Source organism: Phycisphaerae bacterium, from assembly GCA_017999985.1.
In the GTDB taxonomy this organism is placed as follows: domain Bacteria; phylum Planctomycetota; class Phycisphaerae; order UBA1845; family Fen-1342; genus JAGNKU01.
Map to the genome: position 1 here is coordinate 1 of JAGNKU010000008.1, position 57,671 is coordinate 57,671.

A 57,671-nucleotide genomic window follows, 5' to 3' on the forward strand; every position below is an offset into this window, starting at 1 on the left:
ATCCGTTCGTGCTGGCGCTCACCAACCCGGCTGCGTACGCGGGGCAGTTCCCGAGTTGCAACATCATGAACGGCGACATCAACGGCGACGGGTCGGTCGGCTTCGGCGACATCAACCCGTTCGTGAATCTGCTGACAACGCCGTAAGCGCCGGCGCCTGATCATGGGGATAGGCTCGATCGCATGACGAGCGCGCCTATCCCCTTTTCTATGCCGCCCTTTTCGTGAGCGGTGGGGTGCTTTCCGAAATCGACGCGGCCGGGCAGAATGCGCGGATGCCGAAGTCGAAGCGAAATTGGCTCCGCTGGCTGATCTGGGGCCTGCTGGGCCTGAGCGCGCTGCTGATGGTCACCTACACCCGGCTGACCGACCCGGCCCGGCTGCGGGCAAGCGTCCTGGCGGCGTTCCAGCGGCTGCCGGTCAAGGGCGTCGATCTCGGCGAGGCGCGTTTTTCACTGCGGCATGGCCTGGAACTGACCGACCTGGTCTTCGATCCGCCGCGGGCCGCCGATGTCATCCGCGGCAACGACGCCGGGCCGCTGCTGCGGATTGGCACCGTGCGGCTGAGCTGCGCGCCGGGGAGCCTGCTGCTGGGGCGCGTTGAGCCGACGCGCATAGAGTTGTCGAACGTCGCCGCCAGCATCGTGTGCAATCCGGGCGGGGAGTCGGACAGCCGCGAGGCGGAGCTGGTCGAGGTGGACGTGCGCCGGCTGTGGGACCTGCTCAGCCAGAGCGAGCTGCGCCTGCCGGAGTTCGAGGTTGCCCAGGGGGACGTGCAGTTGCTGGTGCGGGAGCGCGGGCGGGCGCAGTTGCTGCAACGGCTGCTGGTGCGTGCCGTCGGCCGTCCCACTGACGATGGGTTCGAGCTGCGCATCGAGCGGCGTCCGTTGGGTGACACGCCGCTGGCCGAGGTGAAGTGGGATCAGCGCAGCGGCGAGCTGACCCTGACCGGCGACTGGGTGGACCTGCGCACCGTGGCGCGACTCATGCCGCCGCGCGCGGCGGACGCGCTGGCGCGGCTGGACTTGGCAGGCCGCGCGCGGCTCGCAAGGCTCGTGCTGCGCGAGAACACGGACGGGGACGCGACGGCATCTACGGATGCGCCGATGCAACTGGGCCCGACGGAAGTGCGTCTGGCCGATGTGCGCTGCCGGCTGCCGCTGGATGAGGAAGAGCACGGCGCATCGGACGCCGCCGGCCCGGGCGAGTGCTATCTGCAGATGGCCCATGCGACGGCGGCGCTGGTCTATCGTCCCGGCGCGGGGGCGATGCCCGGCGTCTGGGAGCTGCGCGCGGAGGGGCAGCTGCATGCAGCGCCGGCCGTGGTGGAAGTGCACGCGCGCGCGGACGCGCTGCGCCGTCTGTGGCGCGCGCCGGACACGGCGGAGACCGCTGGGCTGTGCCTCGACGATATCCCGCACGCCGATGTGCAGGTCTCCGGGCTGGAACTGCCGACCGAGCGCACGTTTCCGGCGTTCGTGCACGCGCGGCAACTGCCGGGCCCGCTGGCGGCGGTGTTTCGTGATTATGTGCCACGTGGGCGGGTGAATCTGCACGTGCGGCTCCTACCTGACGGGGCGTGCGGCGCCGACGGGACGGTGCTGGCCGGCGCGGGGCGTCTGGAGGCGGAGATAGAAGCGCTGGGGGCCGCCTGTCGCTACCGCCACTTTCCGTATGACTTCGAGGATGCGCGGGGCACGCTGCGGCTGACGGGGGGCCGCGTGTTGTTCGACAATCTCACCGCCCGGCACGGTGCAGGCCGGATCACCGCCACGGGCGTCGTGAACAACACGCGTTCCTGGGCCGGGTTCGAACTGTGTTTCCGTGGCCAGGACGTGGCGCTGAACGACGACCTGTACGCGGCCTTGCCGGATAAATACCGGCGGCTGTGGCGCCAGGCGGCGCCCTTGGGCCTGTGCGATGTGGCGGCAACGGTGGGGCGGCCGGAGGGTTCAGCCGCGACGGGGGCGCTGCCAGCGGACGTCGCGATCGAGGCGCACCTGTTGGGAGGGAGCTTGGCGCTCGCGCAGGGACGGCGGCTGGATCACGTGGACGGGTGGCTGAACGTGGGCGGCGACGCGCTGCGCGTGCAGAGTCTGCACGGCTACGATGGCGATGCCGGCGTGTGGCTGGACGGCGACCTGCGTCTGCGCGACGGCGACACGCAAACCGATCTGCGCGTCGCGGTCAGCGATCTGCCGCTGGGGCAGAGCACCACGCTGGGGGCGCGGGGGGGCGCCGCCGCGCCGGCGGCGCAGTTCGCCGGGCTTGCCGACGTTGTCGGGCGGATCGCGGGCACACCAGCGGAGGGCGCGCGGGAGCAGCACCTGGCCGTGCGGATCAAGACCGGCCGGTTGCATGGCCTGGATGCGGCGCGCGTCTGGGTGGTCGAGCATGGCCTGGTGTTGGTGCGCGGGACCGCGCGCCGCCTGGTGTCGTTTGTCTGCGCGCAGGGAGCGGACCGGCTGGAGCTCAGTGGCGCGCTGCCGCCGGAAGGCGCCGCGCCCGGCCCGCTGGACCTGGATGTGCACGCGCAGACGACGGGGCTGCAGGAGCTCTATCCGCAGTTCATTCCGCCGGCGTGGGCGGAGCTGGTGGACGAAGTGGGGCTGGCGGGCGCCGCGGATGTCACCGTGCGGCTGCGTCGCGAGGATGCCGGCGGCAGTGGTGCGGAGCAGATTGCCGAGGTGACCATGCATGCCGCGCAGATGCGGGCGCGGTCCCTGCCACTGGCGCTGCGTGACGTGGACGCGGAGGTGGCGCTGTCGCCGGGGCGCTTTCGGGTGGTGCGCGCAGCGGCGGCGTGTGGTACGGCGGGGAAAGTACTGGTGACGCAACCGCAGGATGGGACCTGGGGCGCGGGGCATCTGGACGCGCTGTTCGACATTGTCGCGGAGCAGATGGTGCTGGACGATGCCGCGCGCGCCGCACTGCCGGAGAAGGCTGCGGAGCTGCTGGAGCGGCTGGAGGCCCGCGGCGAGTTTGACGCCTACCTGCCGCGGGTGCACGTCAGTGGGGCTGCGGAACGCACCTGGCGTCTCGAGGGCCGCCTGCCGCTGCGGAACGCCGCGCTGCAGATGGGGCTCGATCTTCGCCTGACCGCCGCGCAGCTCTATGGCACGTGCACGATCGGGCCGACGGGCGCGGTCGACCTGGAGGCCCAGTTCGACATCGAGGCGGGGCAGCTCGGCGGGCGTCGCATCGCGCGCTGGGAGGGGCTGCTGCGGCGCGCGGCCGGCGAGCGCTGGGTGGTGCTCGAGAATCTGCAAGGCCAGCTCTGCGATGGCGCGGCCCAGGGGGCGCTGCGCATCGACCCTCAAACGTCCGACTACGAATTGAGCCTGCGGTTGTACGGCGTCAGCGCGGCCGAGCTCCTGCCACCGCGCCCCGACCGGCCCGAGCAGCGGCGGCCCGGCCGGATTGACGGCGAAGTCTGGCTGCGCGGGCGCGGCGCGGACAGCGGCAGCCGCCGGGGCGGAGGGCACCTGCGCATCAGCGGCGCCTCGTTTCTGCAGACGCCGGTGCTGGCATCGATCTTCACGGTGCGGCCGCAGGCGGGGCGCAGCGAGACGGTCGATCAGGCGGACCTGCGCTTCCTGTGGGAAGGACACGAAGTGTGGCTGGAGCACATCGTGATTGACAGCCGGGACCTGCGGCTGGTGGGCACGGGCACGTGGGACCTGCGCGACGACAGCGTGCGCATGACGCTGTGGGGTGCGCGGCCCGAAACCTGGCCGCGCATCTCGGTGCTCACGGAACTGCTGGAGACGGCCGGCCAGGAGCTGATTCAGTATCGCGTGGATGGCACGCTGGCCAAGACGCGGGTGACCGCTGAACCGTTATACCGGCTGAACGATGCGCTGCGGCGCGCGCTTGGGGAGCAATAGCGTCCGACAGCGGACCTTACTCGAGGTACCCGAGGTCGCTGAGGCGCTGCTCCAGCACGCGGCGGTCTTCGTCGGTGTAGGCTTCCTCCTCGGCCCGCGGTACGGGCGCGACCGGCGGTTCCTGCTCGACGACGGGCTCGATCGCGAACGCCTCACGGACGACGCGGCCCTCCATGTCCACCGGCACGCGCAGGCCGAGCGCGGCGAGCGTCGTGGGCGTGATGTCCACGATGTTGGCGTCGACGCGCGCGCCGCAACGGACGTTGGGGCCGCCCAGCGCGAGGATGCCTTCCACGCGGTGTGTGCCTTCGAGCCGGGAGGCGTGGCACCAGCGAACGGGCTGGCGCCCGCGGATCTTGCGCACGACCGCGAGGCCCGGGTGCGGGGCCAGCATCAGGTCCGGAAGATTGGGGTTCACGTCGCGGCTGCAGCCGTACAGCTCTTCGGTCTTGTGTACCTCGGTGAAGATCGGCGTGACCTGTCCGTCGGGCTGGCGGATGGTTTCGCGGCGCAGCCGGTCGGCCAGCTCGTCGCGCAGGCGTTCGTACTGCGCGGGCGGCACGATGCCCAGCGGCCCGCGGCCCTGCAGATTGATGTACAGATAGCCGTAGATGCCGGCGTGCATGACGCAGGCGCGGGTCCGGCTCCAGTCGACGGCGAGATCGCGTTCGATGCCGCGGCTGCCCTGCTCGAAGCGCGTGGCGCGGCCCTTCGTGAGGCGGTGCAGCCAGTGTCCGGCGCGCGTGCGGGCCTGGTCCCAGGGGCTGCGCAGGGCCAGGTAGCCCCAGCGGCTGAGCAGCAGGTTGGGCTGCGCCTTGCCGTCCAGGCTGCCGTGGCCGTGGTCGGACATGATCAGCACGGTGGCCCCGTTGCGGTGCGCGTACGCGAAGAGTTCGCCCAGTACCTTGTCGAGCCGCTCGAAGCAGCGCGCGGCGAGCTCGGCCTCGGCGGGGTAGCGCCGGCTGGTGCGTGGATCAAGGTACTTCCAGGCCTTGTGCTGGAGATTGTCGACCAGCTTGAAGACCGTCATCAGCACGTCCCAGCCGAACTTGTCGCCGCAGTACTCGGTCAGCCGCGCGCCCTGGTCGAAGCTGTTGGCGATGTACTCGAGGTTGTCTTCGAGTTGCGCCCGCTTGCCGAGGGCCGTCCGACGCCAGTTCGTGCGGTAGTCGTAGGTGGGGATGAGGTGGAAGATCTCCTGCTTCAGCTCCGGCGGCCAGGTGAATTGCGCGTCGACGCTGGGAGTCTCGAAGCCGCTGATCATGAAGCCGTTGACCGGCTTGGGCGGGTACGTCATCGGCACATTGATGCTGCCGACGCGCAGGCCCTTTTCGCTGAGGAGCTGCCAGAGCGTCTTCTCGCGGATCTCGTAGGTGCTGTTGAAGGTCAGCGTGTGCGTGGTCGCGTCGTACGTCTCGAAGTCGAGAATGCCGTGCCGACCGGGGCCCTTGCCGGTCATGAACGTCGTCCAGGCGGCGGGCGTGATGGGTGGCTGGGTGGACTCGAGGACGCCCCACACGCCGTCGGCAATGAACCGCTTGAGGTGCGGCATGCGGCCGGCGTCGAGGAGGGGATGGAGGACGGCGAAGGTGGCGCCGTCCAGTCCGATAATCAGCAGGCGATCCGCCACCGACTTCAGCGGCCGCTTCGCCCGCGGCTGGGCGGTCGTCTGTCGCGCGGCGACAAGGGATGAGGTCGTGTCCATGTCAGCAGCCTTCCTGCCGGTGTTGCCCGGTCTCGCACCAACAGCATACCGGTTTTTGCCGGGCTGAGTAGGGCCCGGTCACATCAGGCGAGCGGCAGCCGCGGCTGTTCCGGCGCGACGATCAGGTCGTAACCGGTGGTGTCCACGCACCGCACGGGCACATAATCACCCGGTGCATGGCCGCTCGCGGGCAGAATGCTCACCGCGTCCACCTCGGGGGCCTGTCCAGCGTGTCGCCCCACGCAGCGCTCGGCGCTCCGTTCGTCAATCACCACGTCCAGCCGCGACCCGATTCGACGCCGGGCGGCGGCAAACGCGACTTCCTGCTGCGCCAACATCAAACGCGCGTGACGTTCCTGCTTGACCTGCTCTTCGAGCTGGCCCTTCATCCGGCCTGCCGGTGTATCCGACTCGCGCGAATACATGAATGTTCCCACGGCGTCGAAGCCGAACGCACGCACGAAGCGCAGGAGCTCTTCGAACTCCGCGTCCGTCTCGCCGGGGAACCCGACGATGAACGTCGTGCGGATCGTCACGCCGGGAATCCGCCGGCGGAGCTTGTCGAGTAGATCCTCCGTTCGGCGGCGCGTCACGCGGCGGCCCATGGCGCGCAGCATCCGGTCGTTGATGTGCTGCAGCGGGATGTCGATGTACTTCACAATGCGTTTGCACTCGGCGATCGCTTCGATCATGGCGTCGGTGAAGACCGAGGGATAGACGTACATCAGGCGCAGCCAGCGCGCCCCGTCGCAATCCGTGTCCAGTCGCCGCAGCAGCCCGGACAGGCCGCGCTCATCGCCGCGGTCCTCGCCGTAGCTCGTGGTGTCCTGCCCAATCAGGATCAACTCGCGCACGCCGTCGGCGATCAGCTCGCGGCATTCGGCGACGAGTTCGTCCGGCGTCTTGCTGTGCATGGGGCCGCGGATCGCCGGGATCGTGCAGAATGTGCATTTCTGATTACACCCCTCGCTGAGCCGGACGTAGGCGTAGTGGCGGGGCGTGAGGCGCAGGCGGCCCTCGTCCGACCAGGGTTGCGGGTGGTAATCGCCGAGGTACAGGTCGAGGTCGGCGTCGCGGGCGTGTCGCCAGACGGCGCGCACGATGTCATCGCGGTTGTGCACGCCGACGAGCGCGTCAATCTCCGGTACGGCGACGCGCAGTTGTTCGCCGTCGCGCTGCACCAGACAGCCGGCGACCACGATCCGCCGGAGCTCGCCGCGCCGCTTGCGCTCGGCCAGTTCACGGATAACGGCGAGTGCTTCCTGTCGCGCGGATTCCAGGAAGCCGCAGGTGTTCACGACGATCGTGTCGGCGGCCGACTCGTCGCCGCTGATGACCGCGCCCGACTCGGCGAGCTGCCCCAGCATCTTCTCCGAATCGACCAGGTTCTTCGCGCAGCCCAGGGACACGAAACCGACCACGGGCGCGGGGGATCCGCGTAAGCGAGCTGGTCGCGGAGCTGGGTTACGCTTGGTTCGCTTCTTCATTCCAGAACACGCACGATGACGAGGTTCGGGTAGTTCGGAAACCGGCGCTCCGGACGCACGCCGGCCGCGTGCTCCGCGTCCGCCAGGGCGTCGAAACGCGCCAAGCCCAGGCGGCCGGCGTAGTAGGCGGCGTGCATCTCGCTGAGCCGGTCGTGCCAGATGATATACACGATGCCGATGCGACGGCATTCGACGAGGACATCGGGCCACGTTTGCCCGCCGACGTCTTCATAGCTCACGAAGCGGTCGCGCGGCTCGCATCCGGCGTACAGCCGCAGCAGGCCCGGGTTGTCGCAGAGCACGCGGGCGGAGGTTGGCGTGTGGTCGCGGATCCAGCGCGCGGCCTCGACCACGTTCTTCATGTCCTGACCGGTCCCGAGTAGGGCGGCGCCGGTCTGGATGCGCAGCGTCAGGAGCAGCGCCAGTGCGATCAGGAGCACCACCTGTCCCACGCGTTGCCGTCGCAAGAGCAACGGGGCGGCCCAAACGGCGCTGAGCGCGACCAGGGCGGGCAGGCCGACGCGCCCCAGCAACCGCTCTGCACCGCCGGCTGCGGTCGCGAACGCCTGCGCTTCGGTGAGCAGGGCGGACGCCAGGGCGATGCCCAGTACGATCAGCAACCATTGTCCAACGCGCGGCGGCAACCCGCGCCGCTTGAGCCGCACGACCACGATGCTCAAGCCCGCGCTGGCGAACAGGATCAGTAGCGGCGCCATCGGATAGCCGTAACGATCCATCCTGTACGCGTAGAGCGCGTGCACGATGAGGTAGCCGGCGAGCGCAAACATGGCTGTAACCGCGACGCGGTCGCGCGCCCGAATGCGCACGACGGCCCCGCACACCGCCGCGAGCACGGGCACCACCAGCAGCGCGAAGCGCGCCGGGTTTTCCATGCTCGCCAGCCAATCCGGCAGCCGCAGTGTCGCGAACTCGAAGCACGTCCGCGCCACGATCGCGAGTGCCCAGCCCGGATCGAACGCCGGCCGCGCGGCCATCTGCGTCAAGTAGTGGTCCTTCCAGCCGGGCGTCCAGGTCACGGCCGTGAGTCCCAGCCAGATCAGCAGCGGCGCGGCGGCCAGGACGCAACTGAGCATGACTCGCTGCCACGGGCGTCGACGCAGGAGGTCAGCGACGCCCAGGCCCACAATCAGCCCGGCGACGTCGTAGCGCGTCATAATCGCCACGGCGGCGATCACGTATGGCCAGGCTCCGCCGCGCGGCGCGACCAGCAGCGTCAGGAGCACCAGCGTGATCAGGAGCGGTTCCAGGATCACATGCGCCGTGCAATACAGGCCCATGGGCAGCAGCAGGAACCAGACCGCGGCCCACCGTGCAGCCGATCCGAACCAGGTGCGACCGATCAGGTAGATTAGGACGGCGTTGAGTGGCAACAGCAGGGCATTCAGCCACTCCGCGACAACGAGCCCGGCCGCCTCGACGGGCAGCAGGCGACCGAGGGCCGCGATCAGCACGGGATACACCGGCGCGCGCGTCAACGTCGGCGGCAGCTCACCACGTAGCAAGGCGCTGCCTGCATCGACAAAGCTGGGAAAATCCGCGTGCGGCATGGCGAAATGGCCACGGCACGCCAGCCCGACGACCAACCCCAACGCGGCCAGGGCCAGCACGTCATGCCGACATACGACCGCCGCGCGGCGGGCGGGTGCGGCCTCCTGGTTGGGCGGCGTGGGAGCGGGGCTGGGCGCAGTGGTTTCCATGCGTCTACGCCTTGAAGGCTGCGATCAGCCGGGGCTGCTGCGTAGCCACACCAGCAGCATGTTGTACGCGGCGTGGCTGCCCGCGGCCACGCCCAGCCCGCGGCCGAGGAAGACTACCGCCAGGTACACGCCGGCCGCCGTCTTGAACCAAAACGGCTTCCAGGCGGGCGCTTCCGAGCCCAGCGGGGCGAAATGGCAGAGCGCGAAGAGGATGGCGCCCAACGCGACGGCGACCCACACAGCCGCCGGGCGCGGAATTCGCAGTAGCTCGACTGCCAGCCACGTGAGCCCGCTTAGCAGCAGCATCCGGAACACCAGTTCCTCGTAAATGCCGGCGCCGAGTGCGTCGCGCAGCCGGGCGGCGGGCGGGGCCTCAAAGAGGGCGCTCAACGCCAGTAGCGGCAGGGCCAGCAGCGCACATTCGAGCACCATCGCCGGGAAGACCGACCAGCGCACGCGCCAGCGATCACGCCGGAACTTGTGCGCCACCAGCAGGGTGATGACCAGCACGATCGGTGGCAACCATGCGCCGACGAACCCGAACCAGCTCAGCAGATCCTGGATCACGCCGTGAGCCAGCAGCTCGCTGCCCGGCGCGGTGCCACCGGCGGGTCGCGCGGCGCCGAGCTCATACCAGAGCACGAACGGTGCGAGGAAGATGAGGCTGTGGAGGGGGCGGCGTGAGAATCGCAGGTAATGCTGCCAGCGCCGGCGCTCCCGTGGCGAAAGCGATACGCTCGGCAGCCACCGCAATCCCAGTCCGTCGGCCATTACGCCATTATCGCGCCATTGGTCGGCTTTGGGTACCCCGCGACCACTGTCATTCCGGCTGGGATGGGGTCGCGCGGAGGGTAGTGACGGGTGGCGGTGCGGGTCACTCCGCCCAGGCGGACTCATCGAGCGGCAGGGCCTGGGTCTCGGCGTGCAGCCGCGCACTCCAGGCCGCGTCGAGCGGGCCGACGAGATTGTCCAGTAGCGCTGCCCGCTCGGCGATGCTGGCGGGCCACCCGGCGGGGTCCGCGCACCGCCGCAGCAATGCGGTGAGCGCGGTTGGTTGCTGGGCCCACAGGAAACGCGTTACCGCCCAGGCCAGTGGGTAGCAAGGCCCTTCACACCACGCGGCGTCGTCGCTCAGGAGGCGGCGCAGGTCCGGCAGCGCGGCCGGCGTGGGGTAGAGCTTGCTGAACTCGTGCAGGCGATAGCCGTTCACCGGCGCGCGCGGTGTCAACGACCCGTCGCAGGGCACCTCGAACAACATGGCCAGACCCTCACGCAACCAGGTTGGAACGCGCTCGGATTGCGGGAGCAACCCGAGATTCGCCTGCACCTGGTGGGCGGACTCGTGCTGGACAATGGACAGGGCGAGCAAGCTGCGCCGGCGCTCCAGGCGACCCTTCAGCCGCGGACGCTCCTCAGGCAGCGACTGTTCAATGCTGGCCCGCACCGCCGCGAGCGCCGGTGCGGTCTCGAGATCGAAGAACGTGCAGCGGTTGGTGTGATGATCGTAGAACCCAAGGGCGCCGGCGGGCACGGATGCGATTGCGGCGCGCTGCGCTTCAAACTCGCTGTGCGTGCCGAGAAAGTAGATCTCGAGCTTGTGGCGTGGTAGCCGGGCGGGCAGCCCCAAGTTCTCAGTGAAGCGCACGTGGGCGCGATAGACGGCTTCGAGGCGCGCTGCATACTCGCGGGCCAGCGGCTCCCCGGCCGTGCAGACCAGGACGAAATGGTCCGTATCCAGGCGCTGGGCCCCCGGTCCGACGCGCGACAGCATTTCAGACACCGCGGGCTCGTTTGCCGGCCGGGCGGCCAGCAGTTCCGCGGGATCACTCGCCCAGCCGAGCGCAGGCAGCCACCCGGCCATGAGAGCGATGACGCCGCGGTGCGCCCGCACGCCCCCAGCCCAGCTAGCGCGGCCCGCGACCGCGTCCACGACCGCCGTCCGACTGCTGCGGGGAGTCACGCTGGGGCTCGAGTGGCCCTTCTTCGCCCGGCGGCAGAAGCGACCGCTTGAGCTGCAACGAGTCAAGGAACTTGTAGAAGTCTTCGATCCACTTTTCGTCGACCCGGCCGAAGATGTCCTCGAATTCCTTTTCCCGCTCGCTCACGGTCAACTCGACGTCTTCCTCGCGGTCGAAGACGGTTTTGCAGTACTGGGCGTAGCCGGCGCGGTGTTCCTTCCAGAGGTAGTACACGAGGGACCACCCCAAGCAATACGAGTCCGCTTCGTTGCCGCGGGGCGGGTTGCGCCACATTTGGTTGTCAACGATGAAGCGCCTCCATTCTTCAAGCGACAGGGGGTGGGGCCCCCAGGTGGTGCGCAACTGATTGAGGCGGTTGTGGTTCAAGACCCCCAGGCTCGCGCCGGCCGAGGTTGGCGGGACCTCGAACATCATCGTTGTCCCTTCGACCAGCCACAAGGGAACACTGGCCTTGCGGGCCAAGCCATTGTTCGGGAACAGCCCGATATTGAAGTCGATGTGGTGCCCGGTCTCATGCTGGATCACTTCCAGGTTCTGGTTCTCGACCAACCGGTTGACGCGGTTGCGCAGCCGCTGGCGCTCCTGCCACGGCGTGTTCTTGTCCTTGATCCGGGCAACGTCATCGGCGACGAACGGATGCGTCTCGTAGTCGAAGAAGAACGAACGCCGCGCATCGGGTCGGTAGAAACCCATGACGCCCAGGGGCACCTGCGTCAGGGCCTGAAACTCCTTGTAGGTGCCGAAGTAGTGGATCTCCAGCTTGTGTTCCGGGCGGCGCGCCGGGAGGTTTAGCATGCGCATGAACTGCACCTTCCAGCGGTAGATCGACTCGACGCGCGAAGCGAGCTTTCTGGCTGCCTCGTCCGACGAAGTGTAGACCATCACGAAGTGCGGCTTGATCAGCACCTTCGCCTCGGGGCCGGCGACCTTCTTCATTTCCGCCAGCGATTCCTCGTTCAGCGGCAGCTCGGCCAGCATGTCATCGCGCGCCGCCCCGCTCGTGGATTCGTCCGGGTTGGCCGTCACGCCCGAGAGAATGGCCGCGATCTCCGCGTCCGTGATCGCACGCCGGTACGCGGCCCGCTTGGTGCCGCCCGCGCCGCCCGCGCCCGCCGCGGCGGAGGCTTCCTCGAGCGAACGGAGCTCGCGCACCTCGTTCCGCTTGACCGTCACGACAACGCCGTGCTTGGTCTTCACCTCGTATGAACCGTCCGGCAGCTCCTTGACGTCGCCCTCGACGTACTTGCCGTTCATCAGTTCGATGCGGTAGCGCCCTTCGATTTCCGCCCGCGCCGGCGCGACCACCTGCGTGGCCAGCACGACGGCGGCCAGCAGGGCGAGGATGTGCACTGAATGCCTCATACCTGGTTCCACCATGACTCAGTTCCCGTCCCCGTCACAAAACTCAACCATGATATTATTCAGCCAACCGCCGAACTGGCAACCAATTCCTGTGCCACCCCGCCCGGACGGGGCTAGAATGGCGGTCCGTACGCGTCCTACGTGGATCTACCGATGAGTGACCCGCAAGCACCGCCCCGTGGCGAGTTCGAGTTCGTCCGGCGTCTGGGCCGCCTGCTCGCGCCTGTCCAGCCGGGGGCGCGGCAGCCAATGGCCCGTGCGGGGGTTCCCTTCGGTGACGATATGTGCGTCGTGGCGCCGGACCAGCCCGAGCTGCTTTGGACGGTGGACATGCTGATGGACGGCGTGGATTTTGACTCGCGCGTCCATACCTGGCGGGCGATCGGCCGGAAGGCGCTCGCCGTCAATCTGAGCGATTGCGCGGCGATGGCGGTGGAGCCGGTCTCCGCGCTCTGTGCCGTGGCGCTGGCCAACACCCTGACCATGGAGGATGCGCTGGACCTGCTGCGCGGGGCCCAGGAATGCGGGCAGAGCTTCCACTGCCCGATCGTCGGCGGGGATACGAACAGCTGGGACGCGCCTACGGTCGTCAGCGTCTCGGTCGCGGCCCGCTGCGAAGCAGGCCGCACGCCGGTTCGCCGCGACGGGGCCCGCCCGGGCGATCGGATCTGGCTCACCGGCCCTGTGGGTGGTTCGCTGCTGGGGCGACACATGACTTTTGAGCCACGCATCGGGACCGCACTGGCGATCGCCCGCCGCCTGGCGCCCCACGCGCTGATCGATATCAGCGACGGGCTGGCCGTGGATCTGGGGCGCATCCTGGAGGCCTCGCATTGCGGCGGGACAATCAGCGTTGCCGCGCTGGACGCTGCGGTGCACCCGGACGCAGTTCGCATGGCGGATCAGGACGGCCGTCCGGCCCGCACGCACGCATTGGAGGACGGCGAAGACTTCGAGCTGATCGTGGTGCTGGCGGCGGATGCGCCCGATGGCGAATGCGCCGCGCTGGGGCTACTGCCGCTGGGACAGATCATCTCGGACGCCGGCTTGTGGTTGGAGGAGAGGCCGGGGCAGCGCACTCCAATTCCCATCCGCGGCTGGGAGCATTTCCGGTGACGGTCGCGCAGGAACAGCTTCTCACCGGCCCGGGCCGGACACTGGCGCTTGGCCGGCGGCTGGGCCGACTCCTGCGAACGGGCGACTTCCTGGCGCTGACCGGACCGCTGGGGGCGGGCAAGACGCAACTGATCAAAGGGGTGGCAGCGGGGCTGGGCGTGCCGACCGAGCAGCCCGTCGTGAGCCCGACGTTCGTGCTGGTGCGCGAGTACGTGGGGCGCCTAAAGCTATATCACATAGATGCTTATCGCCTGACGGGCGCCGCGGAGCTGCTGGCCCTGGGTGTCGATGAGATGCTGGCCGAGCCCGGCAGCGTCGTGGCCGTAGAATGGGCGGACCGGGTGGCTGAGGCGGTGCCGGCGTGTGCGGCGTGGATCGAGCTGGAGCACGCCGGACGAACGCAGCGGCGCGTGCGCATTCGCTGGGCGGCGTTGGCGGGTCGCCGGCCGGTGGCGTGATTTGCGGTTGACACGCGCGGGGGTTGGCCCGACACTACGGCGCGGCTTGAGTGAGTGTGCCCTCAAGAGGTGGTGCATGCGGACATTGATGCTGTTTGGACTGCTCGCGGGACTGGGGTTGCTGGCCGGTTGTGCGACGGTCACCAAGACGCCGGCGGAGAATTGGGCGCATACCCGCGCGAATATCGAGCTCGACATGTTGCAGATTGCGGACGACTGGAACCTGATCTGGCTGAACACGCACCAGACCCGGTTGACGCGGTGGCATACGCGTTAGTCGCGCCATCGCAACACGCATAACGGACTTCACGGCCGGCCGCTTTGGGTTGCCGGCCGTTTTGATGCGCCGCCGTGGGCCCGGTGGGGGTGCGAAGCATTGGGGGACCTCCCGACGTGCGGCGCGGCCCGTTGGCGTGTGGCTATTCGTTGATTTCTGTAGCGCGGTGGTATGCCTCCGGCGAAACCGCTATGCTGCGAGCACGGCGCAGCCCCAGGCGCCTGCGTCGTTTGTCTGCTCCGCTTGACGGCCTGCGAGCGCTATGTTCAGTCGATTGCCCCCGCCAACGTCTGAGTGTTCACGCCGCCCCGGAAACGTGCTCGCGTGCGTGGCTCTGCTGATAGTCCTGTCAGTGTGTGCGCGTGTGTCGGTCGCTCAGGGCCGGGCCATCGCGCTTCAGGATGCGACGCTGTTCATCGGCACGGGCCAGGTCATTGAGCACGGCACGGTGATGTTCCAGGATGGCGAGATTCTCGCCGTGGGTGCCGAGGTCAAGCCGTCGTTCCTGGCCCGCAAGATATCGGTCCCCGGAAAGTACATCACACCCGGGCTGATCGACGCCGGCACGACGCTCGCGCTGCGCGTCGCCCCCGGCGCCAACGTGGCGACGGCGCGAGCACTCGACGCCTTCGATCCCTATGCGGCGGACGAAATGCGGGCGGCGTGGCGGGACGGCGTGACGGCGGTGTACCTGCCGGCCAGCACGGGCGCGGGCATCGGTGGGCTGGCGGCGATTGTGCGGCTGGGGCGCCCCACGGAGTCTGACGACTTCGTACTCGCTGGCGAAGCCGAATTGTGTGCGACCGTCGGCGGCGCGAACCAGCCCGGGCCGCTGGTCCGCGTGAAACTGGTGGAGGAGCTGCGGCGCCGATTCCAGGCGGCCAAGGACTACCGCGACGCCTGGGATGACTACCGGGACAGTCTGAAAGAATACGAAGAGAAGCTCGCCGAGCGCGCGAAGAAAGACGCGGCTGCCGGCAAGCCGGACAGCGGCCACGGTCCGGCGGCGAAGAAAGGCGCTCACGAACAGAAGCCCGATGAGCCGAGCGCAGACAAGAAGGAGCCGGCGAAGGACGAACTCAAGAAACCGACCGAGCCGGCCAAGGACCGGAGCGCGGAGTTGCTGCTGCGCGTGCTGGACGGCGAGCTGCGCCTGCGCGTCGAAGCCCATGACCCGGCGGACATTCTCAACGTGCTCGATCTCGCGGAGGAGTTTGGCGTCGCGCTCGTGCTCGAAGGCGCGACGGGGGCCCATCTGGTGGCCGAGCGACTCGCACATCGCGACGTGCCGGTCGTGCTGACAGCGCCACCCGCGCCGCTCGCTTACACCGGTGGTCCCGAACGGTTCGCCCGCGCCGATGCGGCGGCGCTGCTGAACGGCGCCGGCGTCCGCGTGTACTTCGGCTCGGGGGCCGTGCCGCTGCCCGATGGCGCGCCGCGGTTGACGTTGCGCGTAGCGCAGGCGACACGCGCGGGTTTCGTCGATGACGCGGGCCTGGTTGCGCTGACCGGGGGCGCTGCGCGTCTGCTCGGCGTGGAGAAGAAAATTGGACGTCTGGCGACGGGGCTCCAAGCGGATCTCGTGGTCTGGAGCGCGCACCCGCTGTCGCCGGGGGCGCGCGTCGAGCGCGTCTATGTCGGTGGCCGCGAGGTGTACCGTGCCGAGGGCGGGGCGGAGGGGCAGGACGAATGAGCGTACGCCGCAGGCGAGCCTGGCTGAACGGGTTGGCACTGCTCGTGGCGGTGGTGGCGCCGGCGTGGGCCGATGATCCGCCGGCCGCGGTGCGTGTTCTTGCGGGAGCCCAGTGGGTCAACGCGGACGGCGAACTCGCGGCTGATGCGCTGCTGGTCATCGGCGGCGAGAAGATCTTGCAGGTGGGGGGAGCTGCGCCGCCGGGCGTGGCGGTGGACAGTTTTCCGGGCGCCGTGCTGTGCCCGGGCTTGATCGACTGCCAGGCGACGCTGTCGGCGCTGGGGGATCTCTGCGAGCGCCAGTCCGCGGTGCAGCCGCGGCTGAACTCACGCGCCGCGTTCGATCGCTGCGCCTGGCAGTTGCGACGCGCGCTGGCGGCCGGGGTGACCACATTTGCCCTCGTTCCTGACGATCAGAACCTCGTGGGTGGTCACATCGCGGTGTGCCAGACGGCCGGCCCGGGTGGTCGGCCGCGGGTGCTGACGGACGCCGGCCCGTTGAAACTGTCGCTCGCGCCGGAGGTGTTCAAGGCCGACCGTGAACCGACCTCGCGCAGTGGTGCGCTTGGACTGCTGCGCAGCACGTTGACCGCGGCGCGGGCGGCGCCCGCGACGGATGACAGCCCGTTGAAGGCTTTTGCGCAAGGGCGTCTGCCGGGCATCCTGACGGCGCCGAGCGGGGCGGACGTCAGCGCCGCACTGGAGTTCATCAACGAGTACAAGTTGCGGCTGGCGGTGAGTCATACGCTGGACGCGCGCCTGGTCGCGGAAGCCGCGGCCGGCCAATTGACGGCGGCGATCGTCGGGCCGCTGGATGCGCTGGCGGGGCCGCGGGCCGGTGGGGCGGCGGGGCAGTTCGAACGGCATGGCGTGCCGGTCGCGTTGGCGGGTGGGCTGCCGCAGACCGCGCCGGATAGCCTGCGGATCGGGGCGGCCGTGGCGGTGCGCGAGGGCTTGTCGGCTGCCGCGGCGCGCCGGGCGATCACCGCAGTGCCGGCGGAGTTGCTGGGCGTGGGGGATAGGATCGGAGTGCTGCAGCCGGGACGGCAGGCGGACGTGGTCGTGTTCTCGGCCGATCCGCTGGATTTGCGTGCCCGGGTGCTGGCCGTCTACATCGGCGGTCAGCGGGTCTTCGACGCGGGAGCGTCGCAGACGGGGCCATGAGAGGTGCGGCCGTGCGACTGAGCGACATCTCACGACGCGGGTTGATGCGGGCGGCGCTGCTGGCGTCCTGTGTTGTTGGGGCGGCCTACGGTGCGGATGCGGACGGGGTCATCGTGCTCAAGGCTGCGCGGATTCACACCGTGGCCGGCGAGACACTAGAAAACGGCGCGATCGTCATTGAGGGGGGGCGTATCACCGCAGTGGGGCCCGACGTGCCGATTCCGGAGGGCGCGCGGGTGATGGAGCACGTGGACGGCGTCATCACACCCGGCTTGATCGACGCGTGCTGCCTGATCGATTCGGAAATCCCGCAGGAAGCGCGGAGCTGGTCGTACGGGGCGCCGCCGCGGTCGTTCTGGGGAGCGCTCGGCGAGTACGCCCGCCGCCAGCGCGATGAGCCGGACCCCGAATGCGACCCGATCGAGGACACGGCGCGCACGTTGCCGGACGGGCTCGCGGCGGCCTTGCCGCCCCAGATCACCTGGACCGAGCAATCCGCGGAGGTCACGCCGCATCGGCGGGTGCTGGACTCCCTGAACCTGTTCTCGAATGACTTCACGCGGCTGGCGCGCGCTGGCGTGACGACCGTGTACGTATCGGCCGACACGGCGAATGTGATCGGCAACCGCGGCGCGATCGTGAAGACGGCGGGGCCGCTGGCAGAGCGTGTCATCCGCGGCGTGGATGCGGTGAAAGTCACGCTGGGCGGTGATCCGACGCTGCGTGGGACCGCCAACCTGCTGCCGCCGTCCCATGGCCCGGCGCCGAGCTTCCTAACCCGCCGACCGACCACGCGGATGGGCGTGGACTGGGTCTTCCGCAAGGCGTTTTACGATGCGCAGCGCGTGCGGGCCGGGCTCGCGATTCACGGGGCCGACATGCCGCCGACCGAGGCGGTGCCGGTGTTGCTGCAGGTGCTCGACGGCGAGGTGCCACTGCGCGTGCAGGCCCGCATGCAGCATGACATCTTCTCGGCGCTGCGGCTGGCGGGCGAGTTCAAGCTGAAATTCACGCTCGAAGAGGCGACGGAAGCCTATCGCTGCCTGCCGCAATTGAAGGCCGCGGGCGTGCCGGTCATCTTCGGGCCACTCTACATGACGCCGACCGGCTTCCGCGCCGCGACCGACGAGGTGGACCGCGCGCGGCTGAACACGCCCGCGCAACTGGCCGATGCGGGCATCGAGTTTGCGTTGACGGCGCAGGAGCTGCGGGACGAGGAAGGTCTCGTGCGGCAGGGGATGGTTGCCGTCCGGCACGGGCTGACGCCGGAGCTGGCGTTGCGGGCCATGACGGCGACGCCAGCGAGTTTCATGGGGCTGGCGGGCGAGGTAGGCGTGATTGCGCCGCGGGCGGCGGCCGATGTGGTGGTCTGGAGCGGCGAGCCGTTTGACGCCGCAAGCCGCCCGGTGCTGGTGCTGGTGAGCGGCCGCGTGGTGTACAAGGACTAGGGCGGAACGCCGGCCTCCGGCCGTGCGGCGCCCGGGAGAGCGTGTGATGGGTCGCAAGCGATACTGGCGGATGGCGATGGCCACGGCGGCACGCGGGCGGTGGGGTGCGCTGCTGGTGAGCCTAGGCCTGGCAGTGGTCGCCGTCGCCCAGCCGCCGGCCGTGCCGCCGGAAAAAGTCGCGCTTACCGGCGGACGGATCATCCCCGTGGTGGGCAGTGAACTCGCCAAGGGTACGATCCTGATCGAGCAGGGCCGGATCGTGGCGGTCGGCGCTGACGTGGAGATTCCGTACGACGCGCGCGTAGTCAATGTGACCGGCAAGGTCGTGTTCCCGGGGATGATCGACGTGCACACGGCGCGCGGCCTGGACGTCGCCAACGAGCCGCGTCCGGTGACGCCGCAACTCGACGTGGGCGATGCTCTCGATCCGTCGCAACTCTTCTTCGAGGACTGCCTGCGCTTGGGCACGACGGCGGTGCACGTGATTCCGGGCAACAACACGGTCATCGGCGGGGTCGGCCGCGTGGTGCGTCCGATCGGCCTGACGATCGCCGAGATGACGATCGCCGCGGGCGAGTTCCTCAAGATTTCGCTGTCGCCGCGTAGTGGCTATGACCGCATGATGCAGCTCGCGACGCTGCGCGAGACGTTCCTGGAGCTGGACGACTATCTTGCCCGGCTGGCGGAGAAGCGCTACGAAGACAAGCTCAAGGAAGACGACAAGAAGCTCGACGTGGGGCCGGTCGAGGCCCGCAAGCGTGGCCGCGAGTTGATCCGCGCCGAGGACGTCGACGACCAGCATCGCAACATCCTGCGTCTGCTCGGCGGGCAGGTGCGTTTCGGCGGCGAAAGCGGGGCGACGTTGTACAAGCCGCTGGGGGCGTATGCGTACTGCGGCGAGGCGATGGACGTCGGCGCCGCCGTGCGCCTGGCGAAGGAAAACGGCTTCTTCGAGCGGCTGGTGCTCGTGCTGGGGGGCGAGTGCCACAAGGCCGTCGGCGAGCTGAAACGCGTCGCCCGCCCGGTCGTCCTGCCGCCGGAACTTACTTGGCGCGAAACGGATCCGCTGACCGGGGAAATTCGCGAGACTTTCGTGCCGAAGAAGCTCTTCGACGCCGGGCTGCTCTGGGCGCTTGTGCCGGGGCCGGATGACTCGTACGCCGAGCGCATGCTCACGTACCAGGCGGCGCAGTGTGTCCGCCACGGCATCCCGCGCGACGAGGCGCTGAAGGCGATCACGCTGAATCCCGCCCGCATGCTGCGGCTGGACAGCCGGCTGGGATCGATTGAGGTCGGCAAGGACGCCAACCTGGTGGTCTTCAGCGGCGATCCGCTGGACTTCGACAGCGTTGTCGAGCAGGTGTTCATCGAGGGCATTCGCGCCTATGACCGCGGGCAGGACGTCCGGCTGAAGAAGTTGCTCGCGCCAGGTACCGGCGATTCGCAGGAGAAGCCCGAGTGACGCGACCGGCGCACGTCTGGCGACGGTTGGCGGTCGGCGTGACCGCGACGGCCCTGCTGTGCCTGTGCGGCAGCGGCGATCAGCTCGTCGTGCGGCCGGCGACGCAGAGCGCGGCCGCCGCGCCGGCGGACAAAGCGTCGTTCGTCCTGCGGGCGAAGGCGGTCTACCCAGCGACGGTGGAGCAACCCGGGCCGTTGCCCGAGGGCATGGTGGTAGTGCGCAGCGGCCGCATCGTGGCGGTGGGCCGCCAGCTCGCCGTTTCGCCGGATCTGCCGCTCATCGAACTACGTGACGAGGTGGTCTGTCCGGGGTTCGTGTCGGCCGGCGGATCGCTGGTGCGCCCGCACGCCGGGCCGCAATCCGTCAGCGCCGCGTTTCACGCCGTGGACGCGTTCGACACGTACGACGATTACGTTGGGCCGCTGTCGCGCGGGACGACCACGGCGTACCTGAGTCCGGGCGAGCATCGCCTCGTCAGCGGCCTGGGCGCCGTCGTGAAGCTCGGCGGGGCTCCGGAAGAACGGACGGTCGTGCCGGCGGCTGATCTCGCCGTCACGTTCGGCGAGTTTGATCCGCCGCTGCTGTACAAGCCGCCGTTCTATGCCTCCTCCGACGTGCCGATTGAGCCGGCCCGCGGGCAGCGTCCCGATTCGCGCCTGGGGCAGTTCATTGAGCTGGAAGAGCGTATCGCTGCGGCGGAGCAAGGGGCCGGTGCGCGCGCGGGCGAGTTCGACATTCACGCGCATGAGTTCGCGGCGGCGTGGGCGGCGGCGCTGCCGCTGCGCATCCAGGTTCGCCGGGCCGTGGACATCGAGGGGGCGCTGCGGCTGGTCGAGCGGCTCGCGCGCGGTGGGCAACGTCGCTCCGCGTATCTCGTCGGTCTGACCGAGGGCGACCGGCTGCTCGACGTGCTGGGCGACGAATCCGTAGCGGCGGTGCTGCGCAGCCTGCCGCTGGTGGTGCGCGTCGAGCGTAGCTTCCGCGCGCCGGGGCCGAACATCGGCGATGATCCGGGGGCGCTGGAGCCGCGCCTGGCGACCGCGGAGCGCATCGCGGCGCGACTGCCCGGCGTGATTGCCCTCGCCGGTGCCGCGGGGGATGACGCGGAAGATCTGCGCATGGCGGCGGTGCTTGCCGTTCGCGGCGGGCTGTCGGCGGAGCAGGCGCTCGCCGGGATCACGCGTGTGCCGGCCGAGATTCTCCGTGTGGCCGATCGCGTGGGCAGTCTTACGCCGGGCACTGACGCCGACTTGCTGGTGCTCAGTGGTGCGCCGCTGGACATCAACAGCTTCGTACGTCGGGCCTACATCGGCGGGCGCGTCGTCTTTGAAGCGCCGCGCCCCGCGCGTCGCGAGCCGCCGGCGTCGCAACCGGCCGAGCCGCTCGTGTTGCGCGCGGGCACGATCTGGGTGGGCGATGGCACGATCATCCGCGACGGATCGCTGCTCATCGAGAACGGCCGCATCCAGGCCGTTGGGCAGCGTGTCGCGCATCCGCCGTTCGCGAGAATCATCGACGCCGGCGCGGACGGGTTCCTGGCGCCGGGCTTCATTGATGCGCTGGGGCATCTGGGATTGGAGGGCGACACCACGCCGGCGACGCCCGACGTGCCATTGCATCGCACCATCGCGACGGTCGGGCGGATGTTCGCGCGTGTGGCACGGGCGGGCGTGACGACGGTGGTGCAAGCGCCGTATCGCGCCGCGCAGAACGGGGCGCGGCTCGCTGCGCTCAAGACCTACGGCCGCGGGCGCGACGAGCTGGTGGCGCGCGAGCTCAGCGGCCTGCGCCTGTCGCTGCGCGGCCAGGATCCGCTGACCGGTGCAGAGGCGCTGCGCAAGGTCCTGCAAGCCGGCCGCAAGTACGACGAGGACTGGAAGAAATACGAAGCCGAGCTGGCCAAGTGGAAGGAGAGCGGCGGCAAGCCGGCCGAAAAGCCGAAAGAGGAGGCGCAGAAGGTCGAGCAGGGCAGGGCCGATCCAATCACCGGCCGCTGGGAGTACGCGCTGCATGGTGGCCCGCTGCCGGAAGCGGTGACCGGCACGGTCACGCTGAAGCTCACCGGCAACACGATTGACGGGCGTCTGTCCGACCCGACCAGCGGCGAAGAAGTCCGCGTGTCGGGCACGTTGAGCGGCACCGAGGTGAACCTCGACGTTGATATCGACACGCCCGCCGGGCGCCCAACCATTCGTGCCACGCTGGATCGCGAAGACCACATGGTCGGCCGCGTGACGGTTGCCGAGATCACGCTGGATTTCGAGGCCACCCGCACCGACAAGAGCGCTGTCGAGTTCAAGATCCAGCTCAGGAGCAAGCGCACCAAGGATGGCCGTCCGGCACCGCCGAAGGTCGATCCAAACCTCGAACCGTACCGCGCGCTGCTGGCCGGGCGCATCCCGGCAGTGGTGGATGTCGAGACGGCGCCGCAGATTCACGCCGCATTGCAGCTGTTCGTCGACGAATTCAAGGTGCCGCTCGTGCTGCTGGGTGCCGAGGGTGCCGCCGACGTCGTCGCTGAGCTTGTCGCCCGCAAGGCGGGGCTTGGCGTGATCGTGCCGCTGCAGGTGGTGCGCACGCGGGCAGGCCGGCCGTACAACCAGGCGGCGGACCTCGCGCGGCAGGGCATTCGCGTGGCGTTACAGAGCGACAGCGAGGACGGTGCCCGTGACCTGCCGCTCGTCGGCCTGTTCGCTGTCCGCGAGGGTCTCGGTGGCGACGCCGCCCTGCGGGCGCTGACGATCGATGCCGCGCAGATGTACAAGCTCGACGACCGCGTTGGCTCGCTGGAAGTGGGCAAAGACGCGGATGTGCTGATCTTCGACGGTCATCCGTTCGACGCCGGCAGCCGGTTGCAGCGGGTGATCGTGGGGGGACGTGAGGTGCCGGATGAACCGTAAGCCTGCCTGGACCTCCGGCGTGGTCCGCATGCTGCTGCTGACGTGGCTGGCGGCCGCGACTGGGCTGGCCGCTGAACAGACGGAGTTGACGTCCGCCGGTCTGGCGTTCCGTGTCGCGAAAGTCGTCGCGCTGGACGACACCGATCGGGTCATCAATGACGCGGTGGTGCTCGTGAAGGGCAATCAGATCGAGGCGCTGGGCCCGGCCGATGAGGTCGAGGTGCCGGCCGGCTATCGCGTGCTGGATTTCCCCGACTATTGGCTGCTGCCGGGCATCGTCGAGGCCCACGATCACAGCGCGGCCGGCAGTTGGGGCGACCTCAACGACATGGTCTATCAGACGAATCCCGGCCTCGACAGCCGCTCCGTCCCGCGGCCCGACAACCCCTGGATCAAACGCGCCCGCACCGGTGGCGTGACGACCGTGATGATGATCCCGGGCAGCGGCACGAACCTCTCCGGTTTCGGTACCATCGTGAACACCGGCGGCAAGACGCCGGACGAAATCTTCATGGTCTCGCCCGGATCGCTGAAGATCGCGCAGGCTGGCAATCCGGAATGGTACTTCGGCGGCAACGGCCGGATGTTCATGAACTGGAACCTGCGGCAGACGCTGGAGAAAGCCCGGGCGTATGCTGCGGCATGGGATGCGTACGAGCGCGGCGAGCGGAGCGTGGCGCCCGAACTGGACCCGATCTGGGACGGCTTCCGCGCCGTGTTTCGCCGCGAGATCTGCGTCGTCATGCACACGCAGATGTACCAGGTGCTGATGACCACGATGGACATGATCGCCGGGCATTTCGGGCTCTGGACGGTGCTGGATCACTGCACGTTCGATGCCTGGAAGCTGGGGCCGATCGTCCGCGAGACGGATGCGTGGACCATCAACGGCCCGCGCCAGTACTACTTCGACGCCACGGCCCGGCGCTGTATCGGCAACGCCAGCGGGTGGTGGAAGAACGGCGTGCGCCGGCTCGGCATTAATACCGACGCGCCGGTCGTGCCGCAGGAGGAACTGACGTACCAGGCGGCGATGGCCTGCTGGTACGGCTGGCTGCCCTACCCGGCCCTCCGCGGCATCACGAACATTACCGCGAAGTCCATCGGCGTATACGACCGCGTGGGTAGCGTGGAGACCGGCAAGCAGGCCGACCTCAGTCTCTGGACCGGCGACCCGCTCGACCCGCGCTCCGCGTGCCTGATGACCGTGATCGGCGGCCGGATCGTGTACGACGGCACCCAGGGACTGCGGCGGTTCTAGGAACGGCCATGACCAGTGTTCCACAGTCCTGCGGATTGAGTCTGAAGCGGCTGGCCCGCGGCGCGGGTGTTGCCGTGGTGTTCATGCTGCTTGCGGCGCCCGTACTCTGCGCTGATGAACCGGAGCGCCTGACTGTCATCCGCGCCGGCAAGATCATCACGGGCACCGGCGAGGAGATCCACGACGGCGTCATCGTGCTCAACGGCGCCAAGATCCAAAACGTCGGCAAGGGGCTCGAATATCCGCTGAATGCGAAAGTCATCGACGCCCGTAACCGCGTCGTCATGCCCGGGCTCATCAACCCCAGCTCGCGCTTCGGCCTGCCGGGCTATCACCGCGCGGAGGTCCATGGCAACTGGACCGTCGCCGACGAGTACTTCCCCGCGCCCGATGCCTACGACGAACTGCTGGACGCCGGGTACACGACGCTCGCGCTGGTGCCGGGGGGCGGCGGGATTCCCGGCCGGGCGATCGTCGTGCACACCGCGGGTGCGCAGGAGCAGCGTGTGCTGCAGGCGCCGGCGTATCTCCGCGTGACGCCGGACAAGCGCGTGCTTCGCGGGGCGCTCGAACGGGCGCAGCAGGAAATCGAGAAGGTCGAGAAGGCCAAGCAGGAGTTCGAGAAGAAGCAGGAGCAGGAGCGTAGGGCCGCACCGCCGGCCAGCCAACCCGCCTCGCAGCCCGGGTCGCAGCCGACCAGCGTGCCCGCGACGCAGCCCGCGTTCCAGCCGCCGCCGATCGATCCCGCGTTCCAGGTGCTCGTCGATCTGATCCAGAAGAAGCCGGATGTGTTCGCGCTGCTGGAGCTCGGCAGTGCCTCCGACTATGTACACTTCAGCGAAGTGCTCAAGAAGTTCGATGTCGCGCACCAGTTCCTGGCGCGCAACGGCCAGCAGTCGGACTTCACGTTTATTGCCGAACAAATCGGCGCGAAGAAGCCGCGGGTGGTCCTCCAGCCGGTGATCAACCGGGCGCCGAACTCGGCCGAGCGTATCCACGTCGTCCGGCAGTTCGCGCAGGCCGGCTGCGAAGTGTCGTTGATGCCGCTGGCGGATGATGCCGAGGAGCACCGGCAGATGCTTGGCCGCATCGCGCTGCTGGTGCGCGAGGGCTGGACGCGGGCCGAGGCGCTCAAGGCGGTCACGCTCCACCCGGCGCGACTCCTCGGGCTCGACAGCCGGTTTGGGAGCATCGAGAAGGACAAGGACGCCGACCTGATCTTCCTCGACGCCGACCCGCTCGATCCGCTGGCCCGCGTGCGTGAGGTGATGATCGCCGGCGAGATCGTCCGCCGCGTGGAGGTGCCGCAGTGATGCTCCGCCCGGCCACAAGCTGGCGTTGGTGCGCCGCCCTGCTGTGCTTGGCGCTCGCGCTGCCCGTAGTCGCGCAGTCGCCGGCGGAGTCGCAGCCCAGCGACACGCAGCCTGCATCGCAGCCAGCCAGGCAACCCGTATCGCAACCGGCGACCCAGCCCGTATCGCAGCCGGCTTCCGCGGCGACCAGCAGCCTCCCTACGACCACGACCGCTACTACGTCCACGACGACCGTGGCGACGACACAGGCCGCGCCGGAGAAAGAGCGGTTTCTCGCGGTCATCAACGGCCGCGTCCACACCGTGACCGGCCCGGTGCTCGAACGCGCCACCGTGCTTTCGCGCAACGGCATCATCACCGCCATCGGCGAGCACGTCGTGCTGCCGCCGGAGTGCGTGGTGGTCGATGCCACGGGGCTGGAGGTGTATCCGGGCCTGGTCGCGGCGGTCGCCGGTGGGCTTCACGGGGGCAATCAGCCGCGCGACACGACGAACGTGTACGCGCTGAACATGGCGATCGCGCTGGCCGGCGGCATCACCACGGCGCTGGCCGGCAATGACGTGGCGAAGTTGACCTACGGCACGACGCAGGACCTGATCCTGAAGGCCAATGCGTACTTGAACATCAACTACGCGACCCGCAGCCCGCTGGAGCGTGCGCAACTGCGGGCCGACCTGGAGCGCGTCCGCACGTACCTGCGTGACGTGCAGCGCTTCGAGCGCGAGAAGGCGGTGAACAAGGACGCGAAGCCGCCGGACAAGGAGTGGCTCAAAGAGAAGTACGAGAACTACCGCAAGCTGCTGGCGCGTGAAGTAATCTCGGTTGCGACGGCCAACAGCACGCACGAGCTGGCCGACCTCGCGGACCTCGCGCAGACCTACGGCTTCGACCTGGTCGTGCGCGGGGCGGTCGAGGGCTGGACCGTGGCACCCGCTCTGGGCCGCGCCGGCGTGCGGGCGGTGATTACGCCGCGCGACGAGCGCGCCCCCGATGACCGGTTCAACCGCCCGAACGGTTCGTCGATCGAGAACGCGCGCATTTTGCACACGCACGGCGTGACGGTGGCGGTCGTGCCGCCGACGGCGGCGATCACGTTGTGGGGGCTCGCCGGCCGCGACCTGCTGCATCTGAACATGGAGGCGGCGTTCGCGGTGCGCGGTGGTTTGAGCAATGACGCGGCGGTGCGGACGATCACGATCGACGCGGCGCGGGTGCTGGGCGTGGACGACCGGATCGGCTCGCTCGAAGTGGGCAAGGACGCGGACCTCGTGGTCTGCGACGGCGACCTGCTGCACTACATGACGCAGGTGCGCTACACGATCGTCAATGGCCGCGTGGCGTACGACAAGGCGAAGGAAACGCTGTTCGCCCACATTCGCCCGCAAGGCAAGCCCGAGGTCCCGCAATTCGACGATTACTGGCCGCGCCGGCTGCAGTGGGTGGGGGAGTGAGGCCGGCGGGGACTGTAGTTCGCTACGTGTCCACATGACACCGCGATTCTGAAGCTATCCGCCCAAGGTGGGCCAACGATTCTTCTTTGCGCGGCCTAATTGGCACCCTTCGTTATTGGGACGTTGAAGCGGTCAGCGTTCAGCACTCGGCATTCAGCCAGATTCGCATCCGCACCTCCTGTAAGAGGATAACCGCGGAGGACGCGGAGGACGCGGAGAGGACCAGGAGTGCTGGAAATTGGTGGGGCGCAGGCGGGTCTTGTTGAATGCGGGGATATGGGCGCAGATCGGCACAGATGCCCACGGAGAGCAAGTCGGGGACCTGCCCTACACGCTGCACGTCCGGGTTCAGGACGAGCTTGGTCTTCCCCACGCAGGGAGTCTACTGCGCGCCGGGGACGCTTGGGCGTTGATAACATTCGGCAGCGGGCGTGGACCGGGGGTCTGGTTGCGCTCGCACGAGACTGCAGGGCGAGTGTGAACGCCAACCGGAGTCTGGAACCGGAGATAGCACGGTTGTGGTTCAGAACTGAAACGCGGAGGACATCACATGAATTGTCCATCACGAGCGACGCGGATCGTTCTGTCGGTTGCGGCGGCCATCGTGGGGTTGGTCGGATTGAGTTCTGTGAACCGTGCCGCGGGGCAGTCGTGCGATTGGCGGGATGGTACAGGTGTGGCGGGTACGGACGGCGTGGTCAACGCCGCCACGACATGGGACCCGGACGATACCGGGCCACTGCCGGAGCTGCTCGTGATCGGTGGGGCGTTCACGGTCGCCGGTGCGACGCCGGCGAGTAGAATCGCCGCCTGGGACGGCAACGCGTGGCAGGCCCTCGGCAGCGGGATGGACGGCACGGTACTGGCGTTGACGGTCCACGATGGCGCGTTGGTCGCCGGGGGTAGTTTCACAACGGCCGGCGGGGTCACCTGCAACTTCATCGCGCGCTGGGACGGAGTAACCTGGGAGCCCTTGGGCAGCGGGATGGGGGCAGCCGTACGTGCGCTGGCGGTCCGTGACGGCGATTTGATCGCCGGTGGAGAGTTCCTGACCACCGGAGGTGCATCGTGCGCGCGTGTGGCCCGCTGGGACGGGACCGACTGGCAGGCGTTGAGCAGTGGGACGAACAACTGGGTCAACGCGTTGACGGTCTACGACGGCGATCTGATCGCGGGGGGCGAATTTACGCTGGCGGGTGACGTGGAATGCAACCGGGTGGCGCGCTGGGACGGGACGGGCTGGGCGTCGCTGGGCGCCGGAGTGGGCGGCAGCGCCGCCGCCAAGGTGTACGCCCTGGCGGTTCACGGCAGCGAGTTGATCGCAGGAGGGTGGTTCCCCACTGCAGGCGGATTAACCTGCAACGGCATCGGCCGCTGGGACGGTGTGGCTTGGCAGCCATTGGGCGGAGGAATGGCGGCGGTAGGGATTTCCGGAACCGTGCGGGCGATAGCCGTCTACGACGGCGCTCTGATCGCGGGCGGCTGGTTTGTCACCGCGGACAACGTACCGTGCAACAACATCGGTCGCTGGAATGGCGTGACCTGGGAGGCGCTGGCCGAGGGTACGGATGGCACGGTGACTGCGCTGACGGCGTACGCTGGTGAACTGGTTGGCGGAGGGCTATTCGGCCGCGCGAGCGGTGTCGGGTGCAATTGCGTGGCGCGCTGGGATGGCGGGGGCTGGCATCCGCTGAGTACGGGATTCGACGGCAGCATCCGCGCCGTCTGGGCTTCGGGTGGCGTGCTGTTCGCCGGCGGCGATTTCCTCGGCGCGCCAGATGGGGTCATCTGCAACGGCGTTGGTCAGTGGGATGGTAGCACATGGCAGGCACTGGACAGCGGGACTGACGGTCCGGTGCGCGCCATCACGGAGTACGACGGCGACATTGTGATCGGTGGTCAGTTCATCACGGCGGGCGGTGTAACCTGCAACAGCATCAGTCATTGGAACGGTGCGGCGTGGGAGCCACTGGGCGGTGGCATGACCGACCCGGAATTTGCGGCGAGCGTGAACGCCATGACCGTGTATGAGGGTGAATTGATCGCGGCGGGGTTGTTCGCGGCGGCGGACGGCGTGCCGTGCGACCACATTGCGCGCTGGAACGGTACAACCTGGCAGCCGCTCGGCGAAGGCATCGGCGGCCCCGTGTACGCCTTGGCGGTCTACCACGATGAACTGGTCGCGGGCGGCTACTTCAGTTCTGCGGGCGGCGTCGCGGTGTTCAGTATCGCGCGCTGGAATGGCGCGATGTGGCAGTGGCCGGAGTCTGGCGTGGTCGGTTCGATCTACGCGTTCACCGTCTACAACGACGAGTTGATCGTGGGCGGCGATATCGACTTCGCAGGCGGACAGTATTGCGGTCACATCGCCCGCTGGGACGGCGCAGAGATGCTGCCGCTGTCGACGATCGGCATGTCTCACCCGGTGCAGGCACTTACCGTCTACAATGGCGAACTGATCGCTGGCGGCCTGTTCGGCCGCTCCGGGGGCACGCTCTGCTCCCGGATCGCGCGTTGGGATGGCGCAACGTGGGGGCCGCTGGGCGGCGGGCTGGGCGGCGCGGTGTATGCGCTCGGCGCATACGGCGGCGACCTGGTCGCGGGCGGCGCGTTTGCGACGGCCGGTGAGCATGTCTCATCCCGTTGGGCCCGGTGGCGCTGTGAGTCGGTCGTCGGCGACTTGGACTGCGACGGCGCCGTCGATTTCGGCGACATCAACCCGTTCGTGCTGTACATGTCGAACTTCGCGGTATGGCAAACCACGTACCATGGTTGCCCGCCGGAGAACGGGGATATAAACCTAGATGGCACGTATCCGTCGTTTGGCGACATCAATCTGTTCGTCGAGTTGTTAAGCACAGGCGGATAGCGTCGGCGATACGGGGACGCGGACCGCAGGGGGCCGACGCTGCGACGCGGCGAGCAGTGCCGGGGCCACGGCTTGGCTGCGCCGGACCGCGCCAGACGAACGTCGGGGGCGGCCGGACCGCTGACGAGGGGGCGGTCGGCGGGTAACATTTCTGCATGTCAACGCCCGTGCCAAGCTGCGATGTCGAGATCCGCGTCCGCTACGCCGAGACCGACGCGATGGGCTATCTCCACCACGCCCAGTACTTCGTCTACTTCGAGCTGGGCCGCACGGAGCTGTTGCGCCGCAACGGCGTGCGCTACCGGGACATGGAGGACCGGGGCATCTTCTACGTCGTGGCCCGGCTCGAATGCCGCTACCGGGCACCCGCCCGCTACGACGACCTGCTGACGCTCACGACGACCACCGAGCGGCTTACGCCGGTGCTGGTCGAGCACAGCTATCGCCTGCTGTGCGGGGATCGGCTGCTGACGGAGGGTCGATCGACGTTGGTCTCGGTGGGGCGGGATGGGCGGCCGCTGGCCTTGCCGGACGATCTGTACGACCGCTTGCGCGGGGTGGCGAGCGCCCCCGCCGTGGACTAAGCTGTACGCGGGCCCGGACGGGGGCGCCACCCGTCCGCCACGAAAGAACTCCCTGAGGGCAGTGCATGTATCGCAGACTTCCGCGCTATGGGTCCTTTATGTTGGCGGCCGGTCTGGCCGTCTCCGCCGTTGCGCAGGTTCCGCCGGCACACAGCCGTCCGGCGACGCGTCCGAACATGCACGCCGCGCCGGTGGCGACGGCGCCGGTGGGGCCGCCGCCGCGGGTGGTGCTGGAAATCGCGCAGGGCGAGGAGGACTGGGGGCGGATCGTGCTGGAACTGAACCCGGAGAAGACGCCGATCACGGTGGAGAACTTCCTGCGGTACGTGGACTCCGGGTATTACGACGGCACGATTTTTCACCGTGTGCTGCCGAACTTCATGATCCAGGGGGGCGGGTATATGGCGCTGAACGAGCTGAAGAAGACGGGGCTCACGCGGCCGATCGCGAACGAAGCCCGCAAGGGCCTGAAGAACGTCCGCGGGACGATCGCGATGGCGCGGACGCGCAACCCGTCGTCGGCGACGTCGCAGTTCTTCATCAACGTCATCGACAACCCGCAGCTCGATTTTCCGAGTCGTGACGGCTGGGGCTATTGTGCGTTCGGCACGGTCGTCGAAGGGATGGACGTGGTCGATCGCATCCGGCACGTGCCCACGCAGCGTGATCCGGCCGGCCCGGACCAGGCCCCGTCGCAGCCCGTCGATCCGCCGCGCATCAAGCGGGCATCGCGAGAGGGCGGCGCGCCGGCGACGCAGACCGCGGACAGTCAGCCCGCCCCGGTCTTGCCGTCCGAGACGATGCCCGAACCGCCGCCGGCCGATGAGCCGCGCCCGACTGAACCGCCGGAGCCCACGCCCGTGCCGGAATCGCCGCCGGCGGAGCCGGCGCAACCGAACTAGAATCGGTTGCCGAGGGAGATCAGACCGATGACCAAGCGGCCCGCGAAAGCCTTTGACGCCCGCGCCACCCTTGCGACCCAGGGCGGTGACGTGGAAATCCACCGTCTGGACGTGCTCGAGCAGGCCGGTCTGGTGCGCTTGAGCACGCTGCCGTACTCGATTCGCATCCTGCTCGAGAACGTGCTGCGCAACGTGGACGGGTTCGCGGTGCTGGACGAGCACGTCCGCGCGCTGGCCGGCTGGTCGCCGGCGCACCAAGCCGCCGGTGAGGTGCCGTTCAAGCCCGCGCGGGTGATTCTGCAGGATTTCACGGGCGTGCCGGCGCTGGTGGATCTGGCGGCGATGCGCGCGGCGATGGAGCGGCTGGGCGGCGATCCGCGGCGGATCAACCCGCAGATTCCGGCCGACCTGGTGATCGATCACTCGGTGCAGGTGGACCACTTCGGGCGGGCGGACGCCCTGGCGTTGAACGCCAAGTTGGAGTTTCATCGCAACCGCGAGCGGTACGAGTTTCTGCGCTGGGGCCAGAATGCACTGGACAGCGTGCGCGTCGTGCCGCCGGCGACGGGGATCGTCCACCAGGTCAACCTGGAGTACCTCGCGAAGGTGGTACTGCGGCGCAAGGCCGGGGCGCGCATGCTGGCGCTGCCGGACACGCTGGTGGGCACGGACAGCCACACGACGATGATCAATGGGCTGGGCGTGCTGGGCTGGGGCGTCGGGGGGATCGAGGCCGAGGCCGCGATGCTCGGGCAGCCGCTATACATGCTTATACCGAAGGTCGTCGGCGTCCGGCTGGGCGGACGGCTGCGCGAAGGCGCGACCGCGACGGACCTGGTGCTGCGCGTGACGGAGATCCTGCGCACGCTGGGCGTGGTGGACAAGTTCGTCGAGTTCTATGGCGAGGGGCTGTCGAGCATGGCGCTGCCCGACCGGGCGACGCTGGCGAACATGGCGCCGGAGTACGGCGCGACCGTCGGGTTCTTCCCGGTGGACGAGCGCACGCTGGAGTACCTGCGTCTGACCGGACGGACGGCGGAGGAGGTGGATCTCGTCGAGCGGTACTGCAAGGAGCAGGGGCTATTCCGCACGGATCAGAGCCCCGATCCGCAGTACACGCAGACGGTCGCGCTGGACCTTGGGACGGTGGAGCCCAGCCTCGCCGGCCCGAAGCGGCCGCAGGATCGCGTGGCGCTGTCGCAAATGAAGGCGGCCTTCGCGCAGGCGCTGCGGGCCCCGCTGAAGGACCGCGGCTTCGCGCTGACCGAGGCGGAGGTGGGCCGAACGATCGAGGCGAAGCTGGACACCGCCCCCGCGACGCTGCGCCACGGGGCTGTTGTCATCGCCGCGATCACGAGCTGCACGAACACGAGCAATCCATCGGTGATGGTCGCCGCCGGCCTGATTGCGCAGAAGGCGGCCGCGCGCGGACTGAAGGTGCCGCCGTGGGTGAAGACGTCGCTGGCACCGGGGTCGCGCGTGGTGACGGAGTATCTGAACCGCGCGGGGCTGACGCCGGCGCTTGACCAGCTCGGTTTCCAGACCGTCGGGTACGGCTGCACGACCTGCATCGGCAACAGCGGGCCGCTGCCGGAGCCGGTGCGGGCGGCGATCGCCGAGGGCGCGCTGGTGGTCGCGTCCGTGCTGAGCGGCAATCGCAATTTCGAGGGTCGGATCAGCCCGCAGGTGCGCGCGAACTACCTGGCGTCGCCGCCGCTCGTGGTCGCGTATGCGCTGGCGGGCACGGTGGATATCGACCTGCTGAATGAGCCGCTCGGTCGGGATGCGGCCGGGCAGCCCGTGTTCTTGCGCGACATCTGGCCGACGCCGGCGGAGATCGAAGGCGTCATTGGCCAGGTGGTGAGTCCGGAGGTCTTCGTCCAGCAGTACGCGGACGTGTTCACCGGTCCGCCGGAGTGGCAGCGCCTGGGCGGCGGTCATGATCCGGTGTACGCGTGGGACGAGAGCAGCACGTACATCCAGGAGCCGCCGTTCTTCCAGGCGTTGACCCCTGAGGCCGAGCCGATCGCGCCCTTGCGCGGGGCGCGGTGCCTGCTGATGGTGGGCGACAGCGTGACCACGGATCACATCAGCCCGGCGGGGAGCATCGATCCGACGTCGCCGGCGGGGCGCTATTTGCAGGAGGAGGGGGTCGAGCCGGCGGAGTTCAACAGTTACGGCTCGCGGCGTGGCAATGACCGGGTGATGACGCGCGGGACGTTTGCGAACCCGCGGATTCGCAACCTGCTGGCTCCGGGGACCGAGGGCGGTCTGACGGTGCACCTGCCGACCGGGAACCAGATGAGCATCTACGACGCCGCCATGAAGTACAAGGCGGCCGACACACCGCTGATCATCATGGCGGGCAAGGACTACGGAATGGGCAGCTCGCGCGACTGGGCGGCGAAGGGGACGGCGCTGCTGGGTGTGCGGGCGGTGCTGGCGGTGAGCTTCGAGCGCATCCACCGCAGCAACCTGGTCGGGATGGGCGTGCTGCCGCTGCAGTTCAAGGACGGCCAGACGTACGAGTCGCTGGGGCTGACCGGGCGTGGCTTCTATGACATTCCCGATTTAAACAACAAGCTACAGCCGAAACAGGAATTGACGGTCATCGGCAACAACCCGGAGCTCGACCTGCACGTCGAGTTCAAGGTGCTCTGCCGGATCGACACGCCGATCGAGGTGGAGTATTTCCGGCACGGCGGCGTGCTGCCGTTCGTGTTGCGGGGGTTGCTGAAGAAGTGAGCCGCTACGCGGCGACGGATTGCGGGTGCCGAGTGCGCCGGGCGCTGCGCCGGTGTTTCATGGTCGTGTGGAAGCCCACGTACACCAGCAGCAGGGCCGCGGGCGTGCCCAGCGCGGCGACCACGCCGGCCACTTCCGTTCCCTCGATCCAGTACACCGAATAGACCGTTTCGTCCGTCGGGGCATCCTGGAACTCGAAGTCCTGGGTCATCCGCTGGGGCGTCAGCACGGTGCGCAGGCGTGTGAGATATTCCAATTCGAGCACGGCGGGCGGTGCTGTCACCCAGGCGGTTTCGCCGTACCAGTGCTGTGCGTACTCGGTGACGAGTGCGAGCCCGCCCTCCGCCGCGATGGCATCGGTGAACAACTGCTCGTAGTTGGTCAGGCTCGGGCTGTCGTCATCCGCCGCCAGAGCCTCCTCGTCGATGACCGCGTTCGGCACATTCGCCGCTTCAATACGGTGGTCCGCGAGGAGATAGATGAGCACCTCGGTCTCCTCGGCGGCGGAAATCTGCGAGATTACCATGGGATAGAAGCGTCGGCTGGTCGCGCACGTGAACTGAATCGGCGGAATCGCGATTTCACCGTCCTCGTCCGCCGCGAGCTCGTCAAACGCGGCCACGCGGATCGCGAGGAAGTGCAGTTCCTGGTCGATGTAGGTTTGCAGGACATCGACCGCCGTGTCCGGCACCGCGAAGCTGTTGGCGTTCAGCCAGTCGAGCAGCGCGTCGGCGCCGGTGCTGGTGAGCGCCGCCCAGTCGAAGATCCCGGCTTGGCCCTGGGCCGCTACGACCACGAGCCCGCCGGCCAGGTTCCCGTCTCCCGGGGCATTGGCGGCACACCCGCACATCGCCGGCTGGCTGGTCCCTGTGTCGATGAAGAAGTGTGGCGCGGTCAGGTCGTCGAGCCGCTCGAACAGTGTGCCGTTCTGATGTGCGACCACGTCCGTCGGCGTGGCGGGCACGGGCACGAGCCAGACGAACGACTGCGGAGGCGTGCCGGTATAGCGGCTGCGCAGCACATACAGCGCCTTGTCGACCGCGGCATCCCCCGCGCCGTCCCGGTAGAACGCGATCACGACCTCCTGGCGCGTCTGGGCCAGCGCGGTCGCGTCACCCTCGAGGAAGATGTACCCGCCATCCGCCGCCGCCGGCACCGCGGCCGCAGCACAAATGCCCACCACCCCGCACAGAGTGATTGCGGTTCGCATGGATGTGTCTCCCGGCCGTGCTCGGTCTCTCCGCAGGGAATCCTACAGGAAGCCCAACTGTCCGAGTGCACCGGGGGTGGGGGGGGCTACACCGCGTCGCTGGCCGCGCGGGGCTCGGGGTTGACGACGCGCGGCCGGCGCGTCGGGCGCGCCTCCTCGCCGTCGAACAACCGCTGCTTCATCAGGCGACCGATCTTGAACTTGACCGTGCGCTTCTCCGGGACGAAGACCTTCTCCATGGTCTTCGGGTTCTGTGCCACGCGGGCCGCGCGGGAGCGGATCTCGAAGACGCCGAAGTCGCGAAACTCCAGGCGGTTGCCGCTGCCCAGCTCGGCGACGATCTCGTCCAGGAAGTTCTGCACGATCTTCTTGACGACGACGCGCTTCGTGCCGCTTTTCTCCGCAATCCGATCGACGAGGTCTTTCTTGGTGATCGTATTCATCGCGTTCCCCAGCACGCCACCGTCACCGGTGGCCGCCGTTCTCCCTGACACATCACATCGTGAGCGTCACGCCGCCAATGATCAAGCCGACGCGGGACTTGACCGGTGACATATTACGCGAACCGGCGGCGGCGTTCAAGCGGAATCCTTGACTGGACAACAGGTTAAGAATCGCGTTTCCCGGGTGGAAAACGCGGGGACGGCAATACAGGACATTGCATCCCTTTTTATCATTTACTGATCTACGCGCCGGCGGCGGCCCGTGCCGGGCCCTTGCGCACCGGCGGGCGGACGGCTTTGCGCGCCGCCCTGCGCGGCTTCCGGCCCTTGGTGGGGTGGCTGCCGCGGCTGGTCCCCTTGGCCGGTCCCAGGGCCGCCGCGAGGACCTCTTCCACCCGAGTTGCCAGCACGAACTTCAGCTCTTCGCGCACGTCCCCCGGCACGTCGTGCAGGTCATGCTTGTTGCGGGCTGGCAGTACGACCGTCTTGACGCCCGCGCGGTGGGCGGCGAGCACCTTTTCCTTGACGCCGCCGATCGGCAGAACCTGCCCGCGGAGCGTGATCTCGCCGGTCATCGCAACCTTAGGATCGGCCGGGCGTCCAGAGAGGAGTGAAACCAGAGCGGTCAGCATGGCCACGCCAGCGGACGGACCGTCCTTCGGCACGCCGCCCGCCGGGACGTGAATGTGGATGTCGGTCTGCTGGAGGTGCTCGTGGTTGATGTGCCAGTCGGCGGCACGGGCCCGCACGAGCGACAGGGCGGCGACGCCCGATTCGCGCATCACGTCGCCGATCTGCCCGGTGAGCGTAAACCCGCCCTTGCCAGGCATTTGCGCGGCTTCGACAAAGATGATCTCGCCGCCGACCGGCGTATAGGCGAGGCCGGTCACGACGCCCGGCACGCCGCGGTGCAGGGCCACGTCGCGATCGAAGCGCGGCGGGCCGAGGTAGGTTTCCAGGTCCTTGATGGAGATCGAGCTCCGCACGTCCTCTTCGCGCGCGACCTTCGCCGCCACGCCGCGGAGCACCGTACCAATGGCCCGCTCGAGGTTGCGCACGCCGGACTCGCGTGTGTAGGCTTCGATCAGCCGCCGCAGCGCCGGCTCGGAGATGGTGATCTCGCGGCCGGTGAGGCCGTTCTCGTCGGACTGGCGTCGGACAAGGTAGCGGCGGGCGATCTCGAGCTTCTCGGAGGTCGTGTAGCCGGGCAGCTCGATGACCTCCATGCGGTCGCGCAGCGGCGGGGCCACCGGGTCCATCTGGTTGGCGGTGGCGATGAACAGCACCTTGGAGAGGTCGAACGGGACGCCGAGGTAGTGGTCGGTGAAGCTGTGGTTCTGCTGCGGGTCCAGCACTTCGAGCAGGGCGGACGCCGGATCGCCGCGGAAATCGGCGCCCAGCTTGTCGAGCTCGTCGAGCATGAAGACGGGATTGCGTGAGCCGGCCTTGCGGATTTCCTGGATGATGCGGCCGGGGATGGAGCCGATGTAGGTGCGGCGGTGGCCGCGGATGTCAGCTTCGTCGCGCACACCGCCCAGAGAAATCCGGATGAAGTGGCGTTCCAGCGCGCGGGCGATGCTCTGGCCGAGCGAGGTCTTGCCGACGCCGGGGGGACCGACGAAGCACAAGATGGGACCTTTGCCGTCGGGCTTGAGCTTGCGGACGGCGAGGTATTCCAGGATGCGGCGTTTGACCTTTTGGAGCCCGTAGTGGTCGGCCTCGAGGACAGCCTCGGCGCGGCGCAGGTCGAGGTTGTCCTGCGTCTCCGTCTTCCAGGGCATCTGGCAAAGCCAGTCGAGGTAGTCGCGGATGACGCCGTTCTCGGGCGAGCCCTGGGAGATGCGCTCCAGGCGGCCGAGTTCGCGCTCGGCTTCCTTGAGGACGGCTTCGGGCATGTCGGCCGCGGCGATCTTCTTGCGCAGCTCGTCGAGCTCCGCCGTGCGGCCGTCGGTCTCGCCGAGTTCTTTCTGGATCGCCTTGAGCTGCTGCTGGAGGTAGTACTCGCGCTGCGACTCGTCGATCTGCTGGCGGACGTCGGACTGGATCTTCTGGGAGAGTTGCAGCACTTCGAGCTGGTTATTCAGCGTCGCGTTGACCTTGCGGAGACGGTCGGCGATGTCGAACGTCTCGAGCAGCTCCTGCTTCTGCGCGATGCCCAGCGAGAGGTTGGCCGCGAGGTAGTCCGCCAGCGGCCCGGGCTTGTCGATGTTGTCGAGCACGAGCCGGGCCTCGTCGGGCACGTTCGGGCTAAGCTCGATGACCTGCTGGGCGGTCTGGCGGGCGGTGTAGGCCAGCGCTTCGAGCTCCAGGCCCGGCGGCACATCTTCGTCTTCGTGGGGGTTGATGATGGCTCGCCAGTACGGCTCGCTGGCCGACCAGGATTCGATTCCGATCCGAACCAGCCCGTGCACAAGCAGGCTGTTGGTGCCGTCCGGCATGCGGAGGAGCTTGAGGACCGTGCACGCCGTGCCGATGCGGTAGATGTCGTCGAGGCCGGGGTCCTCCGTGTCCGCGCGGCGCTGTGTACAGGTGACCAGGAGCTTGTCGCCAGCCAGGACCGCGTCGATCAGCCGCTTGGATTTCTCGCGGCCGACGGTGAGCGGCACGACGGTGCCGGGGAACACGACCATGTCCCGGATCGGCAGGACGGGCAGCTCGCGCGGCAGGCGCGGGGTGCCCTCGTCACCGCCCCCGCCGCGCGCCCGGCGCGGCGTCTCGGGCGTGTCCGGGGCCTCCGCACCGGAATCCGGCGCGGGGGTCGTCAGGTCGTCGCGGTCTTCCGGAGTGTGATCCATAGGTAGCCCTGATCGTACGATACCTCGAGGGTATTGGCCTCGAACGGCTGGCCGAAGTCGATCTCGCGGTGGAAGGGACCCTCGTCGATTTCCATCAGCTCGACGCTGAACGGGTCCACCAGGTCCGGCAGGCGCGGCCGCATGCGCTCACCCGCGACACTGATGTGCCGTGCGTCCGGACACTCTACCGTGACGCTGCTGCTTTCGAGCCCGGCCAGCTCGACACAGACATAGTAGGTCGAGCGCGTCTCGTAGATATTGACCGTGGGCAGCCACGTGCCGGTCGCGCGGTAGTCGCAGAAGCTGCGATTCCGCATCTCGTCCATGATGTCCTGGATGCGGCGCGACCAGTCGCGCATGTCCTCGTCTTGCCCGAATTTTTTTGCGCCCATAGAAGGCCGCCGTCGTGAGTTAACGAATCCGTCCCGCGCCGCTGCGCGGGACTGTCACGAACCGCTCCGCCCATTGTAGCCCAGCGCGGGGCGGTCCGCGACGCCCACAACCAACCGCCCGCGCCAAGGCCCGCGGGCCGTGCACGCGGGACCGGGAACGACCGCCGTACCCCCCCCGCAAGCGATCAGCGCAGAGCCGCGGCCAGGGCCCACAGGTGGCGGTCGTCCGTCCCGCAGCACCCACCCACGACGCGGGTGCCGAACCGGAGGCGCACGGCCAGCATGTCCGCTGCGAAGCGCTCCGGCGCGGCGGAGTCCAGATGCGGCCGGTTGTCCAGTGCTTCGGGGCTGAGGGTGGACGTATTGGCCTGGAGCCCGACGACACGCCGGGCGGCCTCGGGGTTAGCACGCGTCGCGACGTCCAGCGCTGCGGCGAAGACCGTTGGATGCACGCAGTTCACAAAGTACGCGCTCGGCGGCGGCGAGACGGCGCGGTCGATGTGTGCGATGGCGTCCGCGATTGGCGTGCCGTCCAGCCACGTACCGGTCGAACGTACGACGCAACTCAGGACGTACGGCAGGCCGGTGGCCGCCAGGGCCTGCGCCAGGCCAAGAGCCTCGCACACGGCCGGCAGTGTCGCCGCCAGCAGGAAATCCACGCCAGCGGCGCACAGGGCCTGCACCTGCGGTGTGTGAAAGTCGCGTGCGGCGGCCAGGTCCAGCGCTTCCGCCGGGTTGTATGCATCGCCGCGACAGCCGAGCAGGCCGCCGACGTGCACCGCCCCGGCATACGGCCCGCACTCCGCCTGCAGCGCGCGCAGCAGCCGGACGGCGTCGCCGTTCACGTCGCGGTCGGCCAGCCCGGCCGCACGCTGCCGTTCGCGGTTGGCGCGCCAGGTCGGCGCGCAGACGAGCATGGGCAGGTCCGTCGCCCGACCGATTTCCAGGTACTGACGATACACGTTGGTCAGCGCCCGCCGCCCGGCCGGGTCATAGAGCAGACCCGCGTTAAGCACGTGCGGATCGAGCTTTATGGCGGAGTCGCGCCGCAGACGTTCGATGATCGCGCCCTCGGTGAGCATGGCCGGCGCGTGCTGGAGGGCCTGGGTGAAGGTCATGCGCGGGAGTATAGCGGGCAGCGCGGCGGGGCGGGTATAAACTCTGTTTCAGCCCGTTGCGTGCAACCCACGGGCCAGCGGAGAAAGCAATTATGTCACAGCGGTGCGCCGCCCTCAGCATACGCCTCATGAGTATCGGCTTGGTCGTCGGCGGTTGTCACCAGCCCGCCAGCGATCTCGTGGATCGGCAGCTCATCGGCGAAGTCATGATGCATTCCGAGCTATCGGCGAACCTGCGGGCGCTGGCCATGCCCGGTGGTCGGCTGACGGGCACGCCGGGCGCGGAGCAGGCGCAGCAATTCGTCGCGGACAAGTTGCGCGCGTACGGCCTGCGGAACGTGCACCTGGAACCGTTCAAGATGCAGTGCTGGACGGTGACGCGGACGCAGGTGACGGTACTCGGCGATTCGCCGCGCGTGCTGGAAGGCGCCGTGGCGCTCAGCAAGACGATCTCGACGCCGCCGGAGGGTGTCACGGCGGAGCTGATTGACCTGGGCGAGGCCAAGGAGGCGGACATCGCGGCGCGTGGGGCGGAGCTGGCCGGCAAGTTCGTGCTGGTACGGGAGGGCCGGGGGACGCGCATCGGCCGACTGCGTCGGGCGGTGGAGCACGGCGCGGCTGGCCTGGTCGTGATGAGCCAGCCCGAGCGCGCGCCGGTGATCGGCAATGGTCATACGGAGCCGCGCCCCGAGCCCGCGGTCGTGATCCGCCACGATCAGGAGGTGCTCGACCGGCTGGCGCGCGGCGAAACCGTGCAGGTCAATATCCAGCTCGACACGGAGAACTGGGACTGTCAGCCGAGCAACGTGGTAGGTGAGATCCCCGGTCGGGGGCCGTTGGCACGTGAGATCGTGATCCTCAGCGCCCACCTGGACAGTTGGCATCTGGGCGAAGGCGCGCTCGACAACGGAACGGGCGCGACGGCGATTCTCGAAGCGGCCCGCGTGCTGGCCAACGCCGGCTGGCAGCCGCGCCGCACGGTGCGCTTCGTCTGGTTCATGGCCGAGGAACTCGGGCTGGATGGCAGCGAAGCGTATGCACAGGCGCATGCCGACGAGCTGGATCACGTGGTCGCGGTGGTAAACGTGGACATGCCCGGCGCGCCGCGCGTCTTCGGCGTGTTCGGGCACCCGGAGATTGAGCCGTTTCTGCAGGCGTTGCGGCACGATCTGGCCGGCTACGAGCTTGAGCCGAAAATCGCGGCGTGGTCCTGGGAAGGCAGCGATCATACGCCGTTCACGCAGCGCGGCGTATGTGCATTGTCGCTGGGCGGCGATCTGGGCCCGGGAGTGAAGAACTACCATACGCCGGGCGATGTGTACGACGTCGTGGACCGGCGTGGGACGATCCAGTCGGCGGCGGTGCTGGCGGTGGTCGTGCGTCGCCTGGCGGACGTCCCGGAGCGGCCGACGACGCGCCGGGCGCCGGCCTCAGAGCCGAGTGAATGAGAATGGTCGTCGGGCAATTCCCGCCGGCGTTTACGGGGCGTCCGTTTTCGGACCGTCGGTGAGCTGCAAGGTGCGCGCGGTGGTGTCGATGGTCGGCAGCAAGTCGATCTCCGCTTCGCTCGTCGCGCCCAGCTCGCGAAATCGTCGGGCGGCGACCAGCACGCGTGATTCGAACGAGCCGACCGCATTGTTGTAGGCCTCGACCGCGCGTGTGAGATCCTTGCCGACCTTGCCGAAATGGTCGGCGAGCGTGCTCAGGCGCTCGTAGAGCTGCTTGCCGAGCGCGCTGATTTCCCGGGCGTTTTCCGCGATCTGCTCCTGTCGCCAGCCGTAGGCGACCGCGCGCAGCAGTGCAATCAGCGTCGTGGGTGTTGCCAGGATCACCCGCTGTTCCACACCAGCCTCGATCAGGCTGGGGTCCTGCTCCAGCGCCGCGCTGAAGAACGTCTCGCCGGGCAGGAACAGGACGACGAACTCGGGCGCCGGCTGGAACTGGCCCCAGTACGCCTTGGCGCTGAGCTGATTGAGATGTTTCCGCACCTGCTCGGCGTGGGCCTTCAGATGCGCCCGCCGCTCCCCCTCATCCTCCGTTTCCAGCGCTTCGAGATAGGCCTGTAGCGGAGCCTTCGAGTCGACGACCACGTTCTTCCCGCTCGGCAGCCGCACGATCAGGTCCGGCCGCAGCCGGCCCGTGCCGCTCTCCACCGTCTCCTGCTGCACGAAGTCGCAGTATTCCACCATGCCGGCCATTTCGACCACCCGGCGAAGCTGGATTTCGCCCCAGCGCCCGCGCACGGTCGGCGACCGCAGGGCCTTCACCAGGTTGCCGGTCTGCGTCTGCAACTGGAGTTGCGACGTCGCGAGCGCTTTGATCTGCTCGGTCAGGCCGGCGTACGCGCCGGTGCGGGCCTTCTCGAGCTCCTGGATGCGGGTGTCCACTTTTTCCAGCGACTCTTTGAGCGGCTTGACCAGCTCGCCGATCGCCTTCTGCCGGCCTTCGAGGTCGCCTTTCGCGCCCTCCTGGAACTTCTCCAGCGTGGTCTTCGCGAGCTCGAGAAACGACTGGTTGTTGCTCTTGAGGGCATCCGCGGATAGTGCTTTGAAGGCGTCGGACAGCTTCTGCTGCGCCTCGTTCAACAGCGCGAGCTGGGCCGTCGCCGCCTTGCGCTCCTCTTCCAGCCGCGTCTTCAGCTCGGCGAGCTGTGTGCGCAAGCCGGCCGCCTCCGTCTGTAGCTGCGTCGCCTGCGCCGCGGCGGCGTCCTGCGCGCGCCGGGATTCCTGCAACTGCTCGTCGCGGGCCTGCACGCGCTCGACCAGCGCGGCCCGCTCGACCTGCGCCTCGGCCAGCGCCCGCTGTTGCGCGTCGCGTGCCGCGCGGCGCAGCAGCAGCCAGGCCAGCGCGACGCCGCACGCCAGCCCGCACACCACGGACAAGATCACCGTCAGCGCATCCATCACAGCTCCTCCCCTGGGCAGCTTAACGCCCGGACTACGGGACGGCGAGCGCCGCCGAGTGCTGCTGCAGCCAGCCCCGCAGGTACGTGAACGGATCGTCCGACCCCTGTGCCGCCGCGCGGTACACATCCAGCGCTGCCGACCAGTCCGACCCCGTAGTGGCATACACGTCGGCGAACACGTCGAGGTCGAGGTTGTAGCGGTAGTGGGCGAGCATCCAGGCGTTGTTGGTCGGCAGGTTCGCGTAACCCGCGAACGACTCGGGGTAATTCAGCGTCGGCTGCACCGCGGCCACAAAGCGGTCGCGCCCCGCCTGGTACACGGCTTCCCGCCCGGCGATCTTCTGTTCCGCGCTGAGGTCCTGGGCATAGTACGCCGCCAGATCCGCGTACAAGTCCAGCAGAAACGCATTCACTACATCCGTGTCCGCGTAGAACGCCACCGCGATCGCCGGCAGGCCGGAGTTGTCGCCGAACTGCGCGCGCACGAATTCGACGGCGCCCTGGCGTCCGACGAACGTGGCCAGGGATTCGTTGAACACCGTGTCGTTCGGGCGGTAGATTGTGTTGTGCAGCAGTTCGTGGATGATCGTCTCGGAGAGCGAGAGCACGTCGCGCCGCAGCATCGTCGAGCGCACCGGGTCATCGAAAAAGCCCAGCGTGCTGTAGGCGTCGAGCTCGTACGTCAGCGTGTCGTAGCCCGCGTCCTTGAGCTGCTGCTCGTAGTCGCGCAGGTACGCCTCGTCGAAGAACGACAGGTACGGCACTTCGCCGACCACCGGGAACGTCCACGTCTTCGGCACCAGCGCGTCCCGCCGGGCGGCCGAGATGTTGAACGCCAGCGGGTCGCCCCGGGTGTCGTAGAAGGTCGTGTAGGAGCGGCCGACGTTGAGACCGAGGGTGCCGGCGGCGTATTCGCGGGCCGCGACCATCAGCTCCAGCTTGGCTGCGTCCTCCTCGGAGAGCCGGCCGGAGGCGAGCACGTCGTCGATCGGCTCGACGTGGCCCTGGACCTGAAGCTGCCCCTCGGCCAACTGGAGGACGTAGGGCAGGCCCTCGCAGCCGGCGAGGCCCAGGCCCACGGTCAACCCAGCCAGGAGAACGAAATAAAGCCGCGTGCGGTTCGAATCCATTTCCGGCATCCTATACGCAGTTGCCCGGCGGCCGGCCGCGTCCGGCGACGCCGGGATGGGGTATTGTACCTCCAGGCGTCCAGGCCGGCGGGTGTCCGGCACGGCCGGCGGAGATCGGGAGATGACAGTGGTGCTCGCACCGGTGTGGGCTCTGGGAACGATCACCAGCTTGTCGCTGGCCAACACCGATGTCGCCGGCAACATCACCGGGGCCTGCTGCGTTTTCGTCGTGCTGCCCGCGTTGCAGGCGTTTGTGTGCTGGCTGGTGGTCGAGTGCTTCCGGGCCATTCCGGCGAAGTACCAGCTGCAGGAGCCGCGCTACACGTGGCTGCTGATGGTGCCGCTCTTTAACTTCTACTGGGGCTTCAAGGTCTATCCGGCGCTGGCGGAGTCGTTCCAGGCGTACTTCTATTCGCGCGGGATTGCCGACGTGGACGACTGCGGCGAAAAGAACGCCCGGCGGTACTGCATCTGGGTGTGCTTTGCGATCATTCCCTGCCTGGGCCTGATCCCGGGTATCGTCGCGCTGGTGTACCTCATCCTGTTCCTGACGCAGGCCGACGAGCTGAAGCGGCGCATCCTGACGGCCACCTGATGGCGTCTGTGGCGGCCAACCCGCTCGCAGCCGGGAGCAGACTCGACCTGCGTTCTTAGCTGCCGCGGCGCTGTGAGCGCGGTACAATTCGCCCGTGCATTCCGAGCGCTGGCCCGGAAACACTCACGTCGGTCATGGCGGCGCTCGTTCTGGTGACCACGGGAGCACAACATGCGTTGGACAGGGCTGCGCCGTAGCGGCAACATCGAAGATCGGCGGCGAGGGGGGCGCGGATTGGCACTGGGCGGTGGGGGGATGCTCATCCTGATCTTGCTCGCGGTCTTGTTTGGCCGGGACCCAGCGGCGCTCATGCAACTGGTGTCGGACGGCGGGGCGGGCCCGCTACCCGACGAAGGTGGTGTCGCCGGCGTCGTCGCCACCGGCGATCCGGAGGATGACCGCCTGGCTGAGTTCGTGGCGGTCGTGCTCGGCGACACGGAGACCGTCTGGCATGACCTGTTCGCACAGCAGGGGCGCAGCTATCGGGAGCCGAAGCTGGTCCTGTTCCGCGACCGGGTGCGCTCGGCGTGCGGTCTGGCCGGGTCGGCGACGGGGCCGTTCTACTGCCCGGGCGACGAGAAGGTCTACCTGGACCTGTCGTTCTTCGCTGACCTGGGAGCGCGGTTCGGCGCCCCGGGCGACTTCGCACAGGCGTACGTGATCGCCCACGAAATCGGCCACCATGTCCAGAAGGTGCTGGGGATCAGCGACCGCTTCGATGCGCAACGCCGGCGAGTGAGCGAGAAAGAGGCGAATGCGCTCCTGGTGCGGCTGGAGTTGCAGGCCGACTTCTTCGCGGGGGTCTGGGCGCATCACGCGCACCGGGCGCGCGATCTGCTGGAGCCCGGCGATCTCGAAGAGGGACTCCGCGCGGCCGCGGCGGTCGGCGATGATCGGCTGCAGAAACAGGCCCAGGGCTATGTCGTGCCGGACTCGTTCACGCACGGGACGTCGGAGCAGCGTGTGCGCTGGTTCCGGCGCGGCTACGAAACCGGCGACATTTCGCAGGGCAACACGTTCGAAGTTGCGACGCCGTAGCGTCCTGAAGGTGCAAGCCGTCACCCCCCGCGGCAGCGGTGTCGGCCCGAACCGTCTTGCAGCGCTAAAGGGCACGCTAGAGGGAACATTCTACTTTTTAGCCAGTTTCGCGGACTCGGCCTGTTCCCGTAATACCTGGCGCGGACGACCGCGCGGGTGCAGCGTGCTCTCCAGGCCCAACGCCGCTGCCGTGCGGACGCTCCACGCCGGCGTGCCGAATGGGGCCCCACGCACTACGCTCTGACGCACCGCTTCCAATTCCGCGTCCGTCTCCGGCCGGTTCACCCGCGCCGTCCAGTTCCGCGGCAGCGCTACCGGCGACGCCGTCAGCAACTCGCTCCGCCGACGCCGCAACGCCAGGCTGGACCAAGGCCAGTCCTCCGCCCGCCGCGCCAGCCCCGCCCGGACCGGGTTCCGCTCCACGTAGCGCAGCACGGTCAGGAAGTGCTCGTCCCGCTGGATCGGAAACGCCTTGAAGCGGCCTTGCCAGACGTGCCCGGACGTCCCACGCTGCCCGTGATACCGCCGCACGTGCGATGTGAGCAGCCACTGCATCCAGCGACTCAGATCGCCGTCGGCATGTGGCCAGAGTAGCAGGTGAAAGTGGTTCGGCAGCAGGCACAGGCCGAGCACCCGCAGCGGCCAGCGCGTGCCCGCGGCGGCGAGCAGGTCCAGGAAGGCGGCGTAGTCCGCGTCGCGGTGAAAGACGCGTTGCCGTCCGTTGCCGCGGTTGAGCACGTGGTAGCAGACATCGCCGGCGGAAGCACCCGCGGTACGGGGCATGCTGAAAGGCTACGCGACTCCCTGCCGTGGGTCGAGAAAGCAGAATGTCCCGTGTATCCCCCGAGAAAGCAGAATGTCCCGTGTATCCCCCGAGAAAGCAGAATGTCCCGTGTATCCCCGCGCGGAAATGGCGCTGTATTGATGTGTGCCTGCCCCAAACAACGGTGCGAGGAGATTCACCGGAAGAACAGAAAGCCCGAGTTCGCATCGCCGCCCCCCGCGCGCGCTGTTGCGTTCTCCTCGGCTTTCAACTTCCGATATCCTCTGGGGGTGACTACGTAGCCGGCTTTCTCGTCGACAAGGTCGAGGATTAGCACCCGTGAAACGTGGTCACCCTCTTCGATCGTCACACGCGCAAAGGGCGAACATCGCTCAACATCATTGACATCCCAGCGAAGCGTGTACCGCTTGCTTTGGGAAGCCGTGTTGCTGAGTGTCTCCTTCAGGCTTTCCCGGTCGATAGGACCGCCTTCCGCCCACGCGCTGGCCACATCGGATGCACAACGCAGCAAGATGGACTGGCGAATGCGCGGGTCGGGCGGCGTCATCAGCCAGCCGATCGTAACTACGCTAAACACCACAGCGATAGATGCGAAAACGAGTGGCCGCTTAACATGCATACGCAAGAGCATTCCTACGGGTCGATAATCGGAACGTCGTCCCAACCTGTAAACGCAGTGTATCCAGGGACAGCCACCTATTTCTATGCCTCCAGCTTCGTCGGCGGGCGGCCGACCGGCCGGGGATGCAGACGCCGGCCGCAGCTTGCACTATGACGACATTCTACTGCGCGGCCGGCATGCGTTCGACTGTCGCCGGGGATGCGAGGCTGATTCGTCCGCCTTCCGGGCGGGAAAAGCAAAGGGAGTGTGGGCTTTGTGTTCCAGGGGCTGAAGCCACCTGGCAACCATCGCGCGCCCTCCGGGCGCAGACCTCGATCCCTCGATGCCTCGATCCCCCGCGCCCGCGCCGTGGCTTCGTCGCTATGCGGCTGCGTGGCTTCGTCGCTGCCGCTTTACGCCTTCGGCTTCAGGCGCCAGGTGAAGGCCAGCAGGATGACGCCCAGCAGGGTACACAGCAGGATCACGGCGATCACGATCGACCACGAGGCGGAAACGCTGTAGACCGCCTGCAGCTTGTCGAGCAGCCAGCCAAACCCCTTCGCCTGCGCCGCCCGCCCCAGGTAGCCGAACAGTCCGATGAAGCCGGCGGCCGTGCCGATCGCCTTTTTGGACGTCAGGTCCAGCGCCTGGATGACGACCAGATTGATCACGGGATAGATGAAGAACCCGACAACCCCGAGCATCGTCAGGTCCAGCCAGAAGTACCCGGCCGGCGTCAGCCAGATTACCACGAACGCCGCCAGAATCGGGATCATGCACAGCACGGAGACCATGCCGCGCCGCCCGCCGAGCAGGTCGGAGAACCACCCGAACAGGATCGTCGAGGCAATGCCGCCGAACTCGGTCACCAGGACGACCATGCCGCCTTTCAAGAGAGTCGCATCCTTGACTTCCCGGAAGTACGTCGGACCCCAGTCCAGCATGCAATACCGCGCGACATAGGCGAAGAAGTTCGCGAACGCCAGGAGCCAGATGTACTTGTTGCCCAGCGTGTGGTGGATCAGGAGTTCCCGGTACGACAGCTCACGCTCCTGCAAGCCATGCTGCCGCTGCGCTTCCGTGAAATCGTTCCGGTATTCCTCGATCGGCGGCAGGCCCACCGACTGCGGCGTGTCCCGCAATCTCCAGAAGAGGTACACGGCCCCGATCGCCGCCAGGATGCCCGGGAAAAAGAACGCGGAATGCCAGCCGCCGACGTGTGCCCCCAGCCACGTGGCCATGTCCGCCACCGTGCTCCAGCCACGACCGGTTGCCCAGGCGCACAGCTCATTGGCCCAGCGGCTACTGTGTTGAGTCGCCCACGCGGCCAGATAGCCGGCGATACCACCGCCGATGTTGTGCGACGTGTTCCAGATGCTGAACGTCAGGCCACGCTCCTTCTCGCTGAACCAGTGCCCCATGCTGCGACCGCACGGCGGCCAGCCCATGCCCTGCACGAAGCCGTTCAGCGTCCAGAGCGACAGATGCAGCCAGTAGTTCGCAACGCTGCCGAAGGCGAAGTTGCAGATCGCCGTGAGCAGGAGCCCGCACGCCATGAACACGCGCGGGTTGCTGCGATCGGACAAGGCGCCGAGCAGGAACTTGCCCAGTCCGTAGCTCAGCGCGGTGGCCGCCATGATCGTGCCGATCATGTCCTTGTCGTAGTTCAGCGCCGCCTGCACTTCCTTGGCGACCGGCGAGAGGTTGTTGCGGACCAGGTAGAACATCGCGTAGCCGATGAACGTTGCCTCCATGATCCGCCAGCGGTAGCGCGGGTACTGCCGCCGGACCTCGGATTCCGGCAGGCGCGCGACGTGTGGGGCGGGAGCAAGAAAGCGACGGCAGGCCGCGATGATCATGAACGTACACCCGTGACGGCAGGTTGCGGACGGTCACTGCGGGACGGCCGGGACGCGCCGACCTGGCGCTGATAACGTGCGAGCTCGGCGTCCCGTTCGGCGTCATTCCAGCCGAGGCAGGCTCCCATCCATTGCGCGACCTGCGCGGCAATCCGGCCGGCGTCGCGATGATAATGGTGCCAGCCAGTTCGGCGGATCATGACGTCGTCCAGATGGATGGCCCACTCGCGGTGACAACAATACTCGACCGCCGTGGCCGAGACGGGACCCGGCACGAGCGTGCTGCATTCGCCAACCTCCGGCGGCTCGAGCAGGGGGACCAGCGCCGTGCAGCAGGGCGTGCGTCGGCGTCCCAGATACTGCTCCAGTTGATCCACGGTTTGCTCGGCGATGAGGCGATAGGTCGTCAGCTTGCCGCCGGCGACATCGTACCAGCCCGGCTGCGACATGCGAATCTTGTGCGAGCGCGAGATGTCCGAGGGGCGCCCGTGCGGGTTGGCGATCAGCGGTCGCAGGCCGGCCCACGTGCTGACGACGTCGTTGACACTCAGGGCCGCCGGGGGGAAGGACTCGTTGGTGACCTGCAGGACGTAGGCGATGTCGTCCGCGTCCGCGAACACGTCTTCAAGCGGGCCGGCGTAGTCGGTATCGGTGGTGCCCAGGATGACCCGCTCGCCCCAGGGAATTGCGAAGAGGATACGCTTGCCCTCGGTCATGACCACGGCTGCGGGGATGGGCAGGCGGTCGCGCTCGATGACCATGTGAATACCCTTGGTCAATCGCAGCGGAATGCCGCGCTGCGCGAACTGCTGCCCCCACGGCCCGGTCGCGTTCACCACCGACCGGCTGGTGACGCGCAGCTCCCGGCCGCTGAGGCGATCCGTGAGCACGCAGCGCCAGGTGCCCGCCTCCCGGACCGCTTCCTCCAGCTTGCAGTAGTTGACCGCGCAGGCACCGGCCTTGGCCGCCGAGCGGACCGTGTCGATGGTCAGGCGTGCGTCGTTGGTCAGACCGTCAAAGTAGCGCACCGCGCCGGTCAGGTTCGCGGTCTGCACGCCCGGAAGATGGTCGGCGGTCTGTGCCGGATTCATGTCGCCGGAGCGGCCAAAGTTGTGGCCGCTACACAGCCAGTCATAGATGCGCACGCCGATGCGGAGCTTCCACAAGGCCCAGGCGGCCCAGGGTGCGCCGCGATAGGTGGGCAGCACAAAGGGCAGCGGCGCGCAGATCTGTGGGGCGAGGTTGTGCACGATGCGCTTCTCGACGCTCGCCTCGCGGACCAGCCCGAGGCGTCCCTGCGCCAGGTAGCGCAAGCCGCCGTGCAACAAGCGGCTCGATCGGCTCGAGGTCCCGAACGCGAAGTCGTGCTGATCGACCAGGGCCACGCGCAGCCCGCGCAGCGCGGCATCGCGCGCGACACCGGCGCCGACGATGCCGCCGCCCGCCACCAGGACATCGAACGGCCCATCGGTCAGGGCCGCGACGACGTCCGCACGTGTAACGCGCTGGTCGCTCATGGGGCGCCCCCGGCCTGCCGTGCGGTCACGAGCAACTCACCCAGTTGCTCAATGCTGCGGAGCACGAGGTCCGGCGGCTCCGGGCAGGTGGTGGCGTCGTCCCGCGTCGCTTCGCCGGTGAGCACGAGCACGCCGAGCGCGCCAGCCCGCCGGGCCATGGCCATGTCGGTGTAGAGGCGGTCGCCGACCATCGCGAGCTGGGCGGGTTGCAGCGCGTGACGCGCGAGGATGCCGGTCAGCATGCGCGGATCGGGCTTGCCCAGCACGGTCGTCGGGGCCTGGCCGGTTGCTGCCTGCAGGCAGGCACAGACGGACCCGCAGTCCACCAGCACGGTCGGCTGGTCGGTCGGGCAGACGCGATCGGGATGCGTAGCGATGAAGGGCTTGCCGCGCTGAATCCACCAGGCGGCCTTGCACAGGCGCGGGAACGCGAGCGTGGTGTCGAAGCCGACGATCACGGCCTGCGGCTCCTCATCGTCGGGGAGCAGCTCAAACCCCGCTTCGGCGAACTCGGCCTGCAGGCTCGGTGTGCCCAGCACAAAGAGGCGGTGCACGGCCGGGAACTCGCGCCGCAGGCAATCGATGGTTGAGAGCGTCGATGTGTAGAGCTGGTCAGCCGTCGCTTCGATGCCCAGCTTGAGCAGGTGCGACAGGTAATCCCGGCAGCTCTTGGACGAGTTGTTGGTGAGGAACGTGTAGCCGATTCCCAGCCGTGCCAGCGTGGCCAGGAACGCGGGCGTGAAGTCGAAGAGCGTTCCGTCCTTGTAGATGGTGCCATCCATGTCGAGCGCGACGTGGCGAATCGAGCGCAGTTGATCGACGACTGCCATCAGCGACCTCCCTCTGGCGACAACCCGGGCCCAGCGCGCCACGGCCCGACCGGCGCGAACAGCCGATCCAGGCATGCCGGCAACAGCCCTGTGAGCACCGCCAGGTCGAGCACGGTGAAGCGCCGTCGAATCTGCTGCGCGGCAAGATACGAGCGCCGCAGCCGCAGCCAGTCAATGCTGATTGCCTCGGGTTCGCACGGGGCCCCGGCGCGCCGCAGCAGCGCGTGCAGCTCCTTGAAGCCGAGCAACTGTTGCCGCAGACGCGTCCGCAGTTGCGGCCAGGCCGCGCGGAGACGAGACAGCATTTCCTCCAGCGCCGGGCCAGCGCGGTGCTTGGCTGCGACCTCCCGCAGAGCGATTTCCCGCAGTTCCGGCTGGGTGTGCGTTTCGCACACCGATCGTTGGACGGCTGGCAGGTCGGGCTGCTGCGCGCACACGCGCTGGATGTCGAGCTGCTCGAGCGAGAAGCGCAGCAGTTCCTCGTACAGCAGCGTCACCGCCAGCGTCCCGATGCCGACTTTGCAGCCGTGCCACGGAACGCGCCCCTGGTGACGATGCTGCTCCATGTCCCACAGGTGGCTGAACTGGTGTTCGGCCCCGGACGCCGGCCGGCTGGACCGGTTGTGCTGTATGGCCAGCCCGCTCATCAGCAGGCCCTCGGTGAGCGCGTGGAGCGCTGCCGGTTGCCCCCGTTGCACGCCGGCTGGGTCGCCGATCCACTCGCGCAGATGGGTCTGAACCAGCTCCCACGCCCGTGGGTCCATCGGTTCGATGCCGGCCGCGTCGGCGAGGATCCAATCCGCGCCGGCCGTGGTTTTCGCCACGAGATCCGCATAGCCGGCGATGTTGAGCTCGGTTGGGGCGCGGCAGATTACGTCCAGGTCGGCGATCACTGCTCGGGGTGCCGGGCACCAGAACGTCTCCTTGGAGCCGTACCGGGTGATCGACGCGCCGCACGCGGTATAGCCGTCCATTGAGGCGGCGGTGGCCACGACCAGGTACGGCCGGCCACAGAGATGCCCAGCCAGTTTCGTCAGGTCATTGATCGTGCCGGACCCGACCGCGACCGGGACCGCGCCGGTCGCGCTCAATGTCGCCTGGATGCGATCGACGTGCTGATACTCCGCGGGCAGGTCCGGTTCGTCGAAGACGATGGGGTCGGTCGTCGGCACGCCGGCCTGCTTCAGCAGCGCCAGCACCTGTTGGCCGGCTGCGGCCAGCGCGTTGCGGTCCGCCACAATGACCGCCGGTGAATTCGGGAACTGGCGCTGGAACACCTCGGCGGCCCGGCCAATCACGCCTTCGCCCAACTGCAGCTCGCGCGTGTCGCTGACCAGGTGCAGCGCGTCGGCGATGCGCTGGTTGAGCACGGCCGCGTGCGTCGTGTTGGCTCCTCGTGGCGTGGTCATCGATGGTCTGTGGGGCGAGACTCGGTCGCGGCTTGTAACGCTGCGCGCGGAACGCCGCTGGCGCGGGACTCGAGCCTCCCGCTTACATGCACAAGATGGCGAATCATCGATTTGAAACGGCCCACAAGAGACCTCGCTTGCGCCCGTGCGGCGCGCAAAAAAAACCCTGCAGAAGCTCATCGCTTGCAGGGGCCGTTCTCTTGATCTCTGGCCCGTGTGCAAAACCGCTGGCCCAAGCTCAGCGTTATTAATAGCATATCGGCGGAAACCGGCCCCAGTCAAGAGCAGGACGCACACCATGCGCAAAGGCCCCCGCGCGCAGGACATTCGCAAGTGGCTTACACAGCCCGTCATTCCGGTCGTAGCGCAGACGGATGCCGACGTGGCGGTGGTGGCCGAGGCCAGCTTGGTCTTCCTGCAGGGCTGCGAGTTGTCGGACCTGGCCCGCATCCTCGCATGGTTCAAGGCCGGCCCGCTTGCCCACCTGCCGATCATGTTGCATATCGACCTGCTAGCCGGGCTGACCAGCGACGACGCCGGCCTGCGTTACCTGGCCGCGCTCGGGAAGATCGACGGGATTATCACGGTGCGCCCGCATCTCGTGGCCGCGGCCCGCAAGCAGGGGCTCCGCTCGATCCTGTTGCTGTTCCTGCAGGACAGCCGGGCGGTCGAGCGGGGGCTGCACATCGTCGCGCAAGCGCAGCCCGACGCGATCGAGCTCGTCCCCGGAGTGGCGGCCCTGGAAATCCTCCCGCAGTTCGCCGACCTTGCCGTGCCGCGTATCGCCGGCGGCCTGATTCGCACGGCGGAGCTGGCACAGCGGCTGCTCGCGGCGGGTTGCGACGCAATCAGCACCAGCACGGCCGACTTGTGGCGGCTCAACGGCCGCGCGCGGCTCAGCTAGCGAGCTTCCCCTCTCGGATCGCCTGGCGGAGTTCGCCGGGACGATTCGTGATGATCCCGTCGATGCCGGCGGCGGCGAGGCGCTGCCAGTCGGCCAGCTCATCGACCGTCCAGGCAAAGACCTTGTAGCCGCGGGCATGGAGTTGGGCGATCAGGTCGGCATTCAGATCGGAGTGCTTCCAGGCCACGATCTGAGCGCCGGTGGCGGGCAGGCCCGCCCAGCGTTTCTCATCGAAGGCCTTGTCGCCGAGCACCGCCAGCGGCTGCGTCGGCTCCAGCTTGTGCAACTCCTCCAGGAACTGCCAGTCGAAGCTCTGCACGATCAGCTTGCCGATCAGTTTTTTCTCGCGCAGCATCCGGGCATGGCTCTCGGCCGAGCCGGCCTTGCGCTCAAGCAGGGTCCGCGAGTCAGCCTGGATCGCAGCGAGCGCATCAGCGAGCCGGGGAATCCGCTCGCCGGTGTACCTGGCGTCAAACCACGCGCCCGCGTCCAGCGTATCGATCTGCTGGTCGGTCAACTGGCTGAATTTGATCTTCTCGCCGCCCAGCGTCGCGACCGCGTTGGTCGTCCGGTCCACGGTGTCATCATGTAGGCAATAGAGGGTCCCGTCGGCGGACGCGCGCGTGTCCAGCTCGACGTAGTCTGCGTGCTTGGCGACCGCCCCGCGGAATGCCGCCAGCGTGTTTTCCGGCGCCGCCGCCGAATCGCCGCGGTGGGCGATGACCAGGATGCGCTCCGCGCCGCTCCGGCACGCAGACAGGGTGGACAAGGTGATCACCGACAGTTGAAGCACGATCCACATCTTCATCAGAGCACCATCCTGACGCCGACTGCCACTGCGAAAGGGGCGCCGCGCGCGACTGCAAGAACGCAGGCCCGGCCGCGGCCGTGCTGCGCTGCGCACGCGATGCGCCCGATGGACCAGTGTACTGGCTCCGGTGGGCGCTACAAGCGCGCCACAGGACGGCGCGGCGGCGACGCTCAGGGCTCCTGGTAGACGTCACCGGCGGCGTTGTCGTTGAAGGTGTTCACGGTGGCCAGATCGTTGTTGACCACGGCGCTGCCGGCGAGCCAGACGCCCCAGCCGGCACTGTGCTGGAACGTGCAGTTCTGGACCGTCGCCCTTGGGTTGGTGCCCGTCAGCAGGAGATTGGCGTAATCCTCCTGTCCGCCGTACTCGATGGTGACGTACTGCAGCACATTCTGATCCGAATTGGTGCCGTAGAGTTGCAGTCCGTCCCAGAAGCCCGGGACCTGGGTGTGCCCCGTCAGCACGATCGGCTGGTCGGCCGTCCCGATCGCCGCCAGGGAGGCGTTTTGCCAGACCGTCATGCCCACATCCTGCATGAAGGTCAGTCGCGCACCGGCCGCGAACGTGATGTTGTGCACGATGTCGATCGATGCATCGATCAGGTAGGGGACATCCAGCGCGGGCCAGGTCCCGTCGGCACGGCTGTCACCACCGCGGACCAGGACGAAATCCACGTCGTTGCCGGTGTAGCTGCTCGTGTCGGACAGGTCCCCGAGGCATTCAGCCGTGACGTCGCCGGCGCCGGTCTGGTTCCGCGTGATCGTGTTGTGATCAAAGGCGGTCACGACCGCGGTCCCGTTGAGATAGAACCCGCAGCCCGCGCTTTCGCGGAGCGTGCAATGGCGCACGGACACACGTGAATTGGTGCCCGTCAGCAGGAGATTGGCGTAGTCCTCCTGGCCGCCGTACTCGATCGTGACGTATTCCAGCGCGTTGTCGCTCGAGTTCGAGCTGTAGAACGCCAGGCCGTCCCAGAAGCCCCGGACCGTGTCATTGCCGGTCAACACGATTGGCTGGTCGGCCGTCCCGATCGCCGCCAGGGAGGCGTTTTGCCAGACCGTCATGCCCACATCCTGCATGAAGGTCAGTCGCGCACCGGCCGCGAGCGTGATGTTGTGCACGATGTCGATCGATGCATCGATCAGGTAGGGGACATCGAGCGCGGGCCAGGTCCCGTCGGCGCGGCTGTCACCACCGCGGACCAGAACGAAATCCACGTCGTTGCCGGTGTAGCTGCTCGTGTCGGACAGGTCCCCGAGGCATTCAGCCGTGACGTCGCCGGCGCCGGTCTGGTTCCGCGTGATCGTGTTGTGATCAAAGGCGGTCACGACCGCGGTCCCGTTGAGATAGAACCCGCAGCCCGCGCTTTCGCGGAGCGTGCAATGGCGCACGGACACACGTGAATTGGTGCCCGTCAGCAGGAGATTGGCGTAGTCCTCCTGGCCGCCGTACTCGATGGTGACGTATTCCAGCGCGTTGTCACTCGAGTTCGAGCTGTAGAACTCCACACCGTCCCAGTAACCCCGCGTTGACGCCGCGCCGGTGAGCACGATGGGGTTGTCGGCGGTGCCTTGCGCCGCGAGCGCGCTGTCGCTCCAGACCGTCAGCTTGGTGCCCTGGGCGAACTTGAGCGTCACGCCGGGGGCGAGCGTCAGGACGGCGCCGTCGGAGACGTCGATGCTGGACTCCACGATGTAGCAACCCGCCGCAAGCGTGGTGTCGGTGACGATGTCGGTAGTTGACAAGACGACGCAGGCGCCGGGCGTTCCGTCGTCCGGTCCGGGACAGCCGCCCGGCAGAACGCCGAGCGCGCCGGCCGCAAACATTATGAAACCCACCATCATGCACGGAAAACGATTGTGATGCGTTGTGCCTCGAGACATGACCTCGCCTCCCTCGCGACCCACCGGGTGATCGCAGACCCGCCGGTTCCGGCCGGGGAATGCGACCCATGCCAGGTTTCCCGCGTGGCAGGACGATGGTGTCACTGCCGAGCGCGCGGCGACCCGGTTTTTCCCACCGGCCGAACCTGCAGCGGGCATTCTACGCGCGCGGTGCGCCTGGCGGCAAGCCAACGTCGCCGACCCGCGCTGGCGTTCCTCGTCTCGTGCGGGCCGGCTTTGCCAGGCCTAACACGCGGCCTTGGTCGCCAGGGCGCGCAGCTCCGCGACCTGCGGCGGCGCCGAGCCGTTTGGCCCGGCGCCGCCAATCGGTTTTATCAGCGGGCGTGGCGCACCGCGCGCCGCAATGCATCGTGGAGCCTGGGTTACTCCGTCAGCGCGTCGTAGACCGCGAGCCAGTATGCGCCTTGCGTCGCATCCGGCGCGTTTTCGCGCGCAAGGCCCCCCCGGGGGGCGCACCGGTGCGCCGTTGCTGAGGCCCGTTATCAGTTGTTCGACCTGCTGCCCCCCGGACCCTCTGATCGGCTATCTGAAATAGGTGGCTGTCCCTATTATCCTCCTTGTTCCGGTCCGCGAGAGGACCGACAATGCCATCAGGCTTCCACCCAACACGAGACTGTCACACTCCGGAACCACTCCGAATCGAAAGTAATCCCAGCGCGCAAGACTCGCCCCTCCGTAGACTCCATCACCCCACCTCACGTCGGACTCGTAGAGAGACTCCCAGAATGCTCCGTAGATGACAGGCTCCCCATTGATTGAAAGTACGTAGCTCCTCATGTCCACGGACTCAAGTGCGAACGAGTGTGGAATACCCGGCTCGAAGGCAGCAACAACTCCAGGCTCAAAAGAACTCAGGATCTCAGTGCGACTGAGCTTGAAGCCGACCGCCCACTGATCGTCGGAGAACACCGCCACGCTCGGGTCGTAATAGCCGACCAACTCTTCAACCAAGATGCGCCATTCCAGAAGAAAACTCTCCCCTGCCTCGGGGTCGAGTCCGCCATTCATCGGCATCACGTAGTAATCCTGAATGCCGACGCTCGCGGTTCCGTCCATAATGAGCCAGCCGTCTTCAAGCGAGCGCTGATCGCCGCCGTAGCGGGTGACGCGCTCCCAACCCTCCTCTTCCGGAAACTGCCCGTTGGCCGGCTCGTACTCGATCCAGTACGGGCTCGCCCGGGCGGCCGTCACCGCCAGCAGCAATGTCGCCGTCACGCTCAACACACGCCGCATGCCGATCCTCCTTGCTCTGCGCGCCAGCCGCGCCGGCATCCCCAGCCGGCCGGCCGCGCGCTGCCTCATGCTCTGCCACGACGCCGGGACAAACACGCGTCTCGTGGCCGCGCTCCGACGCCCGCGACGGACGCGCACCGCGAGCGCCGGCAAGCGAGTTGCCCTCAATCAGTTATAGCCCTCCAGCACCGGCCGCCGCCAACGTGGCGACCGTCCCGCCCGACCCCACCGTCAATATCCCCGCCACGCAACACGCCGGGCGTGATTTCGTCGCCCCTGGGGTCCCGTCGTCATGCGGCCAGCAGCACGCAGGCAGTGCCGACCGATAACCACGAGCATTCTACATCGCACGCGCGGCATGGACAACAGAAAAAGAGCGGCGACACCGCAATGCAGCGCGCCGTCAGCAAGAGG

Annotated in this window: 41 protein-coding genes; 19 read left to right on the forward strand and 22 right to left on the reverse strand. The window is 68.1% G+C overall.

The features are described from left to right. Window positions 1-274 precede the first annotated feature (274 nt). Entirely contained in the window at window positions 275-3,886 is a 3,612-nt protein-coding gene (locus tag KA383_11700) for a hypothetical protein (GenBank protein ID MBP7746783.1), read from the forward strand. A 16-nt stretch (window positions 3,887-3,902) separates the two neighbouring features. Here KA383_11700 and KA383_11705 read toward each other — a convergent pair whose 3' ends face one another. From KA383_11705 to KA383_11730, 6 genes are all read right to left on the reverse strand, one after another. Further along, entirely contained in the window at window positions 3,903-5,591 is a 1,689-nt protein-coding gene (locus KA383_11705) for an alkaline phosphatase family protein (GenBank protein MBP7746784.1), read from the reverse strand. Between the two features lie 83 nt (window positions 5,592-5,674). Then, a complete protein-coding gene (rimO, locus tag KA383_11710) occupies window positions 5,675-7,012 on the reverse strand; it encodes a 30S ribosomal protein S12 methylthiotransferase RimO (GenBank protein MBP7746785.1) in 1,338 nt (445 codons plus the stop codon). 62 nt (window positions 7,013-7,074) lie between these two features. Next, complete coding sequence (locus KA383_11715; protein ID MBP7746786.1) at window positions 7,075-8,796, reverse strand: hypothetical protein; 1,722 nt, start codon at window positions 8,794-8,796, stop codon at window positions 7,075-7,077. A gap of 24 nt (window positions 8,797-8,820) precedes the next feature. Next, window positions 8,821-9,567, reverse strand: coding sequence for a CPBP family intramembrane metalloprotease (locus KA383_11720; protein ID MBP7746787.1), 747 nt, complete (start codon window positions 9,565-9,567; stop codon window positions 8,821-8,823). A 103-nt stretch (window positions 9,568-9,670) separates the two neighbouring features. Next, entirely contained in the window at window positions 9,671-10,657 is a 987-nt protein-coding gene (locus KA383_11725) for a DUF1570 domain-containing protein (GenBank protein MBP7746788.1), read from the reverse strand. A gap of 43 nt (window positions 10,658-10,700) precedes the next feature. After that, window positions 10,701-12,137, reverse strand: a complete 1,437-nt coding sequence (locus tag KA383_11730) for a DUF1570 domain-containing protein (protein ID MBP7746789.1) — start codon at window positions 12,135-12,137, stop codon at window positions 10,701-10,703. A gap of 995 nt (window positions 12,138-13,132) precedes the next feature. On the opposite strand from KA383_11730, the gene tsaE reads away from it, so the two are divergent. The 14 genes from tsaE (at window position 13,133) to acnA (ending at window position 33,779) form a co-directional block, all read left to right on the forward strand. Beyond that, window positions 13,133-13,711, forward strand: a complete 579-nt coding sequence (gene tsaE / locus KA383_11735; GenBank protein MBP7746790.1) for a tRNA (adenosine(37)-N6)-threonylcarbamoyltransferase complex ATPase subunit type 1 TsaE — start codon at window positions 13,133-13,135, stop codon at window positions 13,709-13,711. Window positions 13,712-13,787: 76 nt separating this feature from the next. Continuing rightward, window positions 13,788-13,988 carry a hypothetical protein gene (locus tag KA383_11740; protein MBP7746791.1) on the forward strand — a complete coding sequence of 67 codons (201 nt, stop codon included), beginning with the start codon at window positions 13,788-13,790 and terminating at the stop codon, window positions 13,986-13,988. A gap of 364 nt (window positions 13,989-14,352) precedes the next feature. Further along, entirely contained in the window at window positions 14,353-15,681 is a 1,329-nt protein-coding gene (locus KA383_11745) for an amidohydrolase family protein (GenBank protein ID MBP7746792.1), read from the forward strand. After that, window positions 15,678-16,844: an amidohydrolase family protein gene (locus KA383_11750; protein MBP7746793.1), complete on the forward strand. Its 1,167-nt coding sequence runs from the start codon at window positions 15,678-15,680 to the stop codon at window positions 16,842-16,844. The genes KA383_11745 and KA383_11750 overlap by 4 nt, the downstream gene beginning before the upstream one ends. Next, on the forward strand, window positions 16,841-18,292 hold the full coding sequence (locus KA383_11755) for an amidohydrolase family protein (GenBank protein ID MBP7746794.1): 1,452 nt from the start codon (window positions 16,841-16,843) through the stop codon (window positions 18,290-18,292). Before KA383_11750 ends, KA383_11755 begins: the two co-directional genes overlap by 4 nt. A gap of 46 nt (window positions 18,293-18,338) precedes the next feature. Continuing rightward, on the forward strand, window positions 18,339-19,754 hold the full coding sequence (locus tag KA383_11760) for an amidohydrolase family protein (GenBank protein MBP7746795.1): 1,416 nt from the start codon (window positions 18,339-18,341) through the stop codon (window positions 19,752-19,754). Further along, window positions 19,751-22,654 (forward strand): amidohydrolase family protein, encoded by a 2,904-nt coding sequence (locus KA383_11765; GenBank protein MBP7746796.1) that lies wholly within the window; start codon window positions 19,751-19,753, stop codon window positions 22,652-22,654. Before KA383_11760 ends, KA383_11765 begins: the two co-directional genes overlap by 4 nt. After that, window positions 22,644-23,915: an amidohydrolase family protein gene (locus KA383_11770; protein MBP7746797.1), complete on the forward strand. Its 1,272-nt coding sequence runs from the start codon at window positions 22,644-22,646 to the stop codon at window positions 23,913-23,915. Before KA383_11765 ends, KA383_11770 begins: the two co-directional genes overlap by 11 nt. Window positions 23,916-23,923: 8 nt before the next feature. Then, window positions 23,924-25,228, forward strand: coding sequence for an amidohydrolase family protein (locus KA383_11775; protein ID MBP7746798.1), 1,305 nt, complete (start codon window positions 23,924-23,926; stop codon window positions 25,226-25,228). Beyond that, a complete protein-coding gene (locus tag KA383_11780) occupies window positions 25,228-26,679 on the forward strand; it encodes an amidohydrolase family protein (protein MBP7746799.1) in 1,452 nt (483 codons plus the stop codon). The genes KA383_11775 and KA383_11780 overlap by 1 nt, the downstream gene beginning before the upstream one ends. A gap of 628 nt (window positions 26,680-27,307) precedes the next feature. Next, window positions 27,308-29,548, forward strand: a complete 2,241-nt coding sequence (locus tag KA383_11785) for a hypothetical protein (GenBank protein ID MBP7746800.1) — start codon at window positions 27,308-27,310, stop codon at window positions 29,546-29,548. A 155-nt stretch (window positions 29,549-29,703) separates the two neighbouring features. Continuing rightward, window positions 29,704-30,132, forward strand: a complete 429-nt coding sequence (locus KA383_11790; protein MBP7746801.1) for an acyl-CoA thioesterase — start codon at window positions 29,704-29,706, stop codon at window positions 30,130-30,132. Between the two features lie 98 nt (window positions 30,133-30,230). Next, entirely contained in the window at window positions 30,231-31,034 is an 804-nt protein-coding gene (locus KA383_11795; GenBank protein ID MBP7746802.1) for a peptidylprolyl isomerase, read from the forward strand. A 27-nt stretch (window positions 31,035-31,061) separates the two neighbouring features. Further along, window positions 31,062-33,779 carry an aconitate hydratase AcnA gene (gene acnA / locus KA383_11800; protein MBP7746803.1) on the forward strand — a complete coding sequence of 906 codons (2,718 nt, stop codon included), beginning with the start codon at window positions 31,062-31,064 and terminating at the stop codon, window positions 33,777-33,779. 4 nt (window positions 33,780-33,783) lie between these two features. Here acnA and KA383_11805 read toward each other — a convergent pair whose 3' ends face one another. The 5 genes from KA383_11805 to KA383_11825 all read right to left on the reverse strand — a co-directional run bounded on the left by KA383_11805 (window position 33,784) and on the right by KA383_11825 (window position 39,737). Beyond that, a complete protein-coding gene (locus KA383_11805) occupies window positions 33,784-34,989 on the reverse strand; it encodes a DUF2330 domain-containing protein (GenBank protein MBP7746804.1) in 1,206 nt (401 codons plus the stop codon). Window positions 34,990-35,075: 86 nt separating this feature from the next. Beyond that, the gene (locus KA383_11810) at window positions 35,076-35,432 is read right to left on the reverse strand and encodes an integration host factor subunit beta (protein MBP7746805.1); all 357 of its coding nucleotides are present in this window, start codon (window positions 35,430-35,432) and stop codon (window positions 35,076-35,078) included. Between the two features lie 242 nt (window positions 35,433-35,674). Continuing rightward, on the reverse strand, window positions 35,675-38,227 hold the full coding sequence (gene lon, locus KA383_11815) for an endopeptidase La (protein MBP7746806.1): 2,553 nt from the start codon (window positions 38,225-38,227) through the stop codon (window positions 35,675-35,677). After that, a complete protein-coding gene (locus KA383_11820) occupies window positions 38,194-38,619 on the reverse strand; it encodes an Hsp20/alpha crystallin family protein (GenBank protein MBP7746807.1) in 426 nt (141 codons plus the stop codon). Before KA383_11820 ends, lon begins: the two co-directional genes overlap by 34 nt. A gap of 185 nt (window positions 38,620-38,804) precedes the next feature. Then, window positions 38,805-39,737, reverse strand: coding sequence for a homocysteine S-methyltransferase family protein (locus KA383_11825; protein ID MBP7746808.1), 933 nt, complete (start codon window positions 39,735-39,737; stop codon window positions 38,805-38,807). Between the two features lie 128 nt (window positions 39,738-39,865). On the opposite strand from KA383_11825, the gene KA383_11830 reads away from it, so the two are divergent. Beyond that, window positions 39,866-41,185 carry a M20/M25/M40 family metallo-hydrolase gene (locus KA383_11830; protein MBP7746809.1) on the forward strand — a complete coding sequence of 440 codons (1,320 nt, stop codon included), beginning with the start codon at window positions 39,866-39,868 and terminating at the stop codon, window positions 41,183-41,185. A gap of 30 nt (window positions 41,186-41,215) precedes the next feature. Here the strand turns inward: KA383_11830 and rmuC are convergent, their stop codons facing one another. Both rmuC and KA383_11840 read right to left on the reverse strand, forming a co-directional pair. Next, complete coding sequence (rmuC, locus tag KA383_11835; GenBank protein ID MBP7746810.1) at window positions 41,216-42,640, reverse strand: DNA recombination protein RmuC; 1,425 nt, start codon at window positions 42,638-42,640, stop codon at window positions 41,216-41,218. 34 nt (window positions 42,641-42,674) lie between these two features. Then, the gene (locus tag KA383_11840; GenBank protein ID MBP7746811.1) at window positions 42,675-43,772 is read right to left on the reverse strand and encodes an aminopeptidase; all 1,098 of its coding nucleotides are present in this window, start codon (window positions 43,770-43,772) and stop codon (window positions 42,675-42,677) included. 121 nt (window positions 43,773-43,893) lie between these two features. Here KA383_11840 and KA383_11845 point away from each other — a divergent pair, with 121 nt between their 5' ends. Beyond that, window positions 43,894-44,367, forward strand: coding sequence for a hypothetical protein (locus KA383_11845; protein MBP7746812.1), 474 nt, complete (start codon window positions 43,894-43,896; stop codon window positions 44,365-44,367). A 171-nt stretch (window positions 44,368-44,538) separates the two neighbouring features. Continuing rightward, on the forward strand, window positions 44,539-45,405 hold the full coding sequence (locus tag KA383_11850; protein MBP7746813.1) for a neutral zinc metallopeptidase: 867 nt from the start codon (window positions 44,539-44,541) through the stop codon (window positions 45,403-45,405). A 90-nt stretch (window positions 45,406-45,495) separates the two neighbouring features. On the opposite strand, the gene KA383_11855 is transcribed toward KA383_11850, so the two are convergent. The 6 genes from KA383_11855 to KA383_11880 all read right to left on the reverse strand — a co-directional run bounded on the left by KA383_11855 (window position 45,496) and on the right by KA383_11880 (window position 52,405). Then, window positions 45,496-46,188, reverse strand: coding sequence for a transposase (locus KA383_11855; GenBank protein ID MBP7746814.1), 693 nt, complete (start codon window positions 46,186-46,188; stop codon window positions 45,496-45,498). A gap of 176 nt (window positions 46,189-46,364) precedes the next feature. Continuing rightward, window positions 46,365-46,808: a hypothetical protein gene (locus KA383_11860; protein ID MBP7746815.1), complete on the reverse strand. Its 444-nt coding sequence runs from the start codon at window positions 46,806-46,808 to the stop codon at window positions 46,365-46,367. A gap of 395 nt (window positions 46,809-47,203) precedes the next feature. Beyond that, window positions 47,204-48,649: an MFS transporter gene (locus KA383_11865; protein MBP7746816.1), complete on the reverse strand. Its 1,446-nt coding sequence runs from the start codon at window positions 48,647-48,649 to the stop codon at window positions 47,204-47,206. Beyond that, the gene (locus KA383_11870) at window positions 48,646-50,166 is read right to left on the reverse strand and encodes a glycerol-3-phosphate dehydrogenase/oxidase (protein ID MBP7746817.1); all 1,521 of its coding nucleotides are present in this window, start codon (window positions 50,164-50,166) and stop codon (window positions 48,646-48,648) included. The genes KA383_11865 and KA383_11870 overlap by 4 nt, the downstream gene beginning before the upstream one ends. Next, a complete protein-coding gene (locus tag KA383_11875) occupies window positions 50,163-50,996 on the reverse strand; it encodes an HAD-IIA family hydrolase (GenBank protein ID MBP7746818.1) in 834 nt (277 codons plus the stop codon). The genes KA383_11870 and KA383_11875 overlap by 4 nt, the downstream gene beginning before the upstream one ends. Next, entirely contained in the window at window positions 50,996-52,405 is a 1,410-nt protein-coding gene (locus tag KA383_11880) for a sn-glycerol-1-phosphate dehydrogenase (GenBank protein MBP7746819.1), read from the reverse strand. Before KA383_11880 ends, KA383_11875 begins: the two co-directional genes overlap by 1 nt. A gap of 298 nt (window positions 52,406-52,703) precedes the next feature. On the opposite strand from KA383_11880, the gene KA383_11885 reads away from it, so the two are divergent. After that, window positions 52,704-53,309 carry a glycerol-3-phosphate responsive antiterminator gene (locus KA383_11885; protein ID MBP7746820.1) on the forward strand — a complete coding sequence of 202 codons (606 nt, stop codon included), beginning with the start codon at window positions 52,704-52,706 and terminating at the stop codon, window positions 53,307-53,309. Here KA383_11885 and KA383_11890 read toward each other — a convergent pair. The 3 genes from KA383_11890 to KA383_11900 all read right to left on the reverse strand — a co-directional run bounded on the left by KA383_11890 (window position 53,302) and on the right by KA383_11900 (window position 57,257). Beyond that, on the reverse strand, window positions 53,302-54,117 hold the full coding sequence (locus KA383_11890) for a glycerophosphodiester phosphodiesterase (protein ID MBP7746821.1): 816 nt from the start codon (window positions 54,115-54,117) through the stop codon (window positions 53,302-53,304). The two genes, KA383_11885 and KA383_11890, sit on opposite strands and share 8 nt — an antisense overlap. A gap of 173 nt (window positions 54,118-54,290) precedes the next feature. Further along, window positions 54,291-56,003 carry a hypothetical protein gene (locus KA383_11895; GenBank protein MBP7746822.1) on the reverse strand — a complete coding sequence of 571 codons (1,713 nt, stop codon included), beginning with the start codon at window positions 56,001-56,003 and terminating at the stop codon, window positions 54,291-54,293. Window positions 56,004-56,546: 543 nt separating this feature from the next. Then, complete coding sequence (locus KA383_11900; GenBank protein MBP7746823.1) at window positions 56,547-57,257, reverse strand: hypothetical protein; 711 nt, start codon at window positions 57,255-57,257, stop codon at window positions 56,547-56,549. Between the last annotated feature and the right edge of the window lie 414 nt (window positions 57,258-57,671).

Excerpts from the sequence above, each read along its gene's own strand:
- KA383_11700 (MBP7746783.1), top strand. The coding sequence starts at position 275 with ATGCCGAAGTCGAAGCGAAATTGGCTCCGCTGGCTGATCTGGGGCCTG.
- KA383_11705 (MBP7746784.1), bottom strand. The coding sequence starts at position 5,591 with ATGGACACGACCTCATCCCTTGTCGCCGCGCGACAGACGACCGCCCAG.
- KA383_11715 (MBP7746786.1), bottom strand. The coding sequence starts at position 8,796 with ATGGAAACCACTGCGCCCAGCCCCGCTCCCACGCCGCCCAACCAGGAG.
- KA383_11720 (MBP7746787.1), bottom strand. The coding sequence starts at position 9,567 with ATGGCCGACGGACTGGGATTGCGGTGGCTGCCGAGCGTATCGCTTTCG.
- KA383_11725 (MBP7746788.1), bottom strand. The coding sequence starts at position 10,657 with ATGGCCGGGTGGCTGCCTGCGCTCGGCTGGGCGAGTGATCCCGCGGAA.
- KA383_11730 (MBP7746789.1), bottom strand. The coding sequence starts at position 12,137 with ATGAGGCATTCAGTGCACATCCTCGCCCTGCTGGCCGCCGTCGTGCTG.
- tsaE (MBP7746790.1), top strand. The coding sequence starts at position 13,133 with ATGCGCCGCGCTGGGGCTACTGCCGCTGGGACAGATCATCTCGGACGC.
- KA383_11740 (MBP7746791.1), top strand. The coding sequence starts at position 13,788 with ATGCGGACATTGATGCTGTTTGGACTGCTCGCGGGACTGGGGTTGCTG.
- KA383_11750 (MBP7746793.1), top strand. The coding sequence starts at position 15,678 with ATGAGCGTACGCCGCAGGCGAGCCTGGCTGAACGGGTTGGCACTGCTC.
- KA383_11755 (MBP7746794.1), top strand. The coding sequence starts at position 16,841 with ATGAGAGGTGCGGCCGTGCGACTGAGCGACATCTCACGACGCGGGTTG.
- KA383_11760 (MBP7746795.1), top strand. The coding sequence starts at position 18,339 with ATGGGTCGCAAGCGATACTGGCGGATGGCGATGGCCACGGCGGCACGC.
- KA383_11770 (MBP7746797.1), top strand. The coding sequence starts at position 22,644 with ATGAACCGTAAGCCTGCCTGGACCTCCGGCGTGGTCCGCATGCTGCTG.
- KA383_11775 (MBP7746798.1), top strand. The coding sequence starts at position 23,924 with ATGACCAGTGTTCCACAGTCCTGCGGATTGAGTCTGAAGCGGCTGGCC.
- KA383_11780 (MBP7746799.1), top strand. The coding sequence starts at position 25,228 with ATGCTCCGCCCGGCCACAAGCTGGCGTTGGTGCGCCGCCCTGCTGTGC.
- KA383_11790 (MBP7746801.1), top strand. The coding sequence starts at position 29,704 with ATGTCAACGCCCGTGCCAAGCTGCGATGTCGAGATCCGCGTCCGCTAC.
- KA383_11795 (MBP7746802.1), top strand. The coding sequence starts at position 30,231 with ATGTTGGCGGCCGGTCTGGCCGTCTCCGCCGTTGCGCAGGTTCCGCCG.
- acnA (MBP7746803.1), top strand. The coding sequence starts at position 31,062 with ATGACCAAGCGGCCCGCGAAAGCCTTTGACGCCCGCGCCACCCTTGCG.
- KA383_11805 (MBP7746804.1), bottom strand. The coding sequence starts at position 34,989 with ATGCGAACCGCAATCACTCTGTGCGGGGTGGTGGGCATTTGTGCTGCG.
- KA383_11810 (MBP7746805.1), bottom strand. The coding sequence starts at position 35,432 with ATGAATACGATCACCAAGAAAGACCTCGTCGATCGGATTGCGGAGAAA.
- lon (MBP7746806.1), bottom strand. The coding sequence starts at position 38,227 with ATGGATCACACTCCGGAAGACCGCGACGACCTGACGACCCCCGCGCCG.
- KA383_11820 (MBP7746807.1), bottom strand. The coding sequence starts at position 38,619 with ATGGGCGCAAAAAAATTCGGGCAAGACGAGGACATGCGCGACTGGTCG.
- KA383_11825 (MBP7746808.1), bottom strand. The coding sequence starts at position 39,737 with ATGACCTTCACCCAGGCCCTCCAGCACGCGCCGGCCATGCTCACCGAG.
- KA383_11830 (MBP7746809.1), top strand. The coding sequence starts at position 39,866 with ATGAGTATCGGCTTGGTCGTCGGCGGTTGTCACCAGCCCGCCAGCGAT.
- rmuC (MBP7746810.1), bottom strand. The coding sequence starts at position 42,640 with ATGGATGCGCTGACGGTGATCTTGTCCGTGGTGTGCGGGCTGGCGTGC.
- KA383_11840 (MBP7746811.1), bottom strand. The coding sequence starts at position 43,772 with ATGGATTCGAACCGCACGCGGCTTTATTTCGTTCTCCTGGCTGGGTTG.
- KA383_11845 (MBP7746812.1), top strand. The coding sequence starts at position 43,894 with ATGACAGTGGTGCTCGCACCGGTGTGGGCTCTGGGAACGATCACCAGC.
- KA383_11850 (MBP7746813.1), top strand. The coding sequence starts at position 44,539 with ATGCGTTGGACAGGGCTGCGCCGTAGCGGCAACATCGAAGATCGGCGG.
- KA383_11855 (MBP7746814.1), bottom strand. The coding sequence starts at position 46,188 with ATGCCCCGTACCGCGGGTGCTTCCGCCGGCGATGTCTGCTACCACGTG.
- KA383_11860 (MBP7746815.1), bottom strand. The coding sequence starts at position 46,808 with ATGCATGTTAAGCGGCCACTCGTTTTCGCATCTATCGCTGTGGTGTTT.
- KA383_11865 (MBP7746816.1), bottom strand. The coding sequence starts at position 48,649 with ATGATCATCGCGGCCTGCCGTCGCTTTCTTGCTCCCGCCCCACACGTC.
- KA383_11870 (MBP7746817.1), bottom strand. The coding sequence starts at position 50,166 with ATGAGCGACCAGCGCGTTACACGTGCGGACGTCGTCGCGGCCCTGACC.
- KA383_11875 (MBP7746818.1), bottom strand. The coding sequence starts at position 50,996 with ATGGCAGTCGTCGATCAACTGCGCTCGATTCGCCACGTCGCGCTCGAC.
- KA383_11880 (MBP7746819.1), bottom strand. The coding sequence starts at position 52,405 with ATGACCACGCCACGAGGAGCCAACACGACGCACGCGGCCGTGCTCAAC.
- KA383_11885 (MBP7746820.1), top strand. The coding sequence starts at position 52,704 with ATGCGCAAAGGCCCCCGCGCGCAGGACATTCGCAAGTGGCTTACACAG.
- KA383_11890 (MBP7746821.1), bottom strand. The coding sequence starts at position 54,117 with ATGAAGATGTGGATCGTGCTTCAACTGTCGGTGATCACCTTGTCCACC.
- KA383_11895 (MBP7746822.1), bottom strand. The coding sequence starts at position 56,003 with ATGTCTCGAGGCACAACGCATCACAATCGTTTTCCGTGCATGATGGTG.
- KA383_11900 (MBP7746823.1), bottom strand. The coding sequence starts at position 57,257 with ATGCGGCGTGTGTTGAGCGTGACGGCGACATTGCTGCTGGCGGTGACG.